The organism is Rhodococcus cerastii (genome assembly GCF_033042195.1).
GTDB lineage: Bacteria > Actinomycetota > Actinomycetes > Mycobacteriales > Mycobacteriaceae > Rhodococcoides.
Genome location: NZ_JAWLKF010000007.1, coordinates 180,276 through 227,570, shown reverse-complemented (window position 1 = coordinate 227,570; position 47,295 = coordinate 180,276). Strand labels below are relative to the sequence as shown.

The 47,295-nt window shown below is 62.3% G+C and carries 42 protein-coding genes and 7 pseudogenes; 40 read left to right on the top strand and 9 right to left on the bottom strand.

Features of this window, described 5'->3' with window-relative positions:
- Positions 1-312 precede the first annotated feature (312 nt).
- From R3P93_RS15085 to R3P93_RS15035, 11 genes and pseudogenes are all read left to right on the top strand, one after another.
- Positions 313-1,071: an MlaE family ABC transporter permease gene (locus R3P93_RS15085; protein ID WP_027498258.1), complete on the top strand. Its 759-nt coding sequence runs from the start codon at positions 313-315 to the stop codon at positions 1,069-1,071.
- A 10-nt stretch (positions 1,072-1,081) separates the two neighbouring features.
- A complete protein-coding gene (locus R3P93_RS15080) occupies positions 1,082-1,945 on the top strand; it encodes an ABC transporter permease (protein ID WP_027498257.1) in 864 nt (287 codons plus the stop codon).
- Between the two features lie 8 nt (positions 1,946-1,953).
- Entirely contained in the window at positions 1,954-2,991 is a 1,038-nt protein-coding gene (locus R3P93_RS15075) for an MlaD family protein (protein ID WP_068052708.1), read from the top strand.
- The gene (locus R3P93_RS15070) at positions 2,988-3,995 is read left to right on the top strand and encodes an MlaD family protein (RefSeq protein WP_068052711.1); all 1,008 of its coding nucleotides are present in this window, start codon (positions 2,988-2,990) and stop codon (positions 3,993-3,995) included. Before R3P93_RS15075 ends, R3P93_RS15070 begins: the two co-directional genes overlap by 4 nt.
- The gene (locus R3P93_RS15065; protein ID WP_027498254.1) at positions 3,992-4,987 is read left to right on the top strand and encodes an MlaD family protein; all 996 of its coding nucleotides are present in this window, start codon (positions 3,992-3,994) and stop codon (positions 4,985-4,987) included. Before R3P93_RS15070 ends, R3P93_RS15065 begins: the two co-directional genes overlap by 4 nt.
- A complete protein-coding gene (locus tag R3P93_RS15060; protein ID WP_027498253.1) occupies positions 4,981-6,030 on the top strand; it encodes an MlaD family protein in 1,050 nt (349 codons plus the stop codon). Before R3P93_RS15065 ends, R3P93_RS15060 begins: the two co-directional genes overlap by 7 nt.
- Positions 6,030-7,067 carry an MlaD family protein gene (locus R3P93_RS15055; RefSeq protein WP_032370850.1) on the top strand — a complete coding sequence of 346 codons (1,038 nt, stop codon included), beginning with the start codon at positions 6,030-6,032 and terminating at the stop codon, positions 7,065-7,067. The genes R3P93_RS15060 and R3P93_RS15055 overlap by 1 nt, the downstream gene beginning before the upstream one ends.
- Positions 7,064-8,023, top strand: a complete 960-nt coding sequence (locus R3P93_RS15050; RefSeq protein WP_027498251.1) for an MlaD family protein — start codon at positions 7,064-7,066, stop codon at positions 8,021-8,023. The genes R3P93_RS15055 and R3P93_RS15050 overlap by 4 nt, the downstream gene beginning before the upstream one ends.
- A gap of 48 nt (positions 8,024-8,071) precedes the next feature.
- Positions 8,072-8,767 (top strand): hypothetical protein, encoded by a 696-nt coding sequence (locus R3P93_RS15045; protein ID WP_027498250.1) that lies wholly within the window; start codon positions 8,072-8,074, stop codon positions 8,765-8,767.
- Positions 8,751-8,918, top strand: coding sequence for a hypothetical protein (locus R3P93_RS15040; protein ID WP_155288583.1), 168 nt, complete (start codon positions 8,751-8,753; stop codon positions 8,916-8,918). Before R3P93_RS15045 ends, R3P93_RS15040 begins: the two co-directional genes overlap by 17 nt.
- A 49-nt stretch (positions 8,919-8,967) precedes the next feature.
- Positions 8,968-10,248, top strand: a pseudogene (locus tag R3P93_RS15035) (IS3 family transposase).
- 221 nt (positions 10,249-10,469) lie between these two features.
- Here the strand turns inward: R3P93_RS15035 and R3P93_RS15030 are convergent.
- The 3 genes and pseudogenes from R3P93_RS15030 to R3P93_RS15020 all read right to left on the bottom strand — a co-directional run.
- A pseudogene (locus R3P93_RS15030) lies at positions 10,470-10,824 on the bottom strand (IS30 family transposase); the annotation flags it as partial.
- Positions 10,825-10,887: 63 nt separating this feature from the next.
- Positions 10,888-12,663 carry an IS481 family transposase gene (locus R3P93_RS15025; protein ID WP_068052714.1) on the bottom strand — a complete coding sequence of 592 codons (1,776 nt, stop codon included), beginning with the start codon at positions 12,661-12,663 and terminating at the stop codon, positions 10,888-10,890.
- A 118-nt stretch (positions 12,664-12,781) separates the two neighbouring features.
- Positions 12,782-13,798, bottom strand: a pseudogene (locus tag R3P93_RS15020) (helix-turn-helix domain-containing protein); the annotation flags it as partial.
- Positions 13,799-13,929: 131 nt separating this feature from the next.
- Here R3P93_RS15020 and R3P93_RS24695 point away from each other — a divergent pair.
- Positions 13,930-14,079 (top strand): annotated as a pseudogene (locus R3P93_RS24695) (IS3-like element ISMyma10 family transposase); the annotation flags it as partial.
- A 215-nt stretch (positions 14,080-14,294) separates the two neighbouring features.
- Here R3P93_RS24695 and R3P93_RS15010 read toward each other — a convergent pair.
- On the bottom strand, positions 14,295-14,636 hold the full coding sequence (locus R3P93_RS15010; protein WP_027498244.1) for a DUF4873 domain-containing protein: 342 nt from the start codon (positions 14,634-14,636) through the stop codon (positions 14,295-14,297).
- Positions 14,637-14,768: 132 nt separating this feature from the next.
- On the opposite strand from R3P93_RS15010, the gene R3P93_RS15005 reads away from it, so the two are divergent.
- The 5 genes from R3P93_RS15005 (at position 14,769) to R3P93_RS14985 (ending at position 20,299) form a co-directional block, all read left to right on the top strand.
- Positions 14,769-15,737 carry an AurF N-oxygenase family protein gene (locus R3P93_RS15005; protein ID WP_027498243.1) on the top strand — a complete coding sequence of 323 codons (969 nt, stop codon included), beginning with the start codon at positions 14,769-14,771 and terminating at the stop codon, positions 15,735-15,737.
- Between the two features lie 158 nt (positions 15,738-15,895).
- Positions 15,896-17,410, top strand: coding sequence for a flavin-containing monooxygenase (locus R3P93_RS15000; RefSeq protein WP_027498242.1), 1,515 nt, complete (start codon positions 15,896-15,898; stop codon positions 17,408-17,410).
- A 39-nt stretch (positions 17,411-17,449) separates the two neighbouring features.
- Positions 17,450-18,319 (top strand): SDR family NAD(P)-dependent oxidoreductase, encoded by an 870-nt coding sequence (locus R3P93_RS14995; protein WP_027498241.1) that lies wholly within the window; start codon positions 17,450-17,452, stop codon positions 18,317-18,319.
- The gene (locus R3P93_RS14990) at positions 18,316-19,386 is read left to right on the top strand and encodes a ferredoxin--NADP reductase (RefSeq protein WP_027498240.1); all 1,071 of its coding nucleotides are present in this window, start codon (positions 18,316-18,318) and stop codon (positions 19,384-19,386) included. The genes R3P93_RS14995 and R3P93_RS14990 overlap by 4 nt, the downstream gene beginning before the upstream one ends.
- Positions 19,376-20,299 (top strand): alpha/beta fold hydrolase, encoded by a 924-nt coding sequence (locus tag R3P93_RS14985; protein WP_027498239.1) that lies wholly within the window; start codon positions 19,376-19,378, stop codon positions 20,297-20,299. The genes R3P93_RS14990 and R3P93_RS14985 overlap by 11 nt, the downstream gene beginning before the upstream one ends.
- A 30-nt stretch (positions 20,300-20,329) precedes the next feature.
- On the opposite strand, the pseudogene R3P93_RS14980 reads toward R3P93_RS14985, so the two are convergent.
- Positions 20,330-20,696: pseudogene (locus tag R3P93_RS14980) on the bottom strand (AMP-binding protein); the annotation flags it as partial.
- 106 nt (positions 20,697-20,802) lie between these two features.
- On the opposite strand from R3P93_RS14980, the gene R3P93_RS14975 reads away from it, so the two are divergent.
- Positions 20,803-21,555, top strand: coding sequence for a TetR/AcrR family transcriptional regulator (locus tag R3P93_RS14975; protein ID WP_068052725.1), 753 nt, complete (start codon positions 20,803-20,805; stop codon positions 21,553-21,555).
- A gap of 31 nt (positions 21,556-21,586) precedes the next feature.
- Here the strand turns inward: R3P93_RS14975 and R3P93_RS14970 are convergent.
- A pseudogene (locus R3P93_RS14970) lies at positions 21,587-22,102 on the bottom strand (transposase); the annotation flags it as partial.
- A gap of 572 nt (positions 22,103-22,674) precedes the next feature.
- Between R3P93_RS14970 and R3P93_RS14965 the strand changes: the two are divergent.
- Positions 22,675-23,229, top strand: a complete 555-nt coding sequence (locus R3P93_RS14965) for a PaaI family thioesterase (RefSeq protein WP_027498237.1) — start codon at positions 22,675-22,677, stop codon at positions 23,227-23,229.
- Positions 23,230-23,245: 16 nt separating this feature from the next.
- Here the strand turns inward: R3P93_RS14965 and R3P93_RS14960 are convergent, their stop codons facing one another.
- Positions 23,246-24,721, bottom strand: coding sequence for an MFS transporter (locus tag R3P93_RS14960; protein WP_371827903.1), 1,476 nt, complete (start codon positions 24,719-24,721; stop codon positions 23,246-23,248).
- Between the two features lie 204 nt (positions 24,722-24,925).
- Here R3P93_RS14960 and R3P93_RS14955 point away from each other — a divergent pair, with 204 nt between their 5' ends.
- The 6 genes from R3P93_RS14955 (at position 24,926) to R3P93_RS14930 (ending at position 31,523) form a co-directional block, all read left to right on the top strand.
- Positions 24,926-25,630 carry a TetR/AcrR family transcriptional regulator gene (locus R3P93_RS14955; RefSeq protein WP_027498235.1) on the top strand — a complete coding sequence of 235 codons (705 nt, stop codon included), beginning with the start codon at positions 24,926-24,928 and terminating at the stop codon, positions 25,628-25,630.
- Between the two features lie 344 nt (positions 25,631-25,974).
- Positions 25,975-27,213, top strand: coding sequence for an SDR family oxidoreductase (locus R3P93_RS14950; protein WP_094665723.1), 1,239 nt, complete (start codon positions 25,975-25,977; stop codon positions 27,211-27,213).
- A 1-nt stretch (position 27,214) separates the two neighbouring features.
- Positions 27,215-27,412 carry a hypothetical protein gene (locus R3P93_RS14945; protein ID WP_027498233.1) on the top strand — a complete coding sequence of 66 codons (198 nt, stop codon included), beginning with the start codon at positions 27,215-27,217 and terminating at the stop codon, positions 27,410-27,412.
- Positions 27,412-28,152 (top strand): phosphatidylserine decarboxylase, encoded by a 741-nt coding sequence (locus R3P93_RS14940; protein ID WP_068053209.1) that lies wholly within the window; start codon positions 27,412-27,414, stop codon positions 28,150-28,152. The genes R3P93_RS14945 and R3P93_RS14940 overlap by 1 nt, the downstream gene beginning before the upstream one ends.
- On the top strand, positions 28,149-29,303 hold the full coding sequence (locus tag R3P93_RS14935) for a hypothetical protein (RefSeq protein WP_317533366.1): 1,155 nt from the start codon (positions 28,149-28,151) through the stop codon (positions 29,301-29,303). The genes R3P93_RS14940 and R3P93_RS14935 overlap by 4 nt, the downstream gene beginning before the upstream one ends.
- The gene (locus R3P93_RS14930) at positions 29,304-31,523 is read left to right on the top strand and encodes an MMPL family transporter (RefSeq protein ID WP_094665724.1); all 2,220 of its coding nucleotides are present in this window, start codon (positions 29,304-29,306) and stop codon (positions 31,521-31,523) included.
- Here R3P93_RS14930 and R3P93_RS14925 read toward each other — a convergent pair.
- Together R3P93_RS14925 and R3P93_RS14920 are read right to left on the bottom strand one after the other, a co-directional pair.
- Positions 31,505-32,221 (bottom strand): hypothetical protein, encoded by a 717-nt coding sequence (locus R3P93_RS14925; RefSeq protein ID WP_027498229.1) that lies wholly within the window; start codon positions 32,219-32,221, stop codon positions 31,505-31,507. The two genes, R3P93_RS14930 and R3P93_RS14925, sit on opposite strands and share 19 nt — an antisense overlap.
- Positions 32,218-32,751 carry an RNA polymerase sigma factor gene (locus R3P93_RS14920; RefSeq protein ID WP_045840763.1) on the bottom strand — a complete coding sequence of 178 codons (534 nt, stop codon included), beginning with the start codon at positions 32,749-32,751 and terminating at the stop codon, positions 32,218-32,220. The genes R3P93_RS14925 and R3P93_RS14920 overlap by 4 nt, the downstream gene beginning before the upstream one ends.
- A gap of 144 nt (positions 32,752-32,895) precedes the next feature.
- Here R3P93_RS14920 and R3P93_RS14915 point away from each other — a divergent pair, with 144 nt between their 5' ends.
- The 15 genes and pseudogenes from R3P93_RS14915 to R3P93_RS14845 form a co-directional block, all read left to right on the top strand.
- A complete protein-coding gene (locus R3P93_RS14915) occupies positions 32,896-33,672 on the top strand; it encodes a CHRD domain-containing protein (protein WP_027498227.1) in 777 nt (258 codons plus the stop codon).
- A 155-nt stretch (positions 33,673-33,827) separates the two neighbouring features.
- Complete coding sequence (locus R3P93_RS14910) at positions 33,828-34,304, top strand: class F sortase (protein ID WP_231893840.1); 477 nt, start codon at positions 33,828-33,830, stop codon at positions 34,302-34,304.
- Positions 34,305-34,632: 328 nt separating this feature from the next.
- Positions 34,633-35,214, top strand: a complete 582-nt coding sequence (gene rplJ, locus R3P93_RS14905; protein WP_008713855.1) for a 50S ribosomal protein L10 — start codon at positions 34,633-34,635, stop codon at positions 35,212-35,214.
- Between the two features lie 90 nt (positions 35,215-35,304).
- Entirely contained in the window at positions 35,305-35,691 is a 387-nt protein-coding gene (rplL, locus tag R3P93_RS14900; protein WP_008713856.1) for a 50S ribosomal protein L7/L12, read from the top strand.
- 442 nt (positions 35,692-36,133) lie between these two features.
- Positions 36,134-37,324 (top strand): ABC transporter ATP-binding protein, encoded by a 1,191-nt coding sequence (locus R3P93_RS14895; RefSeq protein ID WP_094665774.1) that lies wholly within the window; start codon positions 36,134-36,136, stop codon positions 37,322-37,324.
- A gap of 5 nt (positions 37,325-37,329) precedes the next feature.
- Positions 37,330-38,124 carry an MlaE family ABC transporter permease gene (locus R3P93_RS14890; RefSeq protein WP_027498224.1) on the top strand — a complete coding sequence of 265 codons (795 nt, stop codon included), beginning with the start codon at positions 37,330-37,332 and terminating at the stop codon, positions 38,122-38,124.
- A gap of 5 nt (positions 38,125-38,129) precedes the next feature.
- A complete protein-coding gene (locus R3P93_RS14885; RefSeq protein WP_027498223.1) occupies positions 38,130-38,990 on the top strand; it encodes an MlaE family ABC transporter permease in 861 nt (286 codons plus the stop codon).
- On the top strand, positions 38,987-40,342 hold the full coding sequence (locus tag R3P93_RS14880; protein ID WP_008713865.1) for an MCE family protein: 1,356 nt from the start codon (positions 38,987-38,989) through the stop codon (positions 40,340-40,342). Before R3P93_RS14885 ends, R3P93_RS14880 begins: the two co-directional genes overlap by 4 nt.
- Positions 40,339-41,406, top strand: a complete 1,068-nt coding sequence (locus tag R3P93_RS14875; protein ID WP_027498222.1) for an MCE family protein — start codon at positions 40,339-40,341, stop codon at positions 41,404-41,406. The genes R3P93_RS14880 and R3P93_RS14875 overlap by 4 nt, the downstream gene beginning before the upstream one ends.
- Positions 41,403-42,401: an MCE family protein gene (locus R3P93_RS14870; protein WP_008713869.1), complete on the top strand. Its 999-nt coding sequence runs from the start codon at positions 41,403-41,405 to the stop codon at positions 42,399-42,401. Before R3P93_RS14875 ends, R3P93_RS14870 begins: the two co-directional genes overlap by 4 nt.
- Positions 42,401-43,684 carry an MCE family protein gene (locus R3P93_RS14865; protein WP_027498221.1) on the top strand — a complete coding sequence of 428 codons (1,284 nt, stop codon included), beginning with the start codon at positions 42,401-42,403 and terminating at the stop codon, positions 43,682-43,684. Before R3P93_RS14870 ends, R3P93_RS14865 begins: the two co-directional genes overlap by 1 nt.
- 29 nt (positions 43,685-43,713) lie before the next feature.
- Entirely contained in the window at positions 43,714-44,982 is a 1,269-nt protein-coding gene (locus R3P93_RS14860) for an MCE family protein (RefSeq protein WP_027498220.1), read from the top strand.
- On the top strand, positions 44,979-46,226 hold the full coding sequence (locus R3P93_RS14855; RefSeq protein WP_068283782.1) for an MCE family protein: 1,248 nt from the start codon (positions 44,979-44,981) through the stop codon (positions 46,224-46,226). Before R3P93_RS14860 ends, R3P93_RS14855 begins: the two co-directional genes overlap by 4 nt.
- Positions 46,227-46,310: 84 nt before the next feature.
- Positions 46,311-47,003, top strand: coding sequence for a hypothetical protein (locus R3P93_RS14850; RefSeq protein ID WP_317533365.1), 693 nt, complete (start codon positions 46,311-46,313; stop codon positions 47,001-47,003).
- A gap of 58 nt (positions 47,004-47,061) precedes the next feature.
- Positions 47,062-47,295 (top strand): annotated as a pseudogene (locus R3P93_RS14845) (hypothetical protein); the annotation flags it as partial.

The following is a 47,295-nucleotide window of genomic DNA, read 5'->3' as shown; positions in this document are numbered from 1 at the left end:
CACAACACGGGTACGACACGCCCGAGCTGCGGCTACGCCGCCTCACCGAATGTCCACCACCCCACGGGACTTACCCGTGGAAGATCGCTCCCGGCTCGATCCGGGTCAAGGCTCTAAATCGAGATGGCTCCGTTCACTTGGGGACACGCCAACCTCTCAGGTGATTAATCCGACGGGGATTACCCGAAACCATGTACCAGGTACTGCACGTACCTGATACTGTGCGAACACCTTATCGCGACGAGCTGCGCAGACAGAAGAGGAGAGACCGGTATCTATACAGAAATTGCTGGTCGAGCGACAGCCAGTCTTGTGACCTTTGGAAATTCGATTGCCCTCGCCGGCCAGGCATTGCGGTGGGCCGTGCGCGATATTGTCACCGGACGGTTTCCGTTTCGGGAGTTTGTCACACAGACGTGGTTCGTCATCACCGTAACGACGTTGCCAGCGATCCTGGTCGCGATCCCGTTCGGCGTTATCGTCTCGGTGCAGGTCGGAAGTCTAACCCAGCAGGTCGGGGCCACATCTATCGCCGGAGCCGCCGGTGGACTCGGGATCATTCAGCAGGGGGCACCGATCGTCACCGCGCTCCTGCTCGGTGGTGCGGCAGGGTCGGCCATCGCCTCTGACCTTGGCGCACGCACCGTCCGTGAAGAAATCGATGCCATGGAGACGCTCGGACTAAATTCGACACGTCGACTCGTCGCACCTCGATTCGTCGCGGTTCTCATCGTCGCTCCGATGTTATGCATGCTCATCGTGTTTACCGGTCTCGTGGCCGGCTACATCCTTAGCGTCAACGTCCAGGGCATCACGCCGGGGAGCTACGTCGCATCGTTCGCATCGTTCGCATCATCGGCGGACATCCTTGTAGCGCTGATCAAGTCAGTGGTGTTCGGTCTCGTGGTCGTGACAATCGCGTGTCATCGGGGCCTGTCCACGAAAGGTGGCCCCAAAGGTGTGGCCACATCTGTCAACGCCACCGTGGTCCTAGGGGTAGTGGCGTGCTTCGTCATCAACGTGTTCATCACCCAACTGACCATCATGTTCGTCCCGCAGACCATCGGATGACGGAGAACACGTGACCGCAGTACCATCCACCCGTTATAGTTTTGTTACTCGTCCGATCGTGCGTGCTGTGACACCCCTCGCTGAGGTCCCCGCGCAGCTCGGGCACATTACAACATTCACCATCGACACCGTCGCCGGAATTCGGCACGTCGCAACCACCTATCGACGACAGACGTTTTTATTCATACAGGAGTTTGCCTGGGGACGAGGCGCTGTACTGGTCGGCGGGGGTACCGCGATCGTGCTTGTGATTCTCGGAATGGCTGTCGGGGCGTCCATCGGCATCCAGGGCTACGCCTCGCTAGACCTGGTCGGGATGGGGTCTCTTACGGGATTCATTTCGTCATACGCCAACACTCGAGAGTTGGCACCGATGATCGCCGCGATCGGTTTCGCAGCCCAGGCCGGCTGTCGCCTCACTGCGGAAATAGGTTCGATGCGTATCGCCGAAGAGATCGATGCGCTCGAGTCGATGGCGGTGCGGCCGATTCCGTACATCGTCAGCACGCGTGTGGTCGCGGCGATCACTACCATCATCCCCCTCTACATCGTAACGCTGATACTCAGTTTCGGCGCGGCCAAGCTGGTCGTCATCCTTTTACACGGCCAGTCGGGTGGCACCTATGACTTCTATTTCGATGCGTTCCTCAAACCGCAGGATTTGGCGTTCTCAGTAATCAAGGTCCTCGTTTTCGTGGTGTCGGTCGTCATCATCCACAGCTACCAGGGTTACTACGCCAGCGGCGGAGCAGAAGGCGTCGGCCGCGCGTCTGGTCGAGCGATCCGCAGCAGTCTCATCATCATCGTCGTGGAGGACATGATCTTAACCCTGTTGATGTGGGGTTTCGATTCGGGCGTCAAGATTTCGGGCTAGGAGTTCAAGTGGCTGTATTTCAAGATCCATCAGGACGCGCGCCCTCACTGGCGAACTTGACCCTGCGCGGGATCGGGGTTCTCGTCGTAGTGACGGTTGCCGGCTATCTTCTGGCGGGCAACGCGACCGGAAAATATGAAGACAACACGACAGTGACGATCACCACCGACGCGGTTGGTGACGGGTTGAAGGGCGGATCGGAGGTGAAGTATCGGGGCTTCACGGTGGGCAAGGTGTCCTCGGTGTCGGGGCGCGACCAAAGTGTAAATGTGAAAATCGAGCTCACCGGAGTGAACGACGACATCCGGTTGCGTCAGGGCATGGCCGTGAATTACACGTCCGCCAGCGCGCTGGGGCCGACGGCACTGGAGATTGTCGACCCCGGGCGGGGAGTCCTCATCCGTGATGGCGGCAGCGTCTATGTGAGCAAGCTGCAGTCCGAACACACTTCGGTATCGACCCTGATTCGAAAACTCTCGAAGCTGGTCGATGCTCTCGATCAGCCGGCGTTCAATTCTGTGGTGAAGTTTGTCGTCGATGATTCCCAAACGTTTGCCGATGCCGGCCAGCTCATGTTCCAGATCGCGCAGCTCACTCGGGACGTTCAACAGCGGCCAGTGGGCCAGGATTTGGCGATCGCGGCAGACCTGTCCCAGGGCGTTGCCGACTTCATGACGCCGTTCGTTCCGGGCATCCTCATAAACGTCGACGTCGCTGACTTCTTCGCCACCGACGAGGCCATCAATCAGGCCACAGGCAACCTCAACAGCACCGGCGCGGTTCTGTTCGGGGGACTGGGAGGACTGTTGAGCGAAAACTACCCGGCGTTGAGTTCGGTACTGGACGTCGGCCTCGATCTGGCGAGGCCGGTCGCCAGATCGGCATCGGGACTCGCGCAGACCATTTACACCATCCCGCAGATCCTGGACAGCATCGACAACGCCACGCCGCAAGTCGGCGAGCGAGTACAACTTCAGGTCGCCCTGGTAGTGCAGACGTCACCTGCGCTGCAGAGCGCGCTTGCAGCAGGAGGACCAAGAAGATGAAGCTCAAGTCGTTAATTCCCACCATCGTCAAGATCGTCGCGTTCGCCGCAGTCATCGGCGTTCTCACCTACGTGATCATCGCCATCCTCGAACCCAGCTCGGACGGAGCGAGTTCTGAACGGTCTGCGGTCTTCTCCGATGCATCTGGGCTCAAGCCTCGCGACGGTGTGCGTTTGGCGGGAGTAAAGGTCGGTTATGTGACGGCGATCGGCCTGAAAGGGCCCACCGCGGTCGTTCATTTCCAACTGAACAACGACGTCGCGATCACGTCGAGCACCACCGCCGCCGTGCGTTATCAGAATCTTCTCGGACAGCGATATGTCGAATTGATCGGTGCGGCACAGGGAAAGACACAGGGGGCGGCGCTCACACAGGTGGCACTCGACAAGACCGTTCCCTCATTTGATGTGTCCACCTTGTTCAACGGGTTCAAGCCGGTGTTCGACACGCTTAACGCCGACGAGATCAATGAACTGCAGTCCAACTTGTTGCGCGTTGCTCAAGGTGATGGGAGGGGTATATCGCCTGTTCTGGAGCAGGTCGCCAACATCACCGCCTACGGGGACCAGCGGTCTGAGATCATCACGAATATCGTGACGAGTCTCGGCCAGGTCTCCGACCAACTCGAAGGCCGCTCGGCGCAGCTGGTCGAACTCGTCGACCAGCTGGGATCGATCGTCGACGCCTTCAGCCGCGTGAGTGACCGGTTGCGGGAGTCGCTGGGCGAGGTCAACCGGTCCATGGAGAAAACTGTCATCGCCGGGGAGCAACTTGACTCAACGTACGACCAGAGTTTCGCGACGATCTATCAGCGTCTGGCGCGAGAACCCGGGGAGTTGGAGGGGCTGCTGAATGGCGCGATACTGCTCAAGCCCCTTATGGACTCGCTGAACGCTTCGACGAATTCCACGCCGAGTGAGGCACGATGTTCGAAAGGCCTTCTGCCCCTGCCGGATACAGCCACGATTGCGCTTATGGGGCAACGATTGGTGGTGTGTAAGTGAGGTTGTTCAGTCGAAATCGACCGCATCACCAGTCCGAACGCAGACGCGACCTCATCGTCGCCGCTGTGGTGGTGGTGACCGTGGTGGTCGGTCTGGTAATCGCCGGGACCGTGTATATCGCACCGCCCGGCCAAAAGGTGTACTCGGCTCAACTGGTCAACACCGGAGGGCTGGAGTCGGGTGATCAGGTGCGTATAGCGGGGATAAGACAGGGAACGGTGTCGTCGGTGGACCTCGCGGGAACGTTTATCACAGTCGAATTTCGACTCGACGACTCAGTGCCAGTCCGTTCGGATGCCACCGCAGCGGTTCGCCTGATCACGCCGATCGGCGGGCGAGTTCTCGATCTGGACCCAGGGTCAGGACCGACCTCGCTGTCGGGGGCGATCCCCCTTGTTCAGACATCGAGTACTTACGACATTTCGGACACGCTCGAGACGACGACGCCGGTGTTCCGCGATGTAAAGGGCGTCGATCTCCGTCAGACTGCGTCGCTGCTGCAGAATGCGTTCTCCGACGGCAACACAAACATTCCCGACGCACTGAGGAACACCAGCAGTTTGATGGAACTCTTAGAGCGACAGTACGGTCAGCTCGACAAAGCGGTCGCTCTATCCGATGAATACGTCAACGCTTTCGCCGATCAAAAACAGGTGCTGGTCGACTTTCTCCGTCAACTCAGCTTCCTTGCCAGTACGCTGGGACCTGATATCGATAACGTCCGCGGCGGGTTCGACCTTCTCAGTCGTCTGTTCAAACTTCTCACGAGGCCGCTCGTGGCTTACAGCGATGGAATCGAACCGTCTGTCCAACAATACAAGACGCTCCTCGACAAGGTGTCGTCAGAGCTGCCAGGCTACTCCGATGCCCTGGCCCAGGTTGATCAGATCACTCAGCGCCTCGGCGTCCTCCTCCAGGCGCCGGTCGGTGCGTCGACTACCACAGAACCAGAGGTTCGTGTGTGCATTCCGAGTGGTGACGACAAATGTTGACTACATGGATCCGAAGACTGTTGCTCCTGATCGCCGTGGTGGTTGTGGTGGTCGCTAGTGTGGAAATAGGGGGGAGGGTGTCCGACGACACGCGCTCCCTGTGTGCCGAGTTCACCGACGCATCGGGCCTCTTCGAAGGCAACACAGTAGCCATGCTCGGCAAGAAGATAGGCAGCGTCGTCGGGGTGCACCAGAATAGTGATCAGTCCGGTGTAAGGATCGACATGCGGATCGACAAGAGCGTTCCGCTGCCCGCCGACGTCGGCGCGACTCTGGTGTCGACATCCATCGTGACCGAACGTCAAATCGAGTTCACCAAGCCGTACTCTGATGGAGCCCGATACGAGACGGATCAGTGCATTCCGTTGAGTAAGACGAGAACCCCGCTGGGAATCAGTCAGACGCTCGACTCGATCAGCAACTTGTCCGAGGACCTGGTCAAGGACAACGGCAGGAACACCGACGCGATCTTGCAGTCCCTCGAGCTCGTCTCCCGCAATCTAGAAGGAACGCAGGGTGACGTGGCCGGGATCATCAAGGACTCAGCCACGCTCATCGACGACCCGGCAAAGCGGGATATGCAGATTCGCAGCATCGTCGGGAACCTCGCCGCACTGACGGGGGTGGCAACCGAGAACGACAAAGAGGTGACCGCCCTCTTCGACAACTTCGTAGGTGCCATCGAGGTCATCATCGCGTTCGGCCAGACCTTCGGCTCGGCAGTCGAGTACGCGGGGACGTTCGTTCCGATCCTCTCGAGGTTCGCAACAGATTTCGGTCCCCCGATATTCGCGATCGGTGATGCTGCCGTTCCGCTCATCGCCGACATGGGAGAGCAGCCGGACATGGTGGTAGCGATCGCAGCCCGCACGGCAGACCTCATCGTGAAACACCCCGATGCCAAGTCAATTGTGCAGGCGTTCGCAGTGTCGCTGCCTTTGCGAAGCCTGGTCGGTGGCTGCGCCGCGCCGGTGGCAAACGGAGTCTGCGGGTCCAGCGATGTATCGAGGACGATCGCAGGGATGATGGGGGGAGGGGCCTGATGATCTCGGTCAATCGCGCATGCCTCGGACCCATGGTGGTCGCACTGATGGCAACGATAGTTTTCGTGACATCGTGTGGGATCAACGCCGACAATCCGCCGACGATAGCGACCTCCGACGCGGACGGTTACGACATCCAGATGGAGTTCACCAGCGCACTCAACTTGCCTGCCCTCGCAAAAGTTCTCTCGGGGGGAATCAGCGTCGGGTTCGTCGAAGATGTCACGTACGAGAACGGGCATGCGGTCGTGAAAGCTCGCATCGACAACACGACTCAGCTGCCGGGGGAATCGCGGGCTGAGCTGCGTCAGGACACTCTCCTTGGTGAGATCTACGTTGCCATCCTTCCCCCAGCCGAGCCGTCGACGGGTGCCTTGCTGCGGTCGGGTTCGGTGATCCCGTTGGCACGGACCGAGCCGGCAGCAAATGTCGAGGACGTCATGCGCGGGATGTCGAATGTCCTCGGGGGCGGTGAGCTCGACAAGATCCACACCGCGATCTCGACATTGAACACCACGTTCCCCAAGGACTTGCAGCAATTCGACGCCCTATACCAGACAACGCTGGAGACCGTCTCGGAGGTCTCCTCGAATACCGACAAACTCGACGTAGTGTTGAGGTCGGCGGATCAGACTCTGAAAGTGATCTTGGACGATCCGTCGGGAATCGACCGGATGCTGACCAAGGGCGGACGCAACTTTTCTGGCCTCGGCTACTCCCTGATCGAGGTCGCGTTACTCATCGCCAACTTGCGTGATTTCGCAGTGTCCGCGGGCAGGATCGTGGATCCGGAGTACTTACGGATAAAGGAGTCAGTGGCCGGGATCGCCCCGGTGATCGATTCGATCGCCAACTCCGACATCTACTCGAAGTCCGTCACGGAGCAGGCAACGAGCGTCATCCGCGACAAACTCATTCCATTCGTGCGGTCGCCCGACATTAACCTCTCGGACATCTCCATCGATGGTCGGGACCTAGCGCGGCGTGACGCCGAATCCTTCATAACCGTGTTGAGATCAATCGGAATGATGCCGTGAACCGCAGCAGCACGCTCATATCGATACTGGCTCTCGCCGTCGTGTTCGTCGTAGGGCTCGGCTACCTCGTCGTCGGCGTGGCACACATCAACCCCACCCGCTCCGAGTACTCCTTAACCGCCATCATCGACAGCTCAGGCGGTCTGCTGGACACATCGCCGGTGATGGTGCGGGGGGTACCCGTCGGAAAGGTGTCCTCGATCAACGTCGCGGATTCGGCAATTAAGGTCGAGATGACGATTGATTCCGACCACAAGATCCCCCAGGACAGCGAGATGTCTATCCAGAATCTGTCGCTCGCGGGGGAACAGTACATCAACTTCGTGCCCGCGGGCACGGCAACCGGTGGGTACTTCGATAACGGAGACGTGGTGCCCGCGGACGCGGTGCACGTGTCGCAATCGGTTCCCCAGGTGTTGCCAAAGTTGGCTGCAGTGGCAGATGGGCTCGACCCGGAATCGATCGAGTCCATCAACAAGACCGTCGCCGAGGCCGTCGCCGGACGGCAGGACGACCTCGACACGATCGGCGACATGATGCACCGTGTAGTCGATTTCGTCGGCAAAGATGGGTCCGTCCGGGTGACCGCAGACAACGCCGAGTTCCTGCTCGGCCTCTTGGCCGATGCCGGGGACGTCCTCAGTACGGCATCTGTACGCACCCCTGACGCCGTGAACGGGCTGGCGCGGATTCAACGGGCGTTCATCAGGTTCACAACCACCTCGTACGACAAGTGGCCTCCCGTGTTGAAGCTTGTGGAAAAGCTCAACGGCTATATTCAGATCCTGCAGCCGGATCTGCTGACGATCACCCGGGCGGTGAAACCGGCGACCGAGAAAGTTGCCGACACATACGTCGACTTCGGGTCGATCGGCGACCTCCTCGGCCGGACTTTCCCGGCGTCGCGACCAGGTCGCGCCGAGGTCCCCGTCACCGTGTCGCCGCCACTACGGTGACGCCCCGTCCGCAAGCGACTGTCACCGTTATTACACAGAAGGTCCCACATGACAAATGACGACCGAACGAAACCGCACCCCGAGCCCACTGAAGTCGAGGACAGCGCGGCCGCAGCGACGCCGGATGGCGATCTACTGATGGACGAAAACGCCCCAGCCGCGTCCGCCGTAGCCACGGCTGGGGCTGGAGACAGCGACGTCGACCCCCCCTCGCCAGGTGGGCACCGCTGGTCAGCATCGCCGCGATCACGTGCCGTGGTGGTTTCGGCCGTGATCGTGGTGCTCGCTGTGCTGGCCGGCGTGTTCGCCTACCTCTACCTCGAGGCCGACGAAGCGAAGTCGGTATTGGAAAACGACGCCGCGCAACGGGCCGCCGCGGCGAAGGCCGCCTCGGATTACACGACCAGATCCCTGACCTACAGCTACCAGAACACCGACGCCTTTTTCGCGGCAGTCAAAGAGGACGCGGGTGAGGCTCTAGTCAAGCGGTACGACGAGGTTCGGCCGACGCTGACCCAGATTATCCAGCAGGCCCAGGTGCAGGCGTCGGGACGCGTTCTGGCCACCAGCGTCACCGGTGAAACCGGTGACGCCGACGGAGAATACACGGTGATGGTCTTCGCGAGCCAGAAGACGCAGAACGTGCAGAATCCACAACCGAGTGAACTGCCGACATTGTTGAAGGTGGTCGTGACGAAAACCGCCCAGGGCTGGCAGATTCAGGACTATGGCCCAGCTGAATGAGACGGCTGCTCCGCAGAAGGAGTTCCACGAAGAGCAAGATGCAGGACGGTACTCATTCTTCGACGCGGTCGCAGATGTCGGCGGGGTCGACGCCGGTGAGGAGTTGGGTGATCTCTTCGGGTGGCGGGTGCCCCCTCGATCGGGTCAGTGATCCGTCCCGGTGTTTCCGGAGGGTTCGTCTCAGGGAAAGATGAAACCTCATGGCAGCAGGATCGAAGCGGTACTCGGCGGAGTTGAAGAAGGATGCCGTCGACATGGTGGCTCGGTTGGTGGCGCAGGGCGATACCGAGTGGGCGGCGATGCGCAAGACCGCGGATTTGCTCGGTGTGGGCGCCGCTGAGACCGTTCGTCAGTGGGTTCGGAAGGTACCCGTCGACGGCCCGGGCAGCACTGTCGAGTTACGTGCCGACGCCGAGGTCATCAGGAAGTTGCGTCAGGAGAACGCCGAACTCAAACGGGCCAACGGGATACTCAAGGCGGCGTCAGCTTTTTTCGCGGCCGAAATCGACCGGCCACACCGATAATTGTGGACTTCATCGGCACTCACCAGGGAAACCGGGTGGGTGCCGATGGTCTTGTCTGGGGTGTCGACTCGATGTGCACGGTGCTCTCCGAGCACGGTATGCACATCGCCCCGTCCACGTACTACGACCATGTCACTCGGGTGCCGTGTGCCCGAATACTGTCCGATGCACATGTCATCGATGCCATTCACATGCTCCGGACGCGGCAACCGCTCGCACGGGTTCTCGGTTCGCGGAAGACCTGGATTATGTTGCGCAGCAGCGGTATCGAGGTAGCTCGATGTACCGTCGAACGACTGATGCGGGAAATGAGGTGGCACGGTGCGCTCAAAAAGAAAGCGGGTCCGCACCACCGTCGCCGATCCGACCCACCCGCGGGCCGAGGATCTGGTGAAGCGCCGGTTCACCGCGGTGGCACCGAACCGGCTGTGGGTCGCCGATTTCACCTAATGCCGCACGATGTCGGGGTGGGCGTTCACGGCGTTCGTCGTCGATGTGTTCGCCCGGAAGATCGTCGGGTGGAAGGTCGCATCGGAGATGACCACCAGCCTCGTCGATACCGCCATCACTAACGCGATTGATTCCCGAAAACGTTCTGGTGTAACTGCTTTGAGTAATCTGATCCACCACAGTGGCGCTGGATCCCAGTACACGGCGATCGCATTCGGGCAGCGTTTGGCGCAGGAGGGCATCGCGGCGTCGATCGGAACGGTCGGCGACAGTTACGACAATGCCCTTGCCGAATCGGTGAACGCCGACTACAAGAATGAGCTCGTCGACAACGGCCCTCGCTTCCCCGGTGCCGCGGAATTGTCGTTGGCCACCGCACAGTGGGTCGCGTTCTACAACCGCGAACGCCCCCACAGCTACTGCCACGACCTCACGCCCGACCACGCCGAGCAACTCCACTACGATCGCACGCGCACCCTCAATCCGGAGGAGGCACTCACGCAGTGAGCCCTCCGGAAATGCCGGGACGGATCACAGTTTGCGAGTGGTCGAACACCGACAGAATCGGGAATGTCGGGATTTTGCAGGCCTCCTCGCCGTGCCGACGGTCGAAGACACAGCGATGGTCACCACGGCGCTGAAGACGGCGTTGCGGCGACGAGATCACGGTGGACACCGCGTCGGCTCAGGGCTCATCCATCACAGCGATGCCGGCAGTCAGGGCGGATTTAACCTGTCGTCGCAACACAGTGCCGTGAAGCCGAGTTCATCTGCTCTGCAAGCACTTCCGCTGGGGTTCGCCACCCAAGTGTTTTGCGCGGGCGGTTGTTGAGTGCATCCGTCACGGCCTGAACGTCACTTCGACGGTATCGAGCGAGATCGGTTCCCTTCGGAAAGTATTGTCGCAACAATCCATTGGTGTTTTCGTTCGTTCCCTGCTGCCAGGGGCTGTACGGGTCGCAGAAGTACACACGGATCCCGGTTTCTGCGGTCAACTCCGCATGACGTGCAAGCTCCGCCGCGGTCCCAGGTCACCGATCTGCGCAGGTGCTCCGGCAGCGGTGTCATCGCAGCCTGGAGTGCATCGCAGACCGACTGACATGTATGGGCCCAGGACATCTTTGACCGATTGTCATCGACACATCGTTACCCGCTTCTGGGGCGGTGGGCGTTGAAGTTCCGAATGGCTTTGGTTGAGGTTCGCGCGTAGACGCCGAGCTCGGTGGTTCCGTCGAGGACCCGAAAGTAGTTGTCTTCGACCACGACAGTCACGATGGTTCCGGCATGGGTACGGCCGACCTTGAGCAGCTGACCGGTCACCATGACCCGGCCGTCTTTCGGGACGCGTCGCTGTACGGTCTGCGGTCCGGCCGGCGGCGGCGCGGGCAACGTTCCCGTAGCTTCCCGTGCGCCGGTCAGACCCGCGAGCTGGCTGGCATCGAGCGGGTTCGGCAGTGTCGCGAGCAGGACGTTGTCGACACTGGCGTGGATCAGCCCTGAGGCGATTCGCAGCGTCACTCGTGTTCCCGCTCTGTCGGCTCCGAGGTGAAGTCGGTGACCGGCGAGGATGACGGTTCCGTCTCGTCCTGCGGTTCGGTCGACCTCGATCGGTCTCGGTTTGGTGGGCAGGACTGCGGTGTCTACTGCCGCTGTTGCCGGAGATGGTCGGCCCTGGCGTGTGCCGCGCATGGCGAGGCGTTCGAGGTCGGTGTGGGTCAGTCGCGAGCGCACTGTCTTGATCACGGTGTCGTCGAGGATGACATGAATGCTGACCAGGTCGATCCACAGGGTGACGGTCCGTCCGGCGTGGTTGCTTCCGATCCACAATTGTTGCGCTCCAGCGACATTGGTCACGCCGCTCGGTGGTACCTGGGTGTCGAGCTCGATTGCACTGCTGCTTCTTTCACGGCCCACCGTTGTCAGGCTGGAGCTTGCAGCGGTGAGAGTTGATGACGAATCGGACTGGCCGTTGTCGGTTGTTCCGTCGTGATGCTCGTGGTGGGCTCGCGCACGGAACAAACTCGCGGGTGTTGCCATGTCCAGACTCTGGTGGGGCCGCAGGGTGTTGTAGGCGTGCACCCATTCGTCGAGGGCGGCTTGGGCAGCAGCGATGTCGGCGAATGCGCCTGCCTCATCGAGGAATTCACGACGAAGGGTTCTGTGGAATCGTTCGATCTTGCCAGTTGTGGTGGGTGAATGGCGTCGGGTCAGTCGTGCGGTGATCCCGAATTCTCGGCATGTTCGCTCGAACAGCACTTCGGCCGGCAGCGGCCGAGTGTGTTTACCGGTGAATTGCTTCCCGTTGTCGGTGAGTACCTCGAACGGCGAACCCCACTTGTGGATGGCAGCGATGAATGCTTCACATACTGCGTTCCCGGAGGGGTGCTCGAGGACGGTTGCGGTCACGATGAATCGTGAGTGGTCGTCGATTCCGGTCAGCATTTTGCACTCGCGTCCGCCGACGAGGAACATTCCGCCGACGAGGTCGAGCTGCCATAGGTGCATCGGCGCTTCGCGCTGCCAACGTTTGTAGACTCGTTTATGTTGTTGCTCTTGATGATTGACCAAGCCGTTGCGGACGAGCGTTCGGTGGACGGTCGCGCGAGATGGGGTTCGGTCTCCGATTTCTTTGCTTAGCTCGAAGCAGATGCGGCGTGCGCCCCACCGCCGGTGATGTCGTCGCATCTCGCAGATGAGGGCTTCGATGTCGGGCTGGATACGGTTCGGGCTCGCATGTGGTCGTCTCGACGAGTCGACAAGTCCGTCGATACCCGAGTTTTCGTATCGCTTGCGCCACGCTGTGACGGTCTGTCTGGAGACGCCGAATCGCTCGGCGACGTCGCTGACCGGTGAGCCGTCGTTGACCTCGGTAATTGCTCGGAAAGCGGACCTGGACAGTGAGTCGTTCGGCGATGTTGGCATCGGATTCGAGGGGCTGAGGGGAAGGCACACCCAACGATCACCAAAGCTGGTGAAGCGTCAGATATGTGCCGATGACGTTCCGTCAAAGATGTGTTGAACCTTTACACGTCACCGACTCCGATCCGTAACCGGACAACGCCGGCCCGTTCTTCACCGGGGGCGCATCCCCGTACCCATCCTTACGTGGCAGATGCAGCAACGTGGTGAATCTGCTGGTGCGTTCGACAAGCGTACCCACTGTGGACCTGCCCAGCCCGATGATCAGACCTCCTTCCCAATGCCCTGGCGTTTTGCGATCAGCGACTTCGTCTGGCCGCGAGCCGATGGTGACGTCATCGGTGATGAATCCGGTGCGGAGCTTCTTCGCTCGCGCCCTCGGCTCGCGCAATGCTCGTCCGGTGCGCAGGCACGCCACCAACTCTCTATCCTGCGCTCCACGTCCTTCGATGCAGAGGGATTGGTAGATCGCTTCGTGGGAAATGCGCATCGACTCGTCGTCCGGGAAGTCGATCGGCAGGCGGTTGGCGACCTGTGCCGGGCTCATGCGCTGGCCCATCGTCGGTCCGCTCTCCGTGCCTTGTTGCGTCCCTTCCACGATGCGAACGGGCCGACAACCTCACCGTTTTCGTCGCGGATCACGCCCGAGAGCACTTCCTGTACGTACTCTCGAAGAGGTTCGTGTTCAACGAGTTTGGCTACCTTGGGTCGCCTTGCCGCAAGATCGGCTTCCATTGCGCCACTGATGTGCGGTACTCGACCTTGCCGCCGCGGGTGGCAGCGTTGCGGCGGAGTTCTCGCGAGATCGTCGACGGTGATCGCCCCGATCTGGTCTGCGATATCTCGCATGCTCATACCGTTCGCGCGAAGCAGGGCAATCTCCTCACGTTCGTGAAGGTCAGATACCTCCCCGTGGGCGGGGCCAAGTCAATCGGCGGCATACCTCCAGCGTGACGGAACCACCGTGAACCCACCGGCCCCGACACGCCGCAAGCGGTGCCGCGTCTTCACTGGTCAACCCCAACGCGATCTGCGCCCAGAACTCGCGTTCGAGATCTCGGCGTACCGGCGGACGACCCGGAGATTTCATCACCGCCCGCCCAGTCAACGTCGCCGCCCATTCTGGTGGTCGTCCCATCGAAACACCCTCCATCCCTTGAGGTGTTGCGTCGACCGGTTGAACCTGGTCAGTACACGTCGATCGCGTTCGCGGAAACGCTTGCGCTCGAGGGGATTGCGGCACCGATCGGCAGCGTCGGGGATGTGTAAGACAATGCGTTGGCCGAGAGCACAATTGGGTTGTTCAAGACCGAGGGAGTATCGAAGAGAGGCCCGTTCCTGAACGGCCCGCTAAAGACCATCGACGATGTCGAGTTCGCCACGATGGGATGGGTCGACTGGTTCAACCAACGCCGCCTCCCACAGCACCCTCGACTACCTCACACCAGACGAATTCGAGAAGGCCTACCACAGTCAAGAATCGGCTCTCCGCCCGGAGATGTTGCAAGCGTAGGAGCGGCAAGAAACCCGGGACGGTTCACTGACACGGCGCGCCGTCTGGTGGCGTTGCTTCACCCGCCTGGGCGCTATCGGACTGGATGCTGGGGAACGCCCCAGGGCGCAAAGCGGGTCGGTCAACCCTGATGTTCACTCTCTGCTATCGACTCAACTTCCTCGAGCGTGGTGGGGATGTGGTACGGCGGTCTGCTCGTGCCCGAGATGCGATAGCGGTCCCAGAAATCAGGGTCGCCCACGACGCACTCGGCGCGTCCCTCTGGTGTCGCAAAGACGGCAACCGTGCGCCTTCCCGAGAGGGCGGCGTGGAGCGCATCATTCTTGTCGATCCTTCCGTACCAGGTGTATAAGCCGTTGAGGGGCTGGAAATAGCCTTTGATCTTCACCCCGACAGCAATCTCCTTGCCACGGCACACCAAGGTGCCCTCGCCGGAGTAGTCGAGATCGTGGTCGTCAGACACGCAAGGCTCACTTTCTTCACATCAAACATTGACAAAAGAACGCATTGGCGCAGACACTATCAGTATCTGGTACCCGGAGTACGGGTATGAAGTCGAGACTCAGCTCGGCCCGGAACGCAACGGAGGTGTCACATGACCGTTCAAAATGTGGAGACCAAGCCCGACGTCTCAACGGAAGGCGCTGCGCGTGTCAGCGCCCGCAAGCCCGTCGACATGCAGAGATCTGCCGGCCGACTGCTGCGGGCGGCGGCCGAAAAATTCTATGACGCGGAGATCGACATCGATTGGGACTCACCCTGGGAGGAAGGAAAGTACTACCTGCCAGAGCATCGGGTCTCGCTCTACGGCACCAAGCTGTGGGAGAGAATGAGCGACGAGCAAAAGGCGGAACTCGGGCGCCACGAAATCGTCAGCATCCTCAGCTTCGGTATCTACGCGGAGAATCTGCTCAGCTCGGCGCTGCTCCGAACATCCGCCAAAGGCGCCCTGACAGATCAAAGGTCCCTCTACGCCCTTAACGAGATCGGCGACGAGGCACGTCACTCGACGATGTTCGCCCGACTGATCAACAAGACGGGCCTGGCACCGTACAAGTTGCCGAAGGGGTTCTTGAGCATCGCGAAGATCTTGCACTTTGTGCCTCTCGGCCCGTCCGTGTCCGGCGCGACTCTGCTCATCGAGGAGATCCTCGACCGCGCTCAGCGCGAGGCGATGAATGACCCGAAAATGCAGCCGCAGCTGCGCCAGCTCATGAAGATCCACGTTCTCGAAGAGGCCCGTCACATCACGTTCGCGCGGCTGGAAATGGTGGAAGGGATGCAGCGTCGCGGACGCATCTCGCGCGCCTGGCATAGAGGCACGTTGGCGGCCATTGCGAACTTTGCATACCCGTTGCTCATCAATCCGAAGGTATATCCCGATGTCGGAATCAGCCGTCTGCGCGGCCTGTGGGCGCAGCAGACGAGCCCGAACTATCGCGTCAACTTGCAGTTCATGTCCGAGCCGATGATCCGATTCTTCCACGAGGCCGGAATGATGGAGGGGAAGTTCACGATGGCGATGTGGCGCGCAACGCGCAGCCTGCCCGACGATCTGCGCTAACACGCCCGGCCCGGTCCGCGCGTCCCACAGCCCATTCCTCGACCCCACGACCGGATTCCTCGGTTCGTGGGCTTGGGCGGATGACATTCCCACACCTGCCACGCGTCACGGCGCGCCGTGCGGGTCCGTTTTCTGCATTCGATCAGGAGATTTTCACAATGCCGTCCTCCAACGCCAAGTCCGCCGCCACGGCGACAGACCCGGGAATAACCGAGCCCATCACTACCAAAGTTCTCATCATCGGCAGCGGCTTCTCTGGCCTCGGTATGGCCGTCCAGCTCCGCCGACGCGGGTACAGTGATTTCATCGTTCTAGAAAAGGCCGACTCCGTCGGTGGGACGTGGCGCGACAACACCTATCCGGGATGCGCGTGCGACGTACCGTCACTGATGTACTCCTACTCGTTCGAGAGTCGCGGTAGCTGGTCGAAGGTGTGGTCCTCGCAGCCCGAAATCGAGCAGTACCTGAAAGATATCTCCAACAAGCGTGGTGTCACTCAGAAGATCCACTTCGGGCAGAAGTTGGTCTCCGGATACTGGAGCGAGTCCGAATCTCGGTGGCACCTGCGTACCGAGTCGGGCCGGGAGTACGTCGCGCAGTACATCGTGTCCGGTGTCGGCGCTCTGCACATCCCGAATTTTCCGAATATCCCCGGAATCGACGAGTTCGCCGGTCAGGCGTTCCATTCGGCACAGTGGGACCACACGGTGGATCTCCAGGGCAAGCGGGTGGCCGTCATTGGCACCGGTGCCAGCGCGATTCAGTTCGTGCCGTTCGTGCAGAAGGACGCCGGCACACTCACGGTCTTCCAGCGAACCCCGGCTTGGGTACTTCCACGCAAGAACTTCGCGGTGCCGCCGGTACTTCGGACGCTGCTCAGCAAGATCCCCATTACTCGCCGCCTCGCTCGGTGGTCGGTCTACTGGGGCGCAGAGAGCCTGGCCTTCGGGCTCAACGGCCACTCCAACCTTATGCGACCAATCGAAAAGGTGGCGAAATGGAACATCGAGCGTTCTATCACCGACCCCGAGCTACGCCGGAAGCTGATGCCGTCCTACCGCATCGGATGCAAGCGCATCCTGGGATCGAACGACTACTACCCTGCGCTCGCCGCCCCCAACACGACAGTGATCAGCGATCGGATCGAAAAGATCACTGCCGATTCGATCGTCACCCCTGACGGCGTGTCACACCCTGTGGATGTGATCATTTACGCCACAGGGTTCCATGTCACGGACGGGTTCGATCAACTCGCGCTCAAGGGCGCTCGGGGCGAGGACTTGCCGTCGCACTGGCACCGGACGGGCATCAATACCCACCTCGGCATCACCACCGAGGGCTTCCCGAACCTGTTCTTCCTGCTCGGACCTAACACGGGTCTTGGGCACAACTCTGTCGTGTTCATGATCGAGCAGCAGATCAAGTACATCATGAAGGCCATCGACGCCGTCGACAGTCGAGGTGCGGAGCGTGTTGATGTGCGGGCCGAGGTTCAAGAACACTTCAACAAGAGCATCCAACACAAGCTCGCCAAGGGCGTGTGGACCAACGGCGGATGTACGAGTTGGTATCTGGACTCGCAAGGTGTCAACCGTACGGTGTGGCCCGGGTTCACCTGGCAGTACTGGCGAGCGACGAAAGACTTCGAGCCCGCCGAGTACGAGATCGCCTGACAATCCAACCGTAGGTCATCGAGAAGTGAGTATCCGACAGTGAGTAGTTCGACAGCAGGCAATTACGCGACCCAGGTCGCAGTCGTCACGGGAGCCGCCTCAGGGATCGGTCGGTCCCTTGCCCTCCAACTGGCCGAACGCGGGGCCAGCCTTGCCTTGTCCGACGTCGACGAAGTGCATCTCGAGGAGACGGCGGACATGTGCCGTACCGCGCATCGTGCGACCGTGGAGACCGCGGTGTTGGACGTGGCAGATCGTGCTGCGTTCCAGGTTTACGCAGAGAGCGTGCAGTCGTCTTTCGGGCGCGTCAACATGGTGTTCAACAATGCCGGCGTCGCCCTCGGCGCCGACGTTGTCGACATGTCCTGGGAGGATTTCGACTGGCTGATGGGCATCAACTTCGGTGGTGTCGTCAACGGGACCAAGGCGTTCCTGCCTTATCTGATCGCCTCTGGTGATGGTCATCTGGTAAACACCTCCAGCGTCTTCGGTCTGGTCGGGATCCCCAGTCAAAGCGCTTACAACGCCGCGAAGTTCGGTGTGCGTGGCTTCACCGAAGCGCTTCGGCAAGAGATGAAAATCAGTCGGCATCCGGTCACGGTGACATGCGTTCACCCCGGCGGCGTCAAGACTAATATCGTCAACAACGCTCGTGGTGTATCCGATATGGGGGCAGATACCGCCACCATTGCCTCGATGTTCAACAACATCGCCAGGACCACTCCGGAGAAAGCTGCGTGCGCCATCCTCAAGGGAATGGACAAGAAGAAGCCCCGAGTGCTGATCGGCGCAGACGCACGTGGCTTCGACTTTGTCGCACGCGTTGTCGGTCCGCGCTACCAGGACATCTCTGCGCCTGTCACACGCGCGGGCTACGCCTTGGCTCGTAAGCGGGGGATCATCAAATGACCCTCGAACAGGAGAATCGGCCGGGCACCACCGCGCGATCGCGAACGCTGACCGTGTCGGAGGTCGTGCAGGAGACCAAGGACTCCGTGAGCATCGCCTTCGAAGTGCCTGACGAGATCGTCGACGATTTCAAGCATCTACCCGGGCAGTTCATTACGTTGAAGATCCCGTCCGACCAGACGGGCCACGTCGCACGATGCTACTCGCTGAGCAGTTCGCCTCATGTCGATGACTTCCGCCTCGAGATCGGGGTGAAGCGCACCGCTGGGGGGTATGCGTCGAACTGGTTGTGTGACAACGTTTCCATCGGCATGGAGGTGACCGTCCTCACGCCATCGGGAAAGTTTACCGCTAAGAGCCTCGACGTCGACTTGCTCTTCTTCGCTGGCGGAAGCGGCATCACTCCGGTTCTGTCGCTGGTGCAGTCGGCTCTGGTGTCGGGCAGTGGGGAAGTTGTCCTGTTCTACGCAAACCGTGACTCCGATTCGATCATGTACAAGTGCCGGCTTGAGCAGATTAGATCTGAATTCGCCGAGCGGTTCACTTTGGTTGACTGGCTTGAGTCGGAGAACGGGATTCCCACATCAGAGGCTGTAGAAAAGATTATTCGTGAACACAAGGGATCGGCAATTTTCACCTGCGGGCCTTCCCCTTTCATGGATCTTGTGGAAAGCTCTGCCGCCGCATGCGGAGTGGATCATTCGGATGTACATCGAGAGGTATTCCAGTCGCTGACGGGTGACCCGTTCGACACCGCAACACTGCGTCGACTCAGTGACGACGAGGGTGTAGCTACGGCCACGGTTTACCTGAACGGAGAGTGCATCACCACGGAGTGGCCACGTAACACGCCTCTGCTCGATGTGCTGCTCTCGCGAGGGCACAATGCACCGTACTCGTGCCGAGAGGGCGCATGCAGCGCGTGTGTGTGCAAGCTCATCGATGGCGATGTCGAGATGGTGCAGAACAACATCCTCGTAGACGACGACATTGAAGACGGCGAGCGACTCGCGTGCCAGGCACTTCCGCTCACCGACGCTGTGACGGTGAGTTTCGATGACCTCTGACTCCTCGAAAGCTGGCCTATTGTCGCGGCGGTCGCGGGAGGTTCTCTCCAGTGACGGCACGAGGCTGTTTGTCGAGGAGTACGGGCTCGGTGATGATGCGCCGCTGTTGGTGTTCAGCCACGGGTGGGCTTGCCAAGGTCGGTTCTGGAGACCTCAGATCGAGCACTTCGCCACCACACACCGTGTGGTGGTGTATGACCAACGAGGGCATGGCTGGAGCGACCGGGGTCGCGCGCCCTTCTCTTCGTCGGTGCTCGGCGACGATCTCGAGGCTGTCTTGCGCGCTGTCGTCACGTCTAATCGTAAGGCATTGGTGACCGGTCATAGTATGGGCGGGATGTCCATCATGGGTTGGGCTGCCGAGCACCCGGAGTCGGTGCCCGTCTTATCCCGTGGTGCCGTCTTGGCGAGTACCGGCCCCTCGCAGTTGGTGAGTAAATCGACGCTAATTGGGTCGCCACGTCGATTCCGCGCCTCACTGGAGCGGGCATTCGCAGCCGGGCTCGCCACCGCGGGACCGGAGATGCTTGACACTCGCTTCAACCGACGGTTGGTGAAATACGGGACGATGGGTCCACACGCGCCAGCAGACGTTGTGGCTGAGTGTTCCGACATAGTACTGCGGTGCCCCCCTGCGGTTCGGGGAATGTGGGGCAGGGTCCTGGCCACCATCGATGTGAGCAAAGGAATCGACTCACTTACGGTTCCGACGACCGTGATCGTGGGCTCGGCCGACAAGTTGACACCCGCGGTTCATTCCATTGATCTCGCCGACCGACTGCAGCAGCGCCGCCGGTTGCATGAGTTCGTGGCGTTGCCACAGATCGGTCACATGATCAACATGGAGGCACCAAACTATTTCAACGAAGCAGCGGCCCGATTGGACGCAGCCACGGTAGGCGATGGCTTTTGAACCGTCGACCGGACACACATGAGCTCGTGAGACGGCCACGATCGTCGACAGGCCGCGCGTGTCCGAGTTGGGAGGGGTCCATCGAGGCGTACAGCATCGATGGCATCGCCACGGTGATCTTTTTTGCGTCGATGGTGCGCAGCACCTCGGCGGATAAAACTTCGGCAGCACCATCATCGGGCCGCCTTTCGTCAGGGTCGGCACGAAGAACGCGGCCCCAGCATGCGACAGCGGGGTGCACATCGAGAATTTGGGGAACCCGGCCATTCTCACTCCGGAGAGTTGAATCTGCGTCATCGTGAACATTGCCGAAGCCTCCGATGGCTCCCTTCGGCTTTCCGGTCGTGCCGCCGGTGTATGTGATCGACACGGTGCGATCCGGCGGACGATCGGCTGCTTGAGGGAGGGTGCCGAACCGCTGCGAGCGAACCGAGAGGTTTCAGCGAACGGCTCTCCAGCCCGACTCGCTTGAGAGGACCCTTCAGGGTATTGTTAACCCCATAATGTCATTCGTCCGCCGCGTTTCATTTACTCCATCTCAGGTGCAGCGTCGAGTGGCCGATGCCCGTAGCACCCGCTGGGATGAGCATAGAGTCGAGGTACGCGCGCAGCTGGTCGACGCGACCATACGGATCATCGAACGGTATGGTGCAGGCGTCAGCATGGACGACATCGCTGCGGAGGCCCGTGTATCTAAACCAAAGCTGTATCGCTACTTTGGCGACAAAGCGGGCTTGAACGCGGCGGTGGCGGCGAAACTCGGTGCGTTGATGTGGGATTCGGCGAAAGTCACTATTCTCGCCGACCAAGATTATCTTTCGGTTGACGACATGGTTCGCTCGTCCGTCCAGAGCTACGTCGCGCTCGTCGGGCAGTATCCCACTGTCGTCAGATTCCTTATGGCGAATCACTTGTTTCAGTACTCCGGATCGGGAAATGGCGGAGTTGCTGACGAACTGAGGTCGGTGATGGAGGTCGTCGCCGATCGGTTCACTGAAAGTCTTCAGCGTGTTCACGCAGATACTTCGGTCATTCCCTTGGCCGTGGCGTCCATTCTGGGTTCTGGTCTATCTGCGACTCAGTGGTGGATCGACAACGGTCGTGAGCAAGGGGTGGATGATACGTTCTTCGCCGCACACCTATCAGAGACGACGTGGGGAATCATCGACGGCGCGGCCGCAACCGTAGGCGTGGCCTTCTCACGCAGTCTGCCATTCAGCCATCCCGGTTTCGCGTCCCGCCACAAAATGGACTGAATCACCCTAGATATCCAATAATTGTAACTTGTCAAGCTGCGTCGGGTTGTTGCGCGGTGCGGTGTGCCCAAGCGGTGTGTTCGTCGTATTCGGTGCAGTGGCGTACGCACCCGTGCAGGAGCCCGACAAGTCTGTTGGCGAGTGCGCGGAGCGCTTGGTGGTGGAGGTCTCCGGTAGCACGGTGTTGTTCGTAGAACGCGCGAGCGGCCGGACTCTGGCTGAGGGCGCAGAACGCCCACCGGTCGATGGCATCGTAGAGCCGCCGGTTGCGGATATGTCGAGCCAGTACGGCCCGCTTCTTGCCCGACGCAACTGTCAGGGGTGACGTACCGGCGTAATTCTTGCGAGACTTGACGTTGGTGTAGCGGTCGACGTCGTCGCTGAATTCACCGAGCCCCGGGCGGCGAGGATGACACCGATTCCTGGCAGGGAGAGGTAGATGGCGGCGTTGTGTGTCAGCGTCCGGGTGTGTTTCAAAATGGCGGGTCAGATCGGCTTCGAGGTCGCCGATCTGACGGTTCAACTCCGCGATCAACGCCAAGAGTGCGCCCGGCATCGCGCTCGACCTGCGCTGCGAACGCCTGCAACCACGAAAGGCGAACGCTACCGATCCCGTTTCTGCGCCCGCTGCGCACTCCGCGACGACCTCCATGCAATCTTGATATTCGATAACGAGGACATCGCGCTGGACGCGCTCCTTCAAGCGTTGGGCGCAACAAATCGACCTCAGAGCGCGGTCATCTTGATGCGAGGCGCGCGGGCCTCGCCTGCCGCCGCGGAGCGGCAGAGATTGGGGTCGTCGCAGCATTCGGCCGAGGCAGGTCGGGTGTGAGATAGTTGCATTCGCGAGATGCCCTTCGTGGTGGCTGGAATGTTCCCTAGACAAGAACTCAGTTACGGGCAGTCCGCAAACGCGGCCTCAGAATAGTCATCTCCAGGTCCGAAATCCTCGCGGCAGATCACTTCTCTCTTTAAAGCTATGTCGGCTTGGTCGATCCTTTAGTGCGGTTCACTTCTGACATAGTGCAGTTTATCTTTCGAAACTAACAGCGGTGCAGGCCGAGCGCACGAAGACGCGACAGACTCGGCACAATGTTTTCACGACAGAGAGGTCCGACCATGAAAAGAATTCCAGACGAGGTCAGCGGGTCGGCCGGCCCCGCTATCGAGAACTGGGCGCGCTCGTTCTGGAGCACGAGTTTCGATTCGCCTGATCTACCGCCCCACCACCCCGACTGTCTTGGTTGTGGGCCGCAGAACCCGCACGGCCATGCCCTGTCGGTCCAGCGTGACGAGAACGGCGTGGTGGCTCACCATGTGTTCGATCAACGTCATGTCGGGGCACCCGGGATAGCACACGGCGGCGCGGTGGCGACCGTTCTCGACGATCTGTTCGGCTTCCTGCTCTACACAGTGGGTGAGCTCGCCGTGACGCGGCGTCTCGAGCTCGACTACCTAGCGCCGGTTCTGCTCGGCACTCCATACGTATTGCGTGCTGCCGTTCGGTCTCGTGATGGGCGCAAACTGGATCTCACGGCCACGATGGACGATGCGCAGGGCCGCTCGGTAGCCACCGCTACTGCCCTGTTCGTGGTGGTCGAGGTCGAACACTTCATGCAGTCCCAAGCCCGAGCCCAACTCCGGGCCACAGACACGAATCACACCGAAGAATAGACACCCTGGCCGACCTTCACCGACGTCCGTCACCCGCGGTGGCTGTCGTACGGCTGCGTCTACCTGGCGCAAAGACGGCGAGGACGAGTGCCCCAGCGGCGGTCAGCGCCGCCAACGACAGCGTCGCCTGACCACTTCCGTGTACGAATGCGGCTCTGGCGAACTCGGCCAGCGGCTGACCAGCTGGTCCTGCGCGGTCGGCGACCTGCAACGCGGCGGCCAGAGAATCGGCCACCGGACCACGGGCAGGCTCGGGTAGCTGGGGCAGAGCCGGCTGAATGTGCTGAACGTAACCGGCCGCGAGCACGCTACCGGCTACCGCAATCCCAATCGCGGCACCGATTTCGCGAGCTGCGTCGTTGACCGCGGCAGCCACCCCGTGCTTGGCCTCAGGAGTGTCCGAGACGATGGCGAAAGTCGCAGGGGCGGTACACAACCCCAAACCCGCACTCATGATGAGCAAGGGCCACAGCAGGTCAGGGTAAGTTGCCGCGACGGTCAATCTGCTCACCATCACCAGTCCCGCCGCGATGGTGAGCAGACCTACAGTGGTCATCACCCGCAGGCCAACAATGTTCGACAGCCAGGGTGCAATCACCGAGATCACGATGAGCGGCACGACCATAGGGGTCAACGCCAACGCGGCGGTGAGCGGTCCATAACCGAGAATCAACTGCAGATACTGCACCAACAGCAAGAACACCCCGAAGGTCACCAGAAATTGGATACAGACCGACAGTGCGCCGGCACCGAAGCCACGGCGGGCGAACAACCGGACATCGAGTAGGGGTGCCGAGGAACGTAGTTCTACGACGACGAACACCACAACTGCGAACAAGCCCACCGCAGTGCTGATGGCGACGAGCGAATCCGACCAGCCACGGGCCGGAACCTCGATCACAGCGAAGACGATCGCCCCGACCGCGACAACTACGGTCACCGCGCCCACCCAATCGACCGGTGGATGCTCCTGCTGGCGGGACTCCGCGATACTGCATGCCAACCCGGCCAGAACCGCTCCGGCGACGGTCAACCCGACGAACACCGAGGTCCACGACCACTGTTCGAGCAGCACACCAGCCCCGAGGATGCCCAGGACCGCCCCGGATCCAGCAACCCCGGCCCACACACCTACAGCGCGGCCGCGATGCGCCGGTGGAAATCCCGCGGTCAGTATCGACAGCGTCGAGGGCATGACCAGCGCCGCACCCGCCCCAGCCAACGCGCGAGCAGCGATCAGCCACGCCGGGTCGGCGAGAAACAAGGGCAAGGCCGACGCGAAAGCGAACAACGCCAACCCCGCCACGAGCACCCCGCGGCGACCGTACCGGTCACCGATCGCACCGGCAGGCAGAACGAAGCACGCCAATACCAGCGTATAACCGTCGACTATCCAGGTCAGTTGAGCTTGCGTCGCCCCTGTCGCGACCGCGATCTGTGGCAACGCTGAATACAATGCCGCCATTGCGGCCACCACCAACGCGACCGCCATGCACGACACAATCAACATCCACCACTGGGCACCGCTCCATCGAGCGACGCTGGCAGAGTCGGATCTACGTTCGTTCAACGGCCAGCCTCCCAGTTAGAGACTGATCGTCTCGGTACGAGACTATTAGTATCATAACTTTGCGGGTGTGACAGAATGGTCAAGCGAGGACATGTTTTGTCAGTCAAAATGGAGCGGAGCCCGTTCATGGTCGACCCTCTCGTTGCAGCCGAGGGTCCGGCCGACCCCCGGCTGGCGCGCTCACGTAACCGGTTGCTCGAAGCGGCGGGCCAGCTGCTGTCCACCGGCGGTGTCGAGGCGGTCACCGTGGAGGCGGTCACCCGCATGTCGAAGGTTGCACGTGCCACTCTGTACCGCCACTTCGGAAGTACCACTGACCTGCTTGCTGCAACCTTCGAGCGACTACTACCCCCAGTCGACACCGATATCGATACCGGTCCGCTACGTGAACGTCTGATTTCGTTGCTCACCACCCAAGCCGACCTCATCGACCAAGCTCCGGTGCAGATGACCACGCTGGCCTGGCTGGCAATGGGACCCGTCAACAGCGGCGACGCCAGCCGGCGCGATCTCGATCCTGGCGCGGTGGTCTCGCTTCGGGCCCGTGTCATAGAGCAATACCGCAGGTCCCTGGATCAGATCCTGACGGCCCCTGACGCTCGCGCTGTACTCGGCGAGATCGACACCACCTTCGCCCTCATTCAGCTCCTCGGACCGATAGTGTTCGCTCGCCTCACAGGACTGCGCCACATCCACGCCGACGACTGCATCCAAATCGTCGACAACTTTCTCGCCGCCCATGCCGCAAGTGTCCGATCGAGCACTTCGCGCGACCACAGCCGTCCACGGCCGGCCGCGACGCTAGACCCGCAGCTCACCGACGGCCAATAAAACTTGATGCGAAATTTCACCATCAATGCGCTATCCAGTCAGGGATCGCAGCGCTCACTGGATACGGCCGGACGTGTGCTCGAGAACTCGGAGTTGCACTGCAGTGCACTTCTGACATCGTGCAGCCGTCTTCTGAAACTGACACGAGGAACGCGAATCGGTCGTAATCTGCTCCAATAATCCGCCCGTTCGACTGTGTTCTGTTGGGAACCCTCTCAACAAAAGTTGAGCAACGCTATGGGGCGTACCAGACTTTCCCGGTCACCCGATCTCGAGCCCTCGAAATTGCTACGTTCTGCCGGTCCGAAGTGACATGGGACACCGATCGTTGCAGGGGAGCGAGAATGCACGTAGAAGCACTGTTCGGAGATGGTTCGTTGCGTCCGGTCTGGCCGCACGCGGATGCACTGATCACCAGCGAATGCCCGGGGCTTCGCTTCGCCGGCAAGTACGCCGACGTCGTCGCTCTGAGCAACGGTGATCCGACCGCGTTGCGGCCGTTCGTCGACGAGGACACCCGACGCCGGGTGGCGAGCATGGCACCGCCGCGCACCGACACGGCGCTGGTGTTCGGAGCCAACGGATTCCTCGGCGCGCACCTGATCGGCCGACTCACTCGTGATTCCGCCGTCGAGGTCGTCTATGCGATGGTGCGCCCCACCGAGGAGGAGACGGCGTTCGAGCGCCTGCAGCGCACCTTCGACCAGTACGAGATCGAGGTCGACGCCGACAAGATTCGCATCGTCGAGGGCACTCCCACGACGTTCCGGTTCGGTCTCGACAAGGCTGCCTACTTCGATCTTGCTGCCGGAGTGGGGCAGATCTTCAATTGCGCCAGCTCGACCGACTACACCGAGAGCTATGCCGATCTGCGCGACGACTGGTTCGTGAGCGTCCTGCGCATTCTCGAATTCAGCATCACCTCCACGCGTAAGCACCTCACCTACGTGGGCAGCATCGGAGCTCACCTCTACCAGAAGCCCGAGGATTTTCGCCGCCCGGATTCGTGGTGGTACTCGGGCTACGCGCAGATGAAGTGGGTCAACGCAACGCTTCTCGGGTGGCTCTCGATGTCGGACACCTACTCCGTCACCCTGTGCGAGGCCCCCTACATTCTCGGAAGTACCGAACTCGGCCGTGATCCCGGACGGGTGTACAGCTTCTGGCGCATCATCGAACTGGCCATCGCCGCCGGTGCCATCTGGGACGGCCCGGGAATGAACTACGTTCCGGTGGACGTGATGTGCGACGTCATGGCCGGCAATGCGCTGCGCAGTCACCCGTTGACGCGGCTCCTACCGAGCAACCCCACCGGTTACGGCCACGACCTCTACGCCGAGCTGCTCGGACTCGACCTGGTGAGCTGGGACGAGTTCAAAGAGCGCGTCAGTTCGCGCATTTCGCCTCGATTTGCCGAGACGATGCTGGCCGACAACATCGATCAGCTGATGCGCCTGGTGCACAAGCCCGAGGCGATACTCCCACTCGACCACGACATCTCGTGGTGCGACCACCGCCGACTGTTCGAGCTCTATTTCGAGAAAGCACAGCTCAAGACGCTCACGCCCGCCGCCGTCAACTGACGTGGCAGACGGATTCGAGCCCACCTCGGTGCGCCTACGGGACGTACCCATCGGCCGCGAGGTGACCAACGGCGTTCTCTCGCTCGGCTTCTACGTGGTGTGTGGGCTGATCGGACTGCTGCCCGGCCCGGTGCGGAACTGGGCAGCGGATGCCTTCGTGACCTGGTCGGAGAGCGTCGACGAACAGCGGCACAGCTGATGTCGTGGTGTCGGTGGGCCCTCGGCCTCGCTGCCGCGACGGCAGCTCCGTTCGCGCTGTTCGTCTACTGGCGAACCCGGTTCTTCTTTCGCGATCCGCATCGAGTACCGCCCGCCGATCCGCGAGCGGTACTGGCTCCTGCGGACGGCTTCGTCACGTACGTCAAACGAGTGGAGGCAGGCAGTACCGCGTTCGCAGTCAAGAAGGGGCGAACCATTGCCCTCGACGAGATCGCCGGCGTCGCCGAAGCCGACAGCGGGTACCTCATCGGCATCTACATGTCCGAATACTCGGTACACCGCAATCGAATTCCGATCTCGGGCATCGTCAGGATGCGCCGACACCGATCTGCGGCACCGTTCAACAAGTCGATGGCCCGGGTCGGGGCCAATCTGCTGACGCGGCGAACTCCCTACGACGTGGGCTGCGACTACCTGCTCACCAACGAACGACTCACCGTGTCGATCGAGCACGCGTGCGGAGCCGTGGTGACGGTGACGCAGATAGCCGACCTGTGGGTCAATCGCATCGTTGCGCACATCGCGGTGGGCGACACCGTCGAGCGCGGCGAGCAGTACGGAATGATCCGCTTCGGTTCTCAGTGCGACGTGTTCGTGCCCGACGCACTCGTCGACGAGATCACTGTCCGGCCAGGCAATTACGTGTTCGCCGGCGAGACGACGGTGGTGCGTTCACCGATCCTCGTCGACGGCAGACAACCGAGCGAAGAGGAACGATGATCACGATCGAAGAGGTCGACGGCAAAGCCGGTTGGCGTGAATTCGAGTCCGTCTCGGACCTGGTCTACCAGGGCGATCCGTACCGCCTACCCGACGAGTCGATGGACCTGGGCCGAATTCTCATCGCACCGCCGCCCTCGGTTGCCGCCACCCGCGTCACGAAAGCATTTCTGGCTCGCGAGAACGGGATTGCCGTCGGTCGCGTCGTGGCCATCCACGATCTGTCGTTCACCGAGTACACGGGGGAGCCGATCGGCTTCTTCGGCTTCTACGAGGCGGTCGACGATCACGACGTCGCCGAAGCGCTGCTCGACGCTGCGGCGCACTGGCTTTCGGCGCGCAGGCTCGCGACGATTTCCGGGCCCTTCGGTCCGTCGATGTTCTACAGCGCAGGCATCGTCGTCGACGAGGTCCCGGCGCTGCCCCTGGTGGGGATGCCGCACAATCCGCTCTACTACGCGGCCCACTTCGAGAAGTGGGGTCTGATGGCGGTCAAGGACTTCTACAGTTACCTTTTCGACGACCCGTGCATCATCTACAACGACCCCAAATACGCGCGGCACATGCAGATCTTCGAGAAGATCAAGGCGCGATCCGAGGTGACGTTCCGGTCGATGAAATACCGGACGTTGCGACGCGACGCGAGCATCGTGCGGGATCTCTACAACAAGACGTTCGTGAACTTCTGGGGCTTCTCGCCGCTGTCCTACACGGAACTGTTCGAGTTGCTGAAGATGATGCTTCCGGTCATCGATCGTCGGCTCACCCTGCTGGCCGAACTCGACGGCAAGCCCGTCGGCTTTCTGATGGGAATCCCGGACGTCAATCAGGCCGCCGCGAAGGCGTCGCACCTGAAGTCGCGCTGGGCACGAGACCTGGTGACGCTGTGGCACGTCAAGCGTCCGGGTCGCACGGAGGTCATCGACGGAGTGCGGGTGGACATGCTGTTCGTCGATCCGGATTGCCCCGATCGAGCCGTGTCCTCTCTGCTGATCATGGAGATGTCGGTGCGTATGCGCGATCTCGGGTTCACGCGCGTCGAAGCGGCTCCCGTGCTCGACGACAGTCCGTGGATGAAGGGCTCGGTCCTGTCCCGGACGAAACTCGCTCCGCACCGCACGTACCGCATCTTCAGCCGGGAGTTGACGTAGATGACCGACACGATCTCGCGAATCGACCCGCAGGTGAGCTGCGGAAACATCGGCGACCGGTGGGGTCGACTGGTCGCGCGGCGACGCTGGGTGGTGCTGGCGATCTGGACGCTGCTGGCGGTGGGATCCGCGATTCTGTACCCAGCGCTGCAGAACTCCCTGGTGGGGGCCAACTTCTCCGTTCCCGGAACCGAATCCAGCCGCGCCGACCAACTGGTCGAGCAGCATTTCGCGTCCTTCGGCTCGGAACAGCTCGTCGTCACGTTCACCTCGGATTCGGTGGACAGCCGGAACCCGGCCTTTCGCGCACGGGTGGCCGAGGTCGTCTCGTCACTGAGGCAGTCACCGGACGTACTGCGTGTCGTCGACCCCTACGAGAGCGCAGGATTCGTCCCGACGATCTCCGACGACGGGACCTCGGCGCTCGCATTCGTCGGCATCGGCGGAGAGGCCAGCGATCGGATCGCAGTGGCCGAACGCGTGCAGGAGATGATCGGCGGTGCGTCCGGTGATGGCGTCGAGGTGGCGGTGACGGGCTACTCGCCGATGACCGTCGATCTCACCCGCGTCGAATCCGAGGACGCCGTGCGGGCCGAGAGCATCGGTCTGCCCATCGCTTTCGTGGTGCTGGTTCTGGCGCTGGGTTCCGTGGTCGCGGGCATCGTGCCGCTGGTCACCACCGGAATCGGAGTGCTGGCGGCGTTCGGCATGTTCGCGTTGCTGTCCAACGTGATGACCTTCGATGTTCTCGTCACCACGGTGGCGGCGATGTTCGGTCTGGGTCTGGGAATCGACTACGCACTCTTCATCGTCAGTCGGTTCCGGGAGGAGATCGGGCGGGCCGGACCCGGTGAAGATTCGGACAGGACCGAGCGCGCGGTGGGGGCGGCCATGGGCACCGCCGGACACATCATCGTCATCTCCGGTCTGGTCGTGTTGATCGCACTCGGAGCCCTCGCGATCGTCGATGTCCCTGCGGTGCAGAGCATCTCGTTGGTCGTCGCGCTCACCATCGCCACCGTCGTCGTGGTCGCGTGGACCCTGCTGCCGGCACTTCTCGCGGTGCTGGGAACGCGCATCGGGGCCTGGTCGCTGCCGCGACGATTCCAACCTCCCTCGGTCGACGAGCACGACGCCGCAGTTCCCACGTGGTGGTCGCGGTGGGCGCAGCACGTCATCGAGCGCCCCTGGCGTTACACGGTCGCATCCGCCGCCGTCCTCATCGTCTGCCTGGTTCCCATCGGTTCGATCTCGTACGGGGTCGATCTCGGTGCCGAGGCGCTGAGCGCGGAACCGTCCGGACGAGCCAACACGGTCCTGACCGAGAAGTTCGCGCCCGGCACCATCTCGCCCATCACCATCGTGTTCACCGGCGAGGACGACAGTCCATTGGGACCGCAGCAGATCGCCACGGTCGACGCGTTCGCGAACTCCGTGCGCGGAGACGATCGCGTCGCCTACGCGTTGGCGCAACCCGAGGGCGGCCGGTCGTTGCTGATCGTGGTCCCGTCGGTCCCGATCGACTCGACGGAGGCCGCCGACCTCGTCGAAACCCTGCGTTCTCAGGCAGTTCTCGCCGGTGACGTGGACGGCACCAGCGTGTCCGTGGGCGGTACCACCGCGCTGGTGGTCGACGCATCCGAGGAGATCTCCGGCAAGTTCGTCTGGGTCGTCGCCGCGGTACTGGCCTTTTCTCTCTGTTACTTGGCCGTCGTGTTTCGCAGCGTGGTGATCCCGCTCAAGGCCGTCGCCATGAACCTGCTGGTCACCGGGGCAGCGCTGGGTGCCACCGTCGCCGTCTTCCAATGGGGTTGGGGTTCGAGCATTCTCGGCTTCGAGAGCCCGGGTTACATCCAGGTGTATCTACCGGTGACGGTGTTCGCCGTGGTCTTCGGTCTGTCGATGGACTACGAGGTGTTCCTCATCGGCCGTATGCGAGAAGTGTTCGTGCGGGGAGCGAGCAACGACGTCGCCGTCGTCGACGGCATCGAACACACCGCCAGGCCGATCACCGCCGCCGCCGCAATCATGATCGCCGTGTTCGCCAGCTTCCTCACCGCAGACGTGCTCGAGCTCAAACAGTTCGGCTTCGCTCTTGCCATCGCGGTGCTGTTCGACGCCGTGCTGGTGCGCATGATGCTGGTGCCGGCGATGATGAAGCTCTTCGGCGAGCGCAACTGGTGGCCCGGTACGCGGAATCGTCAGGTGGTCGGCAACTGAGCCGACGCCAGCAGCGAGCCGTCCGCGCCGCGGATCTCGATCTCGGTGACGTCGCCGCGAAGTACCGCCGCGTTCATGCGGCATTCGATGGTGACGTCGCTACCGAGAAACGTGCCGGACGGGAGTTCGGTGCCCCACCGATCGACGAGGACGACCTCGTACGGGCCTCGATCGGACACGCCGTCCATGTCGAGGAACGTCTCGGTGCCCCACGTGTGCGCAACGAGGCCGCCCTCGATGTCCACGCTCGGCATGCTCGTGGTGAAAGCGACCTGCTCGTAGGCACCCAGGGTTCCCGGAGGTCCGGTGATCGCGGCCGGTGGATCCTCGGGTTGCGGTCGAGAGGCGTCGATACCGAGCACGACGCCGCTGCCGACGACCAGCCCCGCGATCGCGGCGGCGGCCGCCAGGCCGGCCGATCTGCGCGGTCCACGTGTCCGCTGGGGTGGCCACGCAGAGCCGGGTGACGTACCCAGAACTCGGGCGCGGAGGTCGGGTGACGTCGATGCTTCGAGCCACGGTTCGGTCGGACCGCGACGACCGAGAGTCCCGGTCAGCGCGCGCAGTTCGGCGATGTCCCTGTCGACGGTGGGATCGGATGCTGCGAGCTCGCGTAGCTCGGCGGCCTCGGTGTCGTCGAGGTCGTCGCCGACGGCAGCGGCGATCAGTTCGGCTCGGCGATCGTCTCGGGCGTTCATGCTTCCTCCTGTCCGTCGAGATGGTCTCGCAGCGCCCTCAGTGCGTAGAAGGCGCGAGTGCGCAATGTTCGTACGGCAACGCCCGTCGACTCGGACAGTTCCGCATAGGTGGTTCCCGCCAGGTGCACCGCAACGACGACCTGCCGATGATCGGGAGAGAGAAGGGCGAGCGCGGCGATGATGCGCAGTCGCTCGTCCACGTCGGGACTGGTGTCACGCGAGATCGCGACCGATCGTCGGTCGAGGTCCTCGATCCTTTCCGACGCCGGCTTCGGCATTCTGCTCAGAGACCGTTGGACGTCGACGATCACATTGCGCTCGATGGCGAACAGCCAGGTACGCAGCGCTCCTCGGCTGGGCTCGAATCGGGACCGGGCCCGCCATGCGCGAAGGAACGTCTCCTGGACGCAGTCCTCGGCAAGCGCTCGGTCGCGCAGTGCGTTGACGGCGAAACCGAGCATGGCCGACGCATGCTCGTCGTACGCGGCAGCGACGTCGAAGTGCAGTTCGATCACGCTCCCGATGCTCATGACAGTGACTACGTCGACGGACCCCCGGACGTTCATATCCGAGACTGGAGTATTTCTTTACCGAATTTTGAACATCGTGGCATCGACCGTCGTACACCTCTGCACGGGCTCGCCTGCCCGATGCTCCCACGGAAGGCCCACGAGATGACCAGACGCTCGATCACCCGCCCGACCATGTCCGTCCGCGGCACCGCCACCGCAGTCGTCGGCGGCACGGCCGCTGCACTGATGCTGTTCACCGCGGCCCCGGCCGGTGCCGATACCCCCGTTGCCGAACCGGACTCGTTCACCAGCGCGTTCACCGCGATGGCAACTCCCGACCAGGTGGTGAACGGCGACGGTGTCGCCACTCCGGGCCAGCCGGGCGCGACGGGCACGTTCACGCTGCGCATCAATTCCGATCTCGACATCGTCTGCTACGACATCGCGCTCGACGGCGTCACCGGCGATTACATGAGCCCGGCCAAGACCGCCACGCACATTCACGAGGCGGCGGCGGGTGCTGCGGGACCTCCGCGTCTGGCGTTCCCGAACCCGACGCCGATCGGTGACGGCCCACGTTCGAGCACCGGCTGCATGCAGGGACCGTTCACCACCGGCCTGACGCCGGCCGGTGCCGACGCCGACAGTGGAACCGGATTCACGCTGGACCAGATCGAAGCAAATCCGGCGGGCTTCGCGGCCGACACCCACACCGTCGACTTCGTGGCCGGAGCGGTACGCGGACAGCTGACGCAGATTCCGGTCGGCTCCGTCGCCACCGGAGGTGGCGGTTCGGCTCTGGCCGCGGCGTCCGATTCGGCCTCCAGTAATGCGGTGCCCGTCGTCGGCGCGGTTGCCCTCGGCGCAGTAGTCCTGGGTGCAACGGCGATCGCGGGAGTGACGTTGGTTGCTCGCCGCAGCGGAACGGCACGCAGCTGAGATCTCGGCTCCTGGTTGCTGTTACGGCAGTGGTGGTGGTGACGGGCTGTACGTCCGCACCGCCGCCATCTGCCGCACCATCACCACCTGCCGCACCAACACCTACCTCGGTACCACCTGCCGCACCAGCGACCGAGTCCTCGACCGCTGGAGATTTGCCGGGACCGGGCCCGACGGCGGATTTCGCGGCGCAGGCACCGACCCGGCTCAGCGTCGAGGCCATCGACCTCGACGAGCCGTTGATCGGCCTCCATCTCACCGAGAACGGCGAGATGGAGGTGCCGAGCGACTACGACGACGTCGGGTGGTTCACCGGCGGCGGCAGACCGGGCGTGATCGGTAGTCCTACCGTGCTGGCCGGGCACGTGGATTCCACGACCGGTCCCGCAGTGTTCGATCGGTTGTCGGAGCTTCGACCGGGAGATGTCGTGACGGTGGGGGACGGGACGGGTGGTCGAGTCGACTACCGCATCGATCGGGTCGGCGACTACGGCAAAGTGGAGTTCCCGACGGTGCAGGTCTTCGGGGCGGTGCCCACCGACGAGATCAGGCTGATCACGTGCTCGGGCGACTTCGACGCCTCGGTGGGCAGTTACGAGCGCAACCTCGTCGTCTACGGAGTGCGGCAATAGCCCAGCGTTTTGGAGTTGACGCGGAGGATGTTGTAACCTGAACAACGGTTCGGATCACGAGTGCTCGCACTCCGGTCCAGACCGCCCAATCAAGTTCTACCCAAGACCGTTGGTCACCGCCTTCTCGAAGGATTCACTTCCGGGAGTTGCGCGGTTGAAGGTCCGAGATCGTGTCGGACGGCCCACGCAGGAGAACGAGGTAGGGAACCTGTCTGCAGTCCTCGCGACTGCCTGCTCGTTCACGCCCCGTGTGCTTCTTGCGCCGGGGCGTTCGTCGTTTTCCGGCCCTCTCGCGATCGACACAACTTCCCACGAGAGGAGGCGAAGTATGGCAAAGCCCGAAAAGGTCTCAGCAGTATCGGAGATCACCGAACAGTTCAAGGGTTCGACGGCTGCCGTCGTCACGGAATACCGTGGCCTGTCGGTGTCCGGTCTGACTCAGCTCCGGCGTGCGCTCGGCGAAGGTGCCACGTACTCCGTCGCCAAGAACACCCTGGTCAAGCGCGCAGCGGCCGAGGCAGGTATTACCGGCCTCGACGAGTTGTTCGTCGGACCGACCGCCATTGCATTCATCAAGGGCGAGCCGGTCGACGCAGCGAAGGCCATCAAGGCCTTCGCGAAGGACAACAAGGCCTTGATCGTCAAGGGCGGCTACATGGACGGCGCAACGCTGTCCGTGGAAGAGATCAACAAGATCGCAGACCTCGAGTCGCGCGAAATCCTGTTGGCCAAGCTCGCCGGCGCCATGAAGGGCAACTTGTCGAAGGCTGCAGGCCTGTTCAACGCTCCCGCATCGCAGTTCGCGCGTCTGGCGTTCGCGTTGCAGGAGAAGAAGGCTGCCGGCGCACCCGCCGCAGCCGAGGCACCTGCAGAAACAGAAGCACCGGCGGAAGCTCCCGCCGAAAGCTGATCCGCTGGTATTGGCGTACAGCTCAGCTCCACACCATCAACACCATGCCGCGGATCAGCGGTTAGGTACTTACAGGAAGGACCCGCCACCATGGCGAAGCTCAGCACCGAAGAATTGCTCGACCAGTTCAAGGAGCTCACTCTCCTCGAGCTCAGCGAGTTCGTGAAGGCATTCGAGGAGACCTTCGAGGTCACCGCAGCTGCCCCCGTCGCCGTTGCTGCTGCAGGCGGCGGCGCAGCCCCCGCCGAGGCTGCTGAAGAGCAGGACGAGTTCGACGTCGTCCTCGAGTCGGCCGGCGACAAGAAGATCCAGGTCATCAAGGTCGTCCGTGAGGTCGTTTCCGGCCTGGGCCTGAAGGAAGCCAAGGATCTCGTCGAGAGCGCTCCGAAGGCAATTCTGGAGAAGGTTGCCAAGGACGCAGCCGACGCCGCCAAGGAGAAGCTGGAAGCTGCCGGCGCGAAGATCTCCGTCAAGTAGGACCGCTTCGTTGCAGTCGTGCTTCGTGCTCTGAACGCACGAGCGCAAGAAGGGCCGTTCCCACCTCGGTGGGACGGCCCTTCTTCTGTTCTCGGACACCGCACGGGGTGCACCGTTGTGATCGATCACGGACTCCTGCAAATCGCGTGACACCGGCCTTGTGCCCCTGTTTACTCGGTTTCGCCGAAGTCCAAAGCATTCCGAAGGGTTTCGGCGGTCATTGTTTGTGGCGTGTCACAGCTTTGTGACGCAGGGACTTGTCACAGTTCTGGCGAGTCGCCGACCGTGTCGCGTGAGATGAGCCACACTGATGCAAGCTCTACAGCCTGACTCGGGGAAGTTCTTACTGGGCGGTAAGCTCCCGTGTCGGTGCGGACACGTGCATGGGATACAGTGACACAACCCACATCCGGGTCGATGTGTACGAATTGTGGAGGTCAGCGTGGGAGTCGAGGTTTCGGTCGAGGGATTGACCAAGTCTTTCGGGGTACAGAAGATCTGGCAGGACGTGACGTTGACCCTGCCGAAGGGTGAGGTCAGTGCGCTCCTCGGTCCTTCCGGTACCGGCAAGTCGGTCTTCCTGAAGTCCTTGATCGGCCTCCTGCGTCCCGAACAGGGCAAGATATTCATCGACGGAACCGACATCCTGCAGTGCTCCTCCCGTGAGCTCTACGAGATCAGGAAGCTCTTCGGGGTGCTGTTCCAGGACGGCGCACTGTTCGGCTCGATGAACCTCTACGACAATGTCGCGTTCCCGCTCCGCGAGCACACGAAGAAGTCCGAGTCCGACATCCGCAAGATCGTCATGGAGAAGTTGGAACTGACGGGTCTGCTCGGTGCCGAGGACAAGCTGCCCGGCGAGATCTCCGGCGGTATGCGTAAGCGCGCCGGTCTCGCCCGCGCTCTGGTTCTCGATCCCGAGATCATCCTGGTCGACGAGCCGGACTCCGGCCTCGATCCCGTTCGCACTACGTACATCTCGCAGACCCTGATCGACATCAACGCCGAGATCGACGCCACGATCCTGATCGTGTCGCACAACATCAACCTCGCTCGGACGGTGCCCGACAACATCGGCATGCTCTTCCGTCGCCAGCTGGTCATGTTCGGCCCCCGCGAGGTGCTCCTGACGAGCGACGAGCCGGTAGTCAAGCAGTTCCTCAACGGAACGATGATCGGTCCGATCGGCATGTCGGAGGAGAAGGACGAGGCGCAGATGGCGCAGGAGCAGGCCATGGTCGACGCCGGCCACCACGCCGGCGGCGTCGACGACGTCGAAGGCATCGTGCCGCAGATGAAGGCCACTCCCGGAACTCCGGTGCGCGAAGCCGTCGGGCGTAGGCAGGAGCGCGTCCGCCAGATCATGCACACCCTGCCGCACAATGCCCAGGTTGCGATCCAGGAAAGCCTCGACACCACCGACCCGGGTCAGCGTTACCCCGCGTATGCAGACCAGCAGCAGGGTTACGACCAGCAGGGTTACGACCAGCAGGGATACGACCACCAGGGTTACGACCACCAGGGTTACGACCACCAGGGTTACGACCAGCAGAGTTACGACCAGCAGAGTTACAGCGGGCAAGGTCATGATCAGCAGGGCTACCAAGCTCCAACACAAGGTCGGGGTCAATAGCAGACATGGGGGGATCGAAGAAGTCCACGTTCGCTCCGGCGAGCGCCGCTCTGACACAAGCCGGCAATATCGTCGAACTGTTCGTCGAGGTGGTTCGCAACACCTTCCGTAGGCCGTTCCAGTTCCGCGAGTTCATCGAGCAGGCCTGGTTCATCGCCAGCGTCACGATTCTGCCGACGGCGCTCGTCGCCATTCCGTTCGGCGCGGTCGTGGCGCTGCAGACCGGATCGCTCATCAAGCAGCTCGGTGCCGAGTCGTTCACGGGTGCGGCCAGCGTGCTCGCGGTCATCCAGCAGGGCAGTCCGATCGTGACCGCACTGCTGGTGGCCGGCGCTGCCGGTTCTGCTGTGACTGCAGACCTCGGCTCGCGCACCATCCGCGAGGAGATCGACGCCATGCGAGTGCTGGGTATCGACCCGGTACATCGTCTCGTCGTTCCCCGAGTGCTCGCGATGATCCTCGTCGCACTTTTGCTCAACGGCCTGGTCTCGGTCGTCGGCATCGCCGGCGGTTACTTCTTCAACGTGATCCTTCAGGGCGGCACCCCCGGTGCATATCTGGCGTCGTTCTCGTTTTTGGCCCAGCTGCCGGATCTGTATGTCGCCGAGGCGAAAGCAGCAATCTTCGGACTCATCGCGGGCATCATCGCCTCCTACAAGGGCCTCAATCCCAACCCCGGACCCAAGGGCGTCGGCGAGGCAGTGAACCAGACGGTTGTCATCACGTTCCTGCTGCTCTTCTTCGCCAACCTCATCCTGACCCTGGTCTATCTCCAGGTCGTCCCAGCGAAGGGAGCGTAACCGCGATGACGATCGCAAGAGGTCGCGGTGACCGCACGCTGATGCGCGTCAAGCGCGTCGGCAACGCCCCGCTCAACGTGCTCGACCGCGCAGGCGAGCAAATGTCGTTCTACCTGCGGGCCATCGGGTGGATTCCCAAGACCGCAGTGCATTACAAGAAGGAGGTGCTCCGCCTGCTGGCGGAGGTCACCTTCGGCAGCGGTGCGCTCGCCGTCATCGGTGGGACCATCGGCGTGATCGTGATGATGTCCGGCTTCACCGGCATCGTCGTCGGTCTACAGGGCTATGCAGCCCTCGAACAGCTCGGTAGCTCCGTGCTCACCGGATTCCTGTCCGCGTACGTCAACACCCGTGAGATCGCGCCGATTGTCGCAGGACTGGCACTCTCGGCCACCGTCGGCTGTGGTTTCACCGCCCAGCTCGGTGCCATGCGAATCTCCGAGGAGATCGACGCGCTCGAGGTGATGGCCGTACCCAGCGTGCCGTTCCTCGTGACCACCCGCATGATCGCAGGCTTCGTGGCCGTCATCCCGCTGTACATCGTCGGGCTGTTGGCGTCGTACGTCGCATCCCGAGGGATCAGCACCATTTTCAACGGGCAGTCCACGGGGTCCTACGACCACTACTTCAACCTCTTCCTACCTCCGGAAGACGTGTTGTATTCGTTCTTGAAGGTGCTGATATTCGCCTTCGTCCTGATCATGATCCACTGCTATTACGGCTACCACGCCTCTGGCGGACCTGCCGGTGTCGGCGTCGCAGTGGGCCGTGCCGTTCGTACCGCGATCGTCACGATCGCCGTACTGGACTTCTTCTTGAGCCTCGCCATCTGGGGCACGACCACCACAGTGAGGGTTGCGGGATGATCGACTCGCCGTCGCGACTGAAGCGAGTACTCCTCGGTTTGGCGTTCTTCCTGGTGCTCATCCTGTTCCTGGGGTGGAGCATCACGTCCTACAACAAGACGTTCAAAGATGTGGTGAAAGTCAGCCTCGAAACCGACTCGGTCGGCAACGCGCTGCCGATGAACGCGGATGTCAAGGTGCGCGGAATGATCGTCGGCGAGGTGCGCTCGGCGTCCACCGTCGACGGCGTCGTGACCTCGCAGCTCGCCATCGATCCGGACAAGGCACCGCTGATTCCGTCGAACGTGACGGCACGGTTGCTTCCCAAGACACTGTTCGGTGAGCGCTACGTCTCGTTGATCGTGCCCGAGAACGATGCGGCGTCGCCGATCTCCGAGGGCACGGTCCTCAAACAGGACACCAGCGGAAACGCCATCGAGGTCGGGCAGTTGCTCGACGGCTTGCTTCCACTGCTGCAGGCGATTCCGCCACAGGATCTGGCGAACACCCTCGGGTCGTTGGCGCAGGGCCTCAGCGGGCGCGGTGAGCAACTGGGCCAGACCATCGACAACCTGACGAACATCGTGTCGGGTCTGAACACGGAGTTGCCGAACATCCAGCAGACGTTGGTCGGGCTGGCCGACTTCTCGCAGACCTACGCAGACGCGGCACCGGACTTGGTCTCGGCGCTGGACAACTTGCGGACGACGGGCAACACCGTGGTCGAGCGGCAGTCCAGCCTCGACACGCTGTACGGCTCCCTGACCTCGGCGTCGTACACCACTGCGGACTTTCTACAGACCAACTCCGAGAACCTGATCGGATTGGCCGCGAACTCTCGGGAAGCGCTCGAGCTGCTGGCCGAGTTCTCCCCGACGTTCGGCTGCACGTTCACTTATTTCGCCGAAGGTGCCAGGCGCGGAAAAGTCGTACTCGGTGAGGGCGACGAGTACCCCGGCATCAACGTCTCCGCACCGTTCGTCAACCCGAAGGGTCGTTACTTGCCGAACCAGGACGAGCCGCGCTTGTTCGACGATCGCGGAGCCACCTGTTTCGAGCCCGCGGCGCCGGGGGAGTTCTTCCCGCAGTATCCGGGAGGCTCGATCAACGACGGTTCCTACCAGGTGCCGACCCGGAACCCGGGCCCGCAGGTGATCGAAGGACAGGGACCACCGAAGTCTGCCCAGAGTTCCATCGTTCCCGCCGTCTCCGCATCCGCGCAGCCGGCGAGCTACGAGGGCTCCGACTTCGAGCGCGACACTCTGGCCGTGATCTACGGACAGGCGAGTGGTGTTGCACCGGACAGTATTCCGTCGTGGGCGGCCGCTATCGGCGCACCGGCACTGAGAGGAGTGGAGGTGACCGTGCCATGAGAGGCCTTCTCGCGCCGATCATCAAGTTGGTCGTGTTCGCCGTGATTACGATCATTGCTACGGCCACCCTTGCCTTCACCATCGCCAATTCCAGCGGCGGCGGCGGCACCAAGTTCTCGGCTGTGTTCACGGACGTCACGTCTCTCAACGAGGGCGACGAGATTCGTATCGCGGGCGTTCGTGTCGGCCAGGTCGACAAGATCGAGATCGCCAACGAGCGCGAAGCCAAGGTGGACTTCACTCTGAGCAGTCGTGATTGGCTCCCGGCCAGTTCGACGGCGACCATCCGATTCCGGAACCTGGTGGGCCAGCGCTACATCGCCATCGAGCAGGGTTCGGGAGATCAGGGTCGGAAGATCACCGACGGTGCCACCATTCCGTTGGAGCGGACCAAGCCTGCGGTGAACCTGACCACGCTCTTCGACGGCTTCCGCCCGCTGTTCACCACGCTCAGCTCCGATGACGTCAACAAGCTGTCGTACCAGATCATTCAGGTGTTCCAGGGGGAGTCGGGCACCATCAACGAACTGGTCACCAATACGGCGACCCTGACCAACACCGTCGCCGACAAGGATCAGGTCATCGGGCAGGTCATCACCAATCTGAACAACGTGTTGGAGACGGTGAACCAGAACGACGGGCAGCTCGACAGCCTGATCGTCAACACGCAGCAGCTCGTCTCGGGCCTGTCGGCCGACCGTGGTGTCGTCGGCTCCGCCGTGACGTCGCTCGCCGGCCTGACCAACGCGACCGCCGACCTGCTCGAGCCGACCAGGCCGTCGATCCAGGGTTCGGTGACTGCGTTGAACACGTTGGCCGAGACAGTCAACCGACGAAGCGACGACGTGGACACGGTCCTCGGAATTCTGCCCGTCAAACTCGAGAAGCTCATTCGCACGGCCCAGCAGGGATCCTGGTTCACCTTCTATCTGTGCGGTATCGACATCGTCGCCGGACCGGGTAGTTCGCCGAATCTGAATCTGCCGACCGGGCTGCCGACCGTCAACCAGCCGCTGTACACGAACTCCGCAGCGCGTTGCAAAGCTGGGGGGATCAAGCAATGAAATCTCGTCGTAGTCCGGCCACCATCGGTGCGCTAGGTATCGCAATCATCCTGCTCGCCACGATGTCGGTCTTCTTTCTCGACCGGCTCCCGATCATCGGTGCGGGTTCGGTGTACACCGCCGAGTTCAGCGAGGCAGCAGGGCTCAAGCCGCCCAACGAGGTCCGTATCGCGGGCGTGAAGGTCGGCAAGGTCACCGATGTGCGTCTCGACGGCGACCGGGTGCTCGTGGACTTCACGGTCAAGGACGCCTGGGTCGGCAACGAGTCGCGAGCGGCCATCGCCATCAAGACTGTGCTGGGGCAGAAATATCTGGCGCTCGACCCGAGCGGTCCGGAGACGTTGAGCCCCAAGGACCCGATTCCGCTCGAGCGCACCACGTCCCCGTACGACGTGATCGACGCGTTCTCCGCTGCGGCCTCGACCATCAGCGACATCGACACCGATCAGCTGGCGACGAGCATGCGGACCCTGTCCGAGGCGTTCTCCGAGACGCCTGCGAACATCCGTGCCTCGCTCGACGGTGTGACTCGGTTATCGCAGACCGTGGCCAGCCGTGACGAGGAACTGAAGAAGCTGTTCGAGGCCACCGGCGAGACCTCGAAGGTGCTGGCCGACCGCAACGAGCAGTTCAACCAACTGATCACCGACGCGGGCCCGCTTCTCGAAGAGCTCAACAATCGGCAGCAGGCCATCTCGCAGCTGCTCACCGGCACTCAGCGAGTGTCGCAAGAGCTGACCGGCCTGGTTCGCGACAACGAGGCCACCATCAACCCGATGTTGCAGCAGCTCAACGGCACCATCGAGATCCTGCAGCGCAACAACGACAACCTCGACCGTGCGCTGAAGCTGTACGAACCGTTCATTCGGCTGTACACGAATCTGACCGGCAACGGCCGGTGGATAGACATCACGCTGGCAAACCTCACACCGCCCGGAGTTCCGTTGATACCTGGTTACCGCCAGCCCTCGCTCGATACGTTGGCGGGGAACTGATGACAGACACGCAGACAGCACCGAGAAGCAAGAACAAGCTCGCGCTGATCGCCGTCGTCGTGACCGTGGCGCTCGTCCTCGCGGTCGCCGGCTGGTGGCTGTTCACCAGGGCCGGAACGACCAAGATCACCGCCTACTTCGACAAGTCGATCGGCATCTATTCCGGCTCGGAGGTGCGCGTGCTTGGCGTCAAGGTCGGTACGGTCGACTCCGTGACGCCGCAAGGCGAAGACGTGGAGGTCGTCCTCCGCGTCGACCGTGGGGTCGACATTCCTGTGGACGCAAAGGCGGTGCAGGTCACCCCGTCGCTCGTCGCCGACCGCTACGTCCAGGTTTCACCCGCCTACACCGGCGGCGACACCATGGCCGACGGCGCGACGATCGGTCGCGATCGAACCGCAACACCCGTCGAGGTCGACGAGCTGTACAAGTCCATCGACGACCTGTCCACCGCCCTCGGTCCGGACGGCGCGAACAAGGACGGCGCTCTCACAGATCTGGTCAACACCGGTGCAGCCAACCTCGACGGCAACGGTGAAGCGTTGGGCAACAGCATCACCCAGCTCTCGGCCGCCGGTCGAACGTTGAGTGACTCGCGCACCGACGTGTTCGACACGATCAAGAACCTGCAGACGTTCGTCAGCGCCTTGGCCGTCAACGATCAGCAGGTACGCAACTTCAACACCCAGTTGGCCGACCTGACCGGTTTCCTGTCGGGGCAGCGAGAGGACCTCGGAGCTGCACTCCAACAGCTGTCGGTCTCGCTCGGCGACGTGGCGACGTTCGTCGCGGACAACCGGACCCAACTGACCGATGCCGCGAACGGTCTCACGGTTCCGACGCAGACACTCGCCGACAACCGCGAGCAGCTGGTGCAAACGCTCACGTTGCTGCCGCTGGCCATCAGCAACCTGGTAAACGCCTACGACGCCGAGTCGGGAACGCTCGCCACGCGCGCCAATCTCCAGAACGAGACCCAGGATCCGCTCGGCACCCTGTGTCAGCTCATCGATCTCGGAAAGCTGGTTCCCGGTGATCCGCGCTTCGAAGCACTCGGTGCGCAGATTCAGCCGATCATCGATCAGTGCTCCAACATCACCACGATGATCCAGGCCCCGATCAAAGACCAGAACCGGATCGTGCTGCCGTTCGGCGTTCTCACCAACGACATCGAGCAGAACGTGTCCGTGCCGGGCACCGTGCCTGGCGTCGTCTCGCCCAGGCTCGGAAACAGCTCGATGCCCGGACTGGAGCAGTCGTACATCGGAGGTGGGGGACAGTGAGAGCCTCTGTGAATCGGAATCGAGCTCGAGTGAAGCGTTCTTTGGTGGTCGGAGCCGGTGCGTGCGTGGTGGCGCTGTCGGCCGGAGCATGCTCGTCGGCCGGCATCTACGCGATACCGCTGCCCGGCGGTGCCGACGTCGGTGAGAACCCGTTGAACCTGACGGTGCAGTTCGACGACGTACTGGACCTCGTCCCGCAGTCGACCGTGAAGGTCGACGGCGTCTCGGTCGGCCGCGTCGACTCGATAACGGTCCCGAACGACGGCTGGACCGCCGACGTCAACGTCATCTTGAATTCCGACGTCGACCTTCCGGCCAACGCGATCGCATCGGTGCAACAGACCAACCTGTTGGGCGAGAAGTTCGTGCAGCTCTCGGCACCTCCTGGCGACGAGGAAGCAGCGCGTCTGCAGGACGGGGCCACGATCCCGCTCGATCGCACCCGCCATGCCACCGATATCGAACAGGTACTCGGTGCGCTCTCGCTGCTGCTCAACGGCGGCGGTGTCGGGCAGCTCTCGCCGATCGTCAAGGAACTGAGCACGGCGTTCGACGGTCGCGAAGGCAGAACCAAAGAGCTTCTGCAGCAAGCGAACACCCTCATCGACGGCCTCAACCAGCAGCGTGACGACATCACCCGCGCCATCGACGGGCTGGACACTCTCAGCGGCCGCGTCAACACGCAGACCGACAAGATCGACGCAGTGCTGAAGGATTTGCCGATCGCCACCGAGGTTCTCGAGCAGCAGCGCCCGCAGCTGACCGAGATGCTCGGAGCGCTCGACCGTCTCGGAGCCGTCGGCACCGACGTGATCGACCGTTCCAAGGACGATCTCATCGCGGACCTGCGGGCACTACGCCCCACGCTCCAGGCCCTGGCCGATTCGGCGGACGACGTGGTGAGCTCGCTCGCGGTGATCCCCACCCTGCCGTTCGCGGACGGCACCGAGAAAATCATCGAGGGCAACTCGGCGAACCTGTTCCTTTCGCTCGACCTGTCGATCGGAACTGCGTTGCGCAACTTCGGCGTCGGGGAGGGCGATCCGGTCTACATCCAGCCCAAGTACGGCAACACGCTGCCCGTCGTCGACCCGTCGAATCCGTACTACAACGGCAACGGACCGCGCCCGGGTTGGCCGACGATCTCGCTGCTGCCGTTGCCGCCGATCATCCCGTCACCGGTTCCCGGCCCTGGTGCACCTGCGAACGAGCAGGCAGCGGCGGCCGCCGCGCCCGCACCGGCCGATCCGTTCGCACCGTTGAACGATCTGCTCGAGCGATTCGGAGTTGGACAGTGAGATCGAGACTGGTTCGCATTCAATTGGTCCTCTTCGTCGTGGTCGCCGTACTGGGGTCGGTCTATGTCGGTGCCAAGTACGTGCGACTTGACAACATGCTCGGCTTCGGGCAGTACCAGGTCGATCTGAACCTCGCCGATTCCGGTGGCATCTTCTCCAACGCCGAGGTCACCTACCGAGGTGTCCCGGTGGGAACCGTCGGAGATCTGGAACTGACCGAGGACGGCATCCGAGTCGCGCTCATGCTCGACAACGGTGGCCCCGACATCCCTGCCGACACCAAGGCCGTCGTGGCCAACCGATCGGCAATCGGTGAGCAGTACGTCGACCTGCAGCCCGAGACCGATCAGGGCCCGTTCCTGGTCGAAGGGTCACAGATTGCGCAGGCCGACACCACCACGCCGGTGCCGGTGGAAGAGGTTCTCGCCAACACGAACACGCTGGTTCGGTCGGTACCGCTGGAGACGTTGACGCGAGTCGTCAACGAGCTCGGCGTCGCATTCGACGGTAAGGGCAACGATCTCGCTTCTCTCGTCGATTCGCTCGGGAACATCTCCGAGGCTGGAAACGAGGCCCTGCCGCAGACGCTCGCGTTGGTTCGCGATGCGGTGCCGGTGCTGAACACGCAGTCCGAGCAGTCGGACCTGATTCGACAGTTCAGTACCAGCCTGGACGAGGTGACGGCTCAGCTGAAGTCGAGCGATCCGGACATCCGTCGCCTGATCGATACCGGTACTGCGGCGGGCGACCAGCTCGGTGGCCTCATCACCGATGCGGGTCCTGCTCTGACGACCGATATCAACAACCTGGCCCTGGTTGCTGCTCAGGCCGAACCTCGGTACGTTGCGCTTCGTCCGTTCCTGACGTTCCTGCCTGCACTCGGTGCCGGTATCTCGACGATCGTCCCGGACGACGGCACGATCCATCAGGGTCTGTTGCTCGAAACCAACAACCCGCCGCCGTGCACCGTCGGCTACGAGGGCAGCCAGGCGATCCTGGACGAGGAGAAGCGGAAGAATCCGAACTTCGACGAGACGCGGGAGAACTACCCGCTGAACCTCGATGCGAACTGCGCTACGCCGCAGGGCAGCGTCACCGGTGTTCGTAGCGCGAACCGAATCGTGTTCGCCGATCCGGACGTGCCGCAGCCGTGGGACCTCAAGCCCAAGGTCGATCCCGAGAAGCTGAACCTCAACCCCATTGCCACCCAGTTGGCACCGCTGATCGGCGTCACGCCGAAGTAGTGAAATCGGTGGAACTGCTGCTCAGCACTATCGTCGGGCCGAGAGTGGTTCGGCCGGATATTACCGAGTAGTAGGGTGGAAAGTGTGAACTCGAGCACCGAAGCCCTGGAGTCCTCAGCGACTCCAGGGCGTAACAAGACCGCGAAAATCCTCTTTGCCGTCGTCACGGTGATCGCCGTGGCGGCCCTCGCAGCGGCCGTGTTCTTCGGATACGGCTGGGGCAATGCGTTGCTGAGTCAGAAGCCCACCGCGGACACCCGCGACTCTGCTCTCACCGGCGCTCAGCAAGCGGCCGTCAACCTCAACACTGTCGACGCGGCCAACATCGACCAGTCGTTCGACAACATGAAGTCGTCCATCACCGGCGACCTGATGCTCAACGACCTCGAGCAGACGCGGTCGGGTATCACCGACCAGGTTCGTCAGTCCGGTGCCAAGAGCGACGCCGAGGTGCTGCACGGAACGTTGACCGAGCTGAGCACGGACGAGAACACCGCCACCGCTCTCGTGGTCATCGCGACGACCACTACCTGGCCCGACCGCATCGAGCGCAGCAAGCTGACGATGAGCCTGGCCATGGAAGAGATCGACGGGGTGTGGAAGACCAACAAGGTCGACCCGATCGGTTCGCGGATCTCGCTCGACAACCCCAGCACCAACCCCGTCATCCCGAACGAACCGGGCGGCCCCGCCGATCCGAATGCCGCCGATCCGAATGCGGCCGACCCCAGTGCGGAAGCGACGCCGGCTCCTCAGCCCGACGCCGGCGGCAACTGAGAGATCCGGCATTGGTGTTTTCCGTCTGTACCGAAGTGAGTTTCGAAGGAGTTCTGTAGTGCCTCCCCAGCGTCGCAAGATTGTTCCACCCACCACCACCAGCAAAGTTCGCCGGAAGGTGGCCGGCACCGGGAAGCCGACTGCAGCCGACACCGACACGGCGTCGACCGACGCCGAGGGATCGGCGGCCGCCGAGTCGCAGGCCGTTACGACGCCGACCGAGCCGGTTCTCGACAAGCCCGCAACCGACAAGCCTGTGACCGAGAAGCCGTCACTCGCGAAGTCTTCGGTC

Coding starts and splice junctions, on each gene's coding strand:
- R3P93_RS14960 (WP_371827903.1), bottom strand. CDS start 24,721: ATGGCGGTCGCGTTGGTGGTGGCCGCAATGGCGGCATTGTATTCAGCG.
- rplL (WP_008713856.1), top strand. CDS start 35,305: ATGGCGAAGCTCAGCACCGAAGAATTGCTCGACCAGTTCAAGGAGCTC.
- R3P93_RS15060 (WP_027498253.1), top strand. CDS start 4,981: ATGTTGACTACATGGATCCGAAGACTGTTGCTCCTGATCGCCGTGGTG.
- R3P93_RS15070 (WP_068052711.1), top strand. CDS start 2,988: ATGAAGCTCAAGTCGTTAATTCCCACCATCGTCAAGATCGTCGCGTTC.
- R3P93_RS14935 (WP_317533366.1), top strand. CDS start 28,149: ATGATCACGATCGAAGAGGTCGACGGCAAAGCCGGTTGGCGTGAATTC.
- R3P93_RS14985 (WP_027498239.1), top strand. CDS start 19,376: ATGACCTCTGACTCCTCGAAAGCTGGCCTATTGTCGCGGCGGTCGCGG.
- R3P93_RS14890 (WP_027498224.1), top strand. CDS start 37,330: ATGGGGGGATCGAAGAAGTCCACGTTCGCTCCGGCGAGCGCCGCTCTG.
- R3P93_RS14975 (WP_068052725.1), top strand. CDS start 20,803: ATGTCATTCGTCCGCCGCGTTTCATTTACTCCATCTCAGGTGCAGCGT.
- R3P93_RS14865 (WP_027498221.1), top strand. CDS start 42,401: ATGACAGACACGCAGACAGCACCGAGAAGCAAGAACAAGCTCGCGCTG.
- R3P93_RS14915 (WP_027498227.1), top strand. CDS start 32,896: ATGACCAGACGCTCGATCACCCGCCCGACCATGTCCGTCCGCGGCACC.
- R3P93_RS14875 (WP_027498222.1), top strand. CDS start 40,339: ATGAGAGGCCTTCTCGCGCCGATCATCAAGTTGGTCGTGTTCGCCGTG.
- R3P93_RS15040 (WP_155288583.1), top strand. CDS start 8,751: ATGGCCCAGCTGAATGAGACGGCTGCTCCGCAGAAGGAGTTCCACGAA.
- R3P93_RS15055 (WP_032370850.1), top strand. CDS start 6,030: ATGATCTCGGTCAATCGCGCATGCCTCGGACCCATGGTGGTCGCACTG.
- R3P93_RS15025 (WP_068052714.1), bottom strand. CDS start 12,663: ATGCCAACATCGCCGAACGACTCACTGTCCAGGTCCGCTTTCCGAGCA.
- R3P93_RS14940 (WP_068053209.1), top strand. CDS start 27,412: ATGTCGTGGTGTCGGTGGGCCCTCGGCCTCGCTGCCGCGACGGCAGCT.
- R3P93_RS14885 (WP_027498223.1), top strand. CDS start 38,130: ATGACGATCGCAAGAGGTCGCGGTGACCGCACGCTGATGCGCGTCAAG.
- R3P93_RS14955 (WP_027498235.1), top strand. CDS start 24,926: ATGGTCGACCCTCTCGTTGCAGCCGAGGGTCCGGCCGACCCCCGGCTG.
- R3P93_RS15045 (WP_027498250.1), top strand. CDS start 8,072: ATGACAAATGACGACCGAACGAAACCGCACCCCGAGCCCACTGAAGTC.
- R3P93_RS14920 (WP_045840763.1), bottom strand. CDS start 32,751: ATGAGCATCGGGAGCGTGATCGAACTGCACTTCGACGTCGCTGCCGCG.
- R3P93_RS14930 (WP_094665724.1), top strand. CDS start 29,304: ATGACCGACACGATCTCGCGAATCGACCCGCAGGTGAGCTGCGGAAAC.
- R3P93_RS14950 (WP_094665723.1), top strand. CDS start 25,975: ATGCACGTAGAAGCACTGTTCGGAGATGGTTCGTTGCGTCCGGTCTGG.
- R3P93_RS14965 (WP_027498237.1), top strand. CDS start 22,675: ATGAAAAGAATTCCAGACGAGGTCAGCGGGTCGGCCGGCCCCGCTATC.
- R3P93_RS14870 (WP_008713869.1), top strand. CDS start 41,403: ATGAAATCTCGTCGTAGTCCGGCCACCATCGGTGCGCTAGGTATCGCA.
- R3P93_RS15005 (WP_027498243.1), top strand. CDS start 14,769: ATGACCGTTCAAAATGTGGAGACCAAGCCCGACGTCTCAACGGAAGGC.
- R3P93_RS14925 (WP_027498229.1), bottom strand. CDS start 32,221: ATGAACGCCCGAGACGATCGCCGAGCCGAACTGATCGCCGCTGCCGTC.
- R3P93_RS14880 (WP_008713865.1), top strand. CDS start 38,987: ATGATCGACTCGCCGTCGCGACTGAAGCGAGTACTCCTCGGTTTGGCG.
- rplJ (WP_008713855.1), top strand. CDS start 34,633: ATGGCAAAGCCCGAAAAGGTCTCAGCAGTATCGGAGATCACCGAACAG.
- R3P93_RS14990 (WP_027498240.1), top strand. CDS start 18,316: ATGACCCTCGAACAGGAGAATCGGCCGGGCACCACCGCGCGATCGCGA.
- R3P93_RS15000 (WP_027498242.1), top strand. CDS start 15,896: ATGCCGTCCTCCAACGCCAAGTCCGCCGCCACGGCGACAGACCCGGGA.